Here is a 55069-nt window from a genome sequence, read left to right as displayed (position 1 = left end):
GTTCGTCGGCCAGCTGATCTTCTTCCGCGTCTACTCGGGCGTTGTCAATTCGGGCGATACGCTGCTCAATGCGACCAAGGACAAGAAGGAGCGTCTGGGTCGTATTCTGCAGATGCACGCGAACCAGCGCGAAGAAATCAAGGAAGTCCGCGCGGGCGACATCGCTGCTGCGGTCGGCCTGAAGGAAGCGACCACGGGCGACACGCTGTGCGATCCGGCACATCCGATCGTGCTCGAACGCATGATCTTCCCGGAGCCGGTGATTTCGCAGGCAGTCGAGCCGAAGACGAAGGCTGACCAGGAAAAGATGGGCCTGGCGCTCAACCGTCTCGCTCAGGAAGATCCGTCGTTCCGCGTGCAGACCGACGAAGAATCGGGTCAAACGATCATTTCGGGCATGGGCGAGCTCCACCTCGAAATTCTCGTTGACCGGATGAAGCGTGAATTCGGCGTGGAAGCGACCGTCGGCAAGCCGCAGGTGGCGTACCGCGAAACCATTCGCAAGTCGGCCGCCGACGTCGAAGGCAAGTTCGTCAAGCAGTCGGGCGGTCGTGGTCAGTATGGCCATGCGGTCATTACGCTCGAGCGCAGCGAACTGGGCAAGGGCTACGAGTTCATCGACGCGATCAAGGGCGGCGTGATTCCGCGCGAATACATTCCGTCGGTCGACAAGGGTATCCAGGAAACGCTGAAGAGCGGCGTGCTGGCTGGCTTCCCGGTTGTCGACGTGAAGGTCACGCTGACGTTCGGTTCGTACCACGACGTCGACTCGAACGAAAATGCGTTCCGCATGGCCGGTTCGATGGCGTTCAAGGAAGCGATGCGCCGCGCTGATCCGGTTCTGCTCGAACCGATGATGGCCGTGGAAGTGGAAACGCCGGAAGACTTCATGGGTAACGTGATGGGCGACCTGTCGGGTCGTCGCGGCATTATCCAGGGCATGGACGACATGGTGGGCGGCGGCAAGATCGTGCGCGCTGAAGTGCCGTTGTCGGAAATGTTCGGCTATTCCACGTCGCTGCGTTCGCTGACGCAGGGTCGCGCAACGTACACGATGGAGTTCAAGCACTACGCTGAAGCTCCGAAGAACGTTGCAGAAGCGATCATCAGCGCGAAGTCGAAGTAATTCGCTATCACAATCGATTATTTTTGAAAGAAGAGAATCATGGCAAAAGGTAAATTCGAGCGGACCAAGCCGCACGTGAACGTTGGTACGATTGGTCACGTTGACCACGGCAAGACGACGCTGACGGCAGCGATCACGACGGTTCTGACGAAGAAGTTCGGCGGCGAAGCGAAGGCATACGACCAGATCGACGCGGCACCGGAAGAAAAGGCGCGCGGCATCACGATCAACACGGCACACGTCGAGTACGAAACGGCTAACCGCCACTACGCACACGTCGACTGCCCGGGCCACGCTGACTATGTGAAGAACATGATCACGGGTGCGGCACAGATGGACGGCGCGATCCTGGTTTGCTCGGCAGCAGACGGCCCGATGCCGCAAACGCGTGAGCACATCCTGCTGGCGCGTCAGGTTGGCGTTCCGTACATCATCGTGTTCCTGAACAAGTGCGACATGGTGGACGACGCTGAACTGCTCGAGCTGGTCGAGATGGAAGTTCGCGAACTCCTGTCGAAGTACGACTTCCCGGGCGACGACACGCCGATCGTGAAGGGTTCGGCGAAGCTGGCGCTGGAAGGCGACACGGGCGAACTGGGCGAAGTGGCGATCATGAGCCTGGCGGACGCGCTGGACACGTACATCCCGACGCCGGAGCGTGCAGTTGACGGCGCGTTCCTGATGCCGGTGGAAGACGTGTTCTCGATCTCGGGCCGTGGTACGGTGGTGACGGGTCGTGTCGAGCGCGGCATCGTGAAGGTCGGCGAAGAAATCGAAATCGTGGGTATCAAGCCGACGGTGAAGACGACCTGCACGGGCGTTGAAATGTTCCGCAAGCTGCTGGACCAAGGTCAGGCAGGCGACAACGTTGGTATCCTGCTGCGCGGCACGAAGCGTGAAGACGTGGAGCGTGGCCAGGTTCTGGCGAAGCCGGGTTCGATCACGCCGCACACGCACTTCACGGCTGAAGTGTACGTGCTGAGCAAGGACGAAGGCGGCCGTCACACGCCGTTCTTCAACAACTACCGTCCGCAGTTCTACTTCCGTACGACGGACGTGACGGGCTCGATCGAGCTGCCGAAGGACAAGGAAATGGTGATGCCGGGCGACAACGTGTCGATCACGGTGAAGCTGATCGCTCCGATCGCGATGGAAGAAGGTCTGCGCTTCGCAATCCGCGAAGGCGGCCGTACCGTCGGCGCCGGCGTCGTCGCCAAGATCATCGAGTAATATCGACGATCCGCGGATCCCGACGGGGTCCGCGATTCCGCGGCATGCAGTTGTGCCGTCGAAACCGGGTGTCCAGCTTGCGCTGGCACCCGGTTTTGTTTTTCTGGTGCCCGGTTGCATGGGCCGAGAAACCCGCACCACCGCTCCACAATTTCGTGTAGAATCGCGGGCTTAGCAGTGGAAGTACTGTCCGGAACCTGATGTCTCGCTCCCCGCAGGCGTCATGTTTCACGTTCTTTTAGTGTCCGGCGATGCAACATCGCCTCGCTCTTTTCAAGGAATCGTCATGCAGCAACAGAAAATCCGCATTCGCCTGAAGGCTTTCGACTATCGTCTGATCGATCAATCGGCTGCCGAGATCGTCGATACCGCGAAGCGGACTGGCGCAATCGTCCGTGGCCCGGTGCCGCTGCCGACGCGCATTCAGCGTTTTGACATCCTGCGTTCGCCGCACGTCAACAAGACGTCGCGCGATCAGCTCGAAATCCGCACCCACCAGCGCCTGATGGACATCGTCGATCCGACCGACAAGACGGTTGACGCGCTGATGAAGCTCGATCTGCCGGCTGGCGTCGACGTGGAAATCAAGCTGCAGTAAGGCTTCCAGCGCCGATCGGCTTGCTGGGCGGCGCTAAGTCTTTGTATTGCTTGCGGAAATCGGGAGGTCGGGCTATACTGCTTGGCTTTTCGCGTATTCGCGTAAAAAAGTTGGGCCTTGCGTGCCCGGCATTTTGTAAATCAGCCCCGACCAATCGCAGTCGGGAATGGAGAAAATGATGAGCCTTGGACTCGTAGGTCGCAAGGTTGGCATGACCCGTATCTTCACGGCTGAAGGGGATTCGATTCCCGTCACCGTGCTGGACGTGTCGGACAACCGCGTGACGCAGATCAAGACTGTTGAAACCGACGGCTACACGGCCGTGCAGGTTGCATTCGGCTCCCGCCGCGCCTCGCGCGTGACGAAGCCGCTGGCAGGTCATCTCGCCAAAGCCGGTGTCGAAGCCGGTGAAATCCTCAAGGAATTCCGCATTGACGCGGCCAAGGCAGCCGAGCTGTCGAATGGCACCGTGGTCGGTGCAGATCTTTTCGAAGTGGGCCAGAAGGTCGACGTGCAAGGCGTGTCGATCGGTAAGGGCTACGCCGGTACGATCAAGCGTTACAACTTCTCCTCCGGCCGTGCCACGCACGGTAACTCGCGCTCGCACAACGTGCCGGGCTCGATCGGTATGGCGCAGGATCCGGGTCGCGTGTTCCCGGGTAAACGCATGACGGGTCACATGGGTGACGTGACCGTGACGGTGCAGAACCTCGAAATCGCTCGTATCGACGCAGAGCGCAAGCTGCTGCTCGTCAAGGGTGCGATTCCGGGCGCGAAGGGTGGCAAGGTTTTTGTCACGCCGGCCGTCAAGACCAAGGGGGCGAAATAATGGAACTCAAGCTCCTGAACGAAAATGGTCAGGAAGGTGCAGTAGTCAACGCATCGGACGTCGTGTTCGGTCGTGACTACAACGAAGCGCTGATCCACCAGGTCGTCGTCGCTTACCAGGCGAATGCTCGCCAGGGTAACCGCGCGCAGAAGGACCGCGAGCAGGTCAAGCACACCACCAAGAAGCCGTGGCGCCAGAAGGGTACGGGCCGTGCTCGTGCCGGTATGTCGTCGAGCCCGCTGTGGCGTGGCGGTGGTCGTATCTTCCCGAACTCGCCGGAAGAAAACTTCTCGCACAAGGTCAACAAGAAGATGCATCGCGCAGGTCTCTGCTCGATCTTCTCGCAGCTGGCCCGTGAAGGCCGTCTGTCGGTCGTCGAGGACATCATCCTCGAAGCGCCGAAGACCAAGCTGCTGGCCGAAAAATTCAAGACCATGGGTCTCGACTCCGTGCTGATCATTACCGACACGGTTGACGAAAACCTGTACCTGGCTTCGCGCAACCTGCCGCACGTGGCAATTGTCGAGCCGCGCTACGCTGACCCGCTGTCGCTGATCTACTTCAAGAAAGTGCTGGTCACGAAGGCTGCGGTCGCCCAGATCGAGGAGTTGCTGTCATGAGCGAGATTCGCAAGAACGATCATCGTTTGATGCAGGTCCTGCTCGCACCGGTGATCTCGGAAAAGGCGACGCTGGTTGCCGACAAGAACGAGCAAGTCGTGTTCGAAGTCGCGCCGGATGCCACGAAGCAGGAAGTGAAGGCGGCTGTCGAGCTGCTGTTCAAGGTTGAAGTTGACTCCGTCAACGTGCTGGTTCAGAAGGGCAAGCAGAAGCGCTTCGGCCGTTCGATGGGCCGCCGCAAGGACGTGAAGAAGGCGTACGTTTGCCTGAAGCCCGGCCAGGAAATCAACTTTGAAGCGGAGGCCAAGTAATCATGGCAATCGTTAAAGTTAAACCGACTTCGCCGGGTCGCCGCGCGATGGTCAAGGTGGTCAACAAGAACCTGCACCAGGGCAAGCCGTTCGCGGCACTGCTCGACTCGCAGAGCTCGACCGCCGGCCGTAACAACAACGGCCGCATCACCACGCGCCACAAGGGCGGTGGCCACAAGCAGCACTATCGTATCGTCGATTTCCGTCGCACGAAGGATGGCATCCCGGCAAAGGTCGAGCGTCTCGAGTACGACCCGAACCGCAGCGCGAACATCGCGCTGGTGCTCTACGCAGACGGCGAGCGTCGCTACATCATCGCCCCGAAGGGCCTGACGGTCGGCCAACAGCTGATGTCGGGTTCGGAAGCGCCGATCCGTGCAGGCAACACGCTGCCGATCCGCAACATTCCGGTCGGTACGACGATCCACTGCATCGAGATGCTGCCGGGCAAGGGCGCGCAAATGGCGCGTTCGGCTGGCACGTCGGCCATGCTGCTGGCGCGCGAAGGCGTCTACGCGCAGGTTCGCCTGCGTTCGGGCGAAATCCGCCGCGTGCACATCGAGTGCCGTGCAACGATTGGTGAAGTCGGCAACGAAGAGCATAGCCTGCGCCAGATCGGCAAGGCTGGCGCGAACCGCTGGCGCGGTATCCGCCCGACGGTGCGTGGCGTTGCGATGAACCCGGTCGATCACCCGCACGGTGGTGGTGAGGGCAAGACGGCTGCAGGTCGTGACCCGGTGAGCCCGTGGGGTACGCCGGCTAAGGGTTACCGCACCCGCAGCAACAAGCGCACGACGACGATGATCGTCCAGCGCCGTCACAAGCGTTAAGGAGTAGGCAATGGCACGTTCTGTTAAAAAAGGTCCGTTCTGCGACGCCCATTTGCTGAAGAAAGTTGAGGCGGCTGCAGCTTCGCGCGACAAAAAGCCGATCAAGACCTGGTCGCGTCGCTCGACGATTCTGCCGGATTTCATCGGCCTGACGATCGCTGTTCACAACGGCCGTCAACACGTTCCGGTGTACATCTCGGAAAACATGGTCGGCCACAAGCTTGGCGAGTTCGCACTGACCCGTACGTTCAAGGGTCACGCAGCCGACAAGAAGGCCAAGAAATAAGGGGCAATCAAGATGGAAGTGAAAGCAATTCATCGCGGTGCCCGCATCTCGGCGCAAAAAACGCGCCTTGTGGCTGACCAGATCCGCGGTTTGCCGGTCGACAAGGCGCTGAACGTTCTGACGTTCTCGCCGAAGAAGGCGGCTGGCATCGTGAAGAAGGTTGTGCTGTCGGCAATCGCGAATGCGGAGCACAACGAAGGCGCCGATATCGACGAGCTCAAGATCAAGAGCATCTACGTCGACAAGGCTGCATCGCTCAAGCGTTTCACCGCGCGCGCCAAGGGCCGCGGTAACCGCATCGAGAAGCAATCCTGTCACATCACTGTGACGGTCGGGAATTAAGGAGCCATACGATGGGACAGAAAATTCATCCGACTGGCTTCCGCCTGGCTGTCAGCCGCAATTGGGCTTCGCGTTGGTACGCGAACAACAACAATTTCGCGGCGATGCTGCAGGAAGACATCGGTGTTCGTGAGTACCTGAAGAAGAAGCTGAAGAACGCTTCGGTCGGTCGGGTCGTCATCGAGCGTCCGGCTAAGAACGCGCGCATCACGATTTACAGCTCGCGTCCGGGCGTGGTCATCGGCAAGAAGGGCGAGGATATCGAGCAGCTGAAGACGGAACTGCAACGCCGCATGGGCGTTCCGGTCCACGTCAACATCGAAGAGATCCGCAAGCCGGAAACCGATGCGCAACTGATCGCTGACTCGATCACGCAACAGCTCGAGCGCCGGATCATGTTCCGCCGCGCGATGAAGCGTGCGATGCAGAACGCGATGCGTCTGGGTGCCCAGGGCATCAAGATCATGAGCGCAGGCCGTCTGAACGGTATCGAAATCGCTCGTACGGAGTGGTATCGCGAAGGTCGCGTGCCCCTTCACACGCTGCGTGCCGATATCGACTACGCGACTTCGGAAGCGAAGACGACCTACGGGATCATCGGCGTCAAGGTGTGGGTGTACAAGGGTGACACGCTTGGCCGCAATGACGCACCGGTGGTGGAAGAAGTAGCCGAAGACAAGCGTCCGCGTCGCAATGCGCGTCCGGGCGACCGTCGTCCGCGCCGTGACGGCGAAGGCGGCGCTCCGGGTGCTCGTCGTGGCGCACCGCGCCGTGGCGCCGGCAAGCCCGAAGACGGCAAGACTGGAGAATAACGATGCTGCAACCGAAACGCAGAAAGTATCGTAAAGAGCAGAAGGGTCGTAACACCGGCAAGGCGACGCGCGGCAACGCAGTGTCGTTCGGTGAATTCGGCCTGAAGGCGATCGGTCGCGGTCGTCTGACCGCACGTCAAATTGAAGCGGCGCGTCGTGCAATGACGCGTCACATCAAGCGTGGCGGCCGCATCTGGATCCGGATCTTCCCGGACAAGCCGATTTCGCAGAAGCCGGCCGAAGTACGTATGGGTAACGGTAAGGGTAACCCGGAGTACTACGTCGCCGAGATTCAGCCGGGCAAGATGCTCTATGAAATGGACGGCGTAACCGAAGAACTGGCACGCGAAGCGTTCCGTCTGGCTGCAGCCAAGCTGCCGCTGAAGACGGCATTCATCGTGCGCCAGCTCGGCGCCTAAGGAGAAAACATGAAGGCTTCCGAACTTCTCCAGAAAGACCAGGCCGCGCTCAACAAGGAGCTGGCGGACCTGCTGAAGGCGCAATTCGGCCTGCGCATGCAACTCGCGACCCAGCAGCTCACGAACACGAGCCAGCTGAAGAAGGTTCGTCGCGACATCGCACGTGTGCGGACCGTCATGACTCAGAAGGCGAACCAGAAATGAACGATAGCGTGAAAACCTCGCTGAAGCGGACGCTGGTCGGTCGGGTCGTCAGCAACAAGATGGACAAGACCGTCACCGTGCTGATCGAGCACCGCGTCAAGCACCCGATCTACGGCAAGTATGTCGTGCGCTCGAAGAAGTACCACGCGCACGATGAAGCGAACACCTGCAACGAAGGCGATCTCGTCGAAATCCAGGAAACTCGTCCTGTTTCGAAGACGAAGGCCTGGACGGTGTCGCGCCTCGTCGAAGCAGCTCGCGTCATCTAAGCGGGCCGTGCGGTAGGCAGTAACAGGCACTTCTCCACGAAGTGCTTGAAATCGCAAAGTTTTTGCTTGCGTGACCAGGGTTATTTGTTATAATCCTGGTCTTCCCTCTTTATGGGAGCCCCGTCGCGGGCGAAGTTGGTGGGGGAAGCGGACTGGCGCCAGCCTGTCCGAAAGATTCACCGAATTGCGATGGCGGGTTTCGTTTGCCGTCGCTGCTGTTCCAACCCAAGCAGCCGATTGGCTGACGGGACCAAGACTGACCGAATGCATCATGGTGGTGCATCCGGATTAAGTTGGGAAAGACAAACCATGATCCAGACCGAATCTCGGCTCGAAGTAGCCGACAACACGGGTGCACGTGAAGTCCTGTGCATCAAGGTGCTCGGCGGCTCGAAGCGTCGTTATGCCGGCATTGGCGACATCATCAAGGTGAGCGTCAAAGAGGCAACGCCGCGCGGGCGCGTGAAGAAAGGCGAAATTTACAACGCCGTGGTGGTCCGCACCGCCAAGGGTGTGCGCCGTCAAGACGGCTCGCTGATCAAGTTCGACGGCAACGCCGCTGTGCTTTTGAATAACAAGCTCGAGCCGATCGGCACCCGTATCTTCGGGCCGGTGACGCGTGAGCTGCGTAGCGAACGATTCATGAAGATCGTTTCGCTGGCGCCGGAAGTGCTGTAAGGAGTCGCGATGAACAAGATTCGCAAGGGTGACGAAGTGATCGTCGTTACCGGCAAGGACAAGGGCAAGCGCGGCGTCGTGCTGGCTGTCGGTGCTGAGCATGTGACGGTTGAAGGTATCAACCTCGTCAAGAAGCATGTGAAGCCGAACCCGATGAAGGGTACGACGGGCGGCGTGGAAGCGAAGACGATGCCCCTGCATATTTCGAACGTCGCACTGGTCGACGCGAATGGCAAGGCGTCGCGTGTTGGCATCAAGGTCGAGGAAGGCAAGAAGGTTCGCTTCCTGAAGACGACCGGTGCCGTACTGAGCGCCTGACGCAGCGGAGTAAAAAATGGCTCGTTTTCAAGAGTTTTACAAAGAAAAGGTTGTGCCCGGCCTGATCGAGAAGTTCGGTTACAAGTCGGTCATGGAAGTGCCGCGCATCACCAAGATCACGCTGAACATGGGTCTTGGCGAAGCGATCGCTGACAAGAAGATCATCGAGAACGCCGTTGGCGACCTCACGAAGATCGCTGGTCAGAAGCCGGTCGTGACGAAGGCACGCAAGGCAATCGCAGGCTTCAAGATCCGCCAGGGTTACCCGATCGGCGCGATGGTGACGCTGCGCGGCCAGGCGATGTACGAATTCCTCGATCGTTTCGTGACCGTTGCGCTGCCCCGCGTGCGCGACTTCCGTGGCGTGTCGGGTCGTGCTTTCGATGGCCGTGGCAACTACAACATCGGTGTGAAAGAGCAGATCATTTTCCCCGAAATCGATTACGACAAGATCGACGCACTGCGTGGGCTGAACATCAGCATCACGACGACTGCGAAGACCGACGACGAAGCAAAGGCTCTGCTCGCCAGCTTCAAGTTCCCGTTCAGAAACTGAGGTTACCGTGGCTAAACTGGCACTGATCGAACGTGAAAAGAAGCGCGCCCGCCTGGTCGCGAAGTTCGCAGCAAAGCGCGAAGCGCTGAAGGCGATCGTCGAAGACCAAAGCAAGTCGGAAGAAGAGCGCTACGAAGCACGCCTGGAGCTGCAGCAACTGCCCCGCAACGCAAACCCGACCCGCCAGCGTAACCGCTGCGCGATCACGGGCCGTCCGCGTGGCACGTTCCGTAAATTCGGCCTCGCGCGTAACAAGATTCGTGAAATCGCATTCCGTGGCGAGATTCCTGGCCTGACCAAGGCGAGCTGGTAATAGGAGAAACGTAAATGAGCATGAGTGATCCTATCGCCGATATGCTGACTCGCATCCGCAACGCGCAGATGGTCGAGAAGGTATCGGTCGCGATGCCCTCGTCGAAGGTCAAGGTTGCAATCGCGCAAGTCCTGAAGGACGAAGGTTATATCGACGATTTCGCGGTGAAGGCTGAAGGCGCGAAGGCAGAACTGAACATCGCGCTGAAGTACTACGCTGGCCGTCCGGTCATCGAACGCCTCGAGCGCGTGTCGAAGCCTGGCCTGCGCGTCTACCGCGGTCGTAACGACATTCCGCAGGTCATGAATGGCCTCGGCGTGGCAATCGTGTCGACGCCCAAGGGCGTGATGACCGACCGCAAGGCGCGCGCTACCGGCGTCGGCGGCGAAGTCATCTGCTACGTCGCTTAAAGCCGAGGAGAGAGAAACATGTCTCGAGTAGGTAAGAGCCCGATCGCGCTGCAAGGCGCGGAAGTCAAGCTGGCCGACGGTGCAATCACCGTCAAGGGCCCGCTGGGCACCATCACGCAAGCGATCAATCCGCTCGTGAACGTGGCGAACAACGACGGCACGCTGAATCTGTCGCCGGTCGACGAAAGCCGCGAAGCAAACGCACTGTCGGGCACGATGCGCGCGATCATCGCGAATGCCGTGCACGGCGTGACCAAGGGTTTCGAGCGCAAGCTGACGCTGGTTGGCGTCGGTTACCGTGCGCAAGCGCAAGGCGACAAGCTGAACCTGTCGCTGGGTTTCTCGCACCCGGTGGTGCACCAGATGCCGGAAGGCGTCAAGGCTGAAACCCCGACGCAAACCGAAATCGTGATCAAGGGGATCAACAAGCAACAAGTCGGTCAAGTAGCTGCGGAAGTGCGCGGTTACCGTCCGCCGGAGCCCTACAAGGGCAAGGGCGTGCGCTATTCCGACGAGGTTGTGATCCTCAAAGAAACGAAGAAGAAGTAAGGGTGCGCAATCATGGATAAGACTCAATCTCGCCTGCGCCGCGCTCGCCAGACGCGTATCAAGATCGCTGAGCTGCAGGTCGCGCGTCTCGCCGTGCATCGCACGAACACGCACATCTACGCTCAAGTGTTCTCGCCCTGCGGCACCAAGGTGCTCGCCAGTGCGTCGACGCTCGAGGCAGAAGTGCGCGCCGAGCTCGCCGACAAGTCGGGCAAGGGCGGCAACGTTAACGCCGCGACGCTGATCGGCAAGCGTATTGCCGAGAAGGCAAAGGCTGCCGGCATCGAATCCGTCGCCTTCGACCGCTCGGGCTTCCGCTACCATGGCCGCGTGAAAGCGCTGGCTGAGGCAGCTCGCGAAGCTGGGCTCAAGTTCTAAGGAAGGAATTCGTCATGGCAAAGATGCAAGCGAAAGTTCAGGCTGACGAGCGCGACGACGGCCTTCGTGAAAAGATGATTTCGGTCAATCGCGTGACCAAGGTCGTGAAGGGTGGCCGTATTCTCGGCTTCGCCGCACTGACCGTGGTTGGCGATGGTGATGGCCGCATCGGCATGGGCAAGGGCAAGGCGAAGGAAGTGCCGGTCGCTGTCCAGAAGGCAATGGAACAAGCTCGCCGCAACATGTTCAAGGTGCCGCTCAAGAACGGCACGCTGCAGCACGAAGTGCACGGCAAGCACGGCGCATCGGCCGTCCTCCTCGCTCCGGCGAAGGCAGGTACGGGCGTGATCGCCGGCGGCCCGATGCGCGCAGTGTTCGACGTGATGGGCGTTCAGAACGTTGTGGCGAAGAGCCACGGTTCGACGAACCCGTACAACCTCGTTCGCGCCACGCTGGACGGCCTGCGCAAGCAGTCCACCCCGGCAGACATCGCGGCGAAGCGCGGCAAGTCCGTCGAAGAAATTTTGGGCTAAGCCCGGGTGGTCACCATGTCTGAAAAAACTGTCAAGGTTCAGCTCGTTAAGAGCCTGATCGGGACCCGCGAATCGCACCGCGCGACCGTGCGTGGCCTGGGCCTGCGCCGACTCAACTCGGTCAGCGAGCTGCAGGACACGCCGGCGGTCCGCGGCATGATCAACAAGGTCTCGTACCTCGTTAAGGTCATCGCGTAAGCGGCCCTACGGATCAAGGAGTTGATATGGAATTGAATAACCTGAAGCCGGCAGCTGGCGCCAAGCACGCCAAGCGTCGCGTCGGCCGTGGCATCGGTTCGGGCCTCGGCAAGACGGCTGGCCGTGGTCACAAGGGTCAGAAATCGCGTTCGGGCGGCTTCCACAAAGTCGGTTTCGAAGGCGGTCAGATGCCGCTGCAACGTCGTCTGCCGAAGCGCGGCTTCACGTCGCTGACGAAGGAATTCGTCGGTGAAGTGCGCCTGGGCGACCTCGAGAAGCTGCCGGTCGACGAGATCGATCTGCTCGCACTGAAGCAAGCCGGCCTGGTCGGCGAGCTGACGAAGAGCGCAAAGATCATCGCGACGGGCGAGCTGAAGCGCAAGATCGTCGTGAAGGGTCTCGGTGCCACCAAGGGTGCGCGCGCTGCGATCGAAGCGGCCGGCGGTTCGTTCGCCGAGTGACACGCGTAGCGCGTCGTCACTTGCATTCATCGGAGAAGGTACTTGGCTAACAGCCCGAGTCTTGCAAAACCCGGTCGAAGCACGGCGAAATTCGGCGATCTGCGTCGGCGAGCGATGTTCCTGCTCCTGGCGCTGATCGTCTATCGCATCGGCGCGCACATTCCCGTGCCGGGCATCGATCCGGATCAACTGGCTAAGCTGTTCCAGAGCCAGGCGGGTGGCATCCTGGGCATGTTCAACATGTTCTCGGGTGGCGCACTTTCCCGCTTCACGATCTTTGCGCTGGGGATCATGCCGTACATCTCGGCGTCGATCATCATGCAGCTGTTGGCGATCGTCTCGCCGCAGCTCGAGGCGCTGAAGAAGGAAGGGCAGGCAGGGCAACGGAAGATCACGCAGTACACGCGGTATTTCACCGTGGTGCTCGCGACCTTCCAGGCGTTCGGTATCGCGGCTGCGCTGGAAAACCAGCCCGGCCTCGTCACCGATCCCGGCATGCTGTTCCGTCTGACGACGGTCGTGACGCTGGTTACCGGCACGATGTTCCTGATGTGGCTCGGCGAGCAGATTACCGAGCGTGGTCTGGGCAACGGTATCTCGATCATCATCTTCGGCGGGATCGCAGCAGGGTTCCCGAATGCCGTCGGTGGGCTGTTCGAGCTGGTGCGTACGGGTTCGATGAGCATCATTTCGGCGATCATCATCGTCGTTCTGATTGCCGCGGTGACTTACCTGGTCGTGTTCATCGAACGCGGTCAGCGCAAGATCCTCGTGAACTACGCGAAGCGCCAGGTCGGCAACAAGATCTACGGCGGGCAGTCGTCGCACCTGCCGCTGAAGCTGAACATGTCGGGCGTGATTCCGCCGATCTTCGCATCGTCGATCATCCTGTTCCCGGCAACGATTCTCGGCTGGTTCAGTACCGGTCAGCCGACGGGAAGCTGGATTTCCAATACGTTGCATAACGTTGCGGAAGCGCTGAAGCCGGGCCAGCCGGTCTATGTGCTGCTGTACACGCTGGCAATCGTGTTTTTCTGCTTCTTCTACACCGCACTGGTGTTCAACAGCAGGGAAACCGCGGACAACCTGAAGAAGAGCGGCGCGTTTGTTCCGGGCATCCGTCCGGGCGATCAGACCGCACGATATATCGACCGCATCCTCACGCGTCTGACGCTGGCCGGTGCGATCTACATCGTCTTCGTGTGTCTGCTGCCGGAATTCCTGGTGCTGCGCTGGAACGTGCCGTTTTATTTTGGTGGAACGTCGCTGCTGATCATTGTCGTCGTCACGATGGACTTTATGGCGCAGGTGCAGTCGTACGTTATGTCGCAACAGTATGAGTCGCTGCTCAAGAAGGCCAACTTCAAGGGCGGCAACATCCCAACGCGTTAATAAGGACTATGGCCAAAGACGATGTAATCCAGATGCAGGGTGAGGTGATCGAAAACCTCCCGAATGCGACCTTCCGTGTGAAGCTGGAAAACGGCCATGTCGTGTTGGGGCATATCTCCGGAAAGATGCGGATGCACTACATCCGCATTCTTCCGGGCGACAAGGTGACGGTTGAGTTGACGCCTTACGATCTGTCTCGTGCGCGGATCGTGTTCCGGGCGAAATGATTTGAAAAAAGGGTATTATCATGAAAGTGATGGCATCGGTTAAGCGCATTTGCCGCAATTGCAAGATCATCAAGCGCAAAGGCGTCGTTCGCGTGATCTGCAGCTCGGATCCGCGCCACAAGCAGCGCCAAGGCTGACCGCGCGTTTGTTTGCGCTTTTTGTTTGAGGAAAAACAATGGCTCGTATCGCAGGGGTTAACATCCCGAATCACCAGCATACCGAGATTGGCCTGACGGCGATCTTCGGTGTCGGCCGCACGCGCTCGCGCAGCATCTGCGCGGCAGCTGGCGTGGAATTCTCGAAGAAGGTCAAGGACCTGACCGACGCAGATCTCGAAAAGCTGCGTGAAGAAGTGGGCAAGTTTGTCGTCGAAGGCGATCTGCGCCGTGAAGTGACGATGAACATCAAGCGCCTGATGGACCTCGGTTGCTACCGTGGCGTCCGTCATCGCAAGGGCCTGCCGATGCGCGGTCAGCGTACGCGTACGAACGCACGTACTCGCAAGGGTCCGCGTCGTGCAGCGCAAGCGCTGAAGAAGTAAGCGGAACTGACACAGTTACAGGAAAACGTAATGGCTAAGGCTTCGAACACCGCGGCGCAACGCGTTCGCAAAAAGGTTAAGAAGAACGTCGCTGAAGGTGTGGTTCACGTCCACGCGTCGTTCAACAACACGATCATCACGATCACCGATCGCCAAGGCAACGCACTGGCATGGGCGACGTCGGGCGGCCAGGGCTTCAAGGGCTCGCGCAAATCGACGCCGTTCGCTGCTCAGGTCGCAGCCGAGTCGGCCGGCCGCGTCGCGATGGAATACGGCGTGAAGAATCTGGAAGTGCGGATCAAGGGCCCGGGCCCGGGTCGTGAGTCGGCAGTGCGCGCACTGCACGGCCTCGGCATCAAGATCACCGCGATTTCGGACGTCACCCCGATTCCGCACAACGGCTGCCGCCCGCCGAAGCGTCGTCGTATCTAAGAATGTGCTGGCACGCATGTGCTAGCGCATTGCCTGTCGCCGCTCAGCGTCGACGGGCGTTGCTTTTTTGATTGACTAAGCCCACCGTTCGCCCCAAAGGGAGCGGACTAGCGCGGATTTCGATCCGCGTGACTGATTGATAAAGGAATGCAAAGTGGCACGTTATATCGGCCCCAAAGCCAAGCTGTCCCGCCGTGAAGGCACCGACCTGTTCCTGAAGAGCGCGCGCCGCTCGCTCGCCGACAAGTGCAAGCTCGACAGCAAGCCGGGTCAGCACGGCCGTACCTCGGGCGCACGTACGTCCGACTACGGTACGCAGCTGCGCGAAAAGCAGAAGGTCAAGCGTATCTACGGCGTGCTGGAGCGTCAGTTCCGCCGCTACTTCGCCGAAGCCGACCGCCGCAAGGGCAACACGGGTGAAAACCTGCTGCAACTGCTCGAGTCGCGCCTCGACAACGTCGTGTATCGCATGGGCTTCGGCTCGACCCGCGCTGAAGCGCGTCAGCTCGTGAGCCACAAGTCGATCACGGTGAACGGCGTCGTCGCGAACGTCCCGTCGCAGCAAGTGAAGGCGGGTGACATCGTCGCGATCCGCGAAAAGGCGAAGAAGCAGGCGCGTATCGTCGAAGCACTGTCGCTGGCCGAGCAAGGCGGCATGCCGAGCTGGGTTGCAGTCGATGCGAAGAAGTTCGAAGGCACGTTCAAGCAAATGCCGGAACGCGCTGACATCGCAGGCGACATCAACGAAAGCCTGATCGTCGAATTGTATTCGCGTTAATCCGATTGACGGCCGAGGTACCCTGATTGCGTTGCGCAAGGAAGGGCCTCGGCTGTTTATTTTCTGGTTGTTACCGGTCAGCCTTATCGGTGTAACGAGCCGAGGGTATTGAAAAGGAAAGCCCATGCAAACCAGTTTGCTGAAACCCAAGATCATCGCCGTGGAATCGCTGGGCGAGAACCACGCGAGGGTGGTCATGGAACCGTTCGAACGCGGTTACGGCCATACCTTGGGCAATGCGCTTCGCCGCGTGCTGCTGTCGTCGATGGTTGGCTACGCGCCGACCGAAGTCACGATCGCCGGCGTGGTGCACGAGTACTCGACGCTTGATGGTGTGCAAGAAGACGTCGTCAACCTGCTGCTGAACCTGAAGGGCGTGGTGTTCAAGCTGCATAACCGCGACGAAGTGACGGTTACGCTGCGCAAGGAAGGCGAAGGCGTCGTTACGGCCGGCGATATCGAGCTGGCTCACGATTGCGAAGTCATCAACCCGAATCACGTGATCGCGCATCTGTCGAAGGGCGGCAAGCTCGACGTTCAGATCAAGATCGAGAAGGGGCGCGGTTATGTGCCCGGCAACGTCCGTCGCTACGGCGAAGACACGGCCAAGATCATCGGCCGCATCGTCCTCGACGCATCGTTCTCGCCGGTTCGCCGCGTGAGCTACGCTGTCGAAAGCGCACGTGTCGAGCAGCGTACCGACCTCGACAAGCTCGTGATGAACATCGAGACGAGCGGCGTGATCACACCGGAAGAAGCGATCCGTCAATCGGCCCGCATCCTGGTCGACCAGCTGTCCGTGTTCGCGGCGCTGGAAGGCACGGAAACGGCTGCCGAGGCTCCGTCGCGTGCACCGCAGATCGATCCGATCCTGCTGCGTCCGGTGGACGATCTCGAGCTGACGGTTCGTTCGGCGAACTGCCTGAAGGCCGAGAACATCTACTACATCGGCGATCTGATCCAGCGCACGGAAAACGAGCTGCTGAAGACGCCGAACCTCGGTCGCAAGTCGCTCAACGAGATCAAGGAAGTACTCGCTTCGCGCGGTCTCACGCTGGGCATGAAGCTCGAGAACTGGCCGCCGGCTGGTCTCGACAAGTAAGCCCGGTTGTTGCTGCAGTTGGCAAAGATGCGGATTTTCCTTTAAAATCCGCATCTTGCTTTTTTCGCTACCGGCCCGTGCACCCTTCGAGGTGCGATAGAAGAGCTGGATCAAAACTTTGAATCAAGGAAACTGAAATGCGCCATCGTCATGGTCTGCGGAAACTGAACCGCACGAGCAGCCACCGTCTGGCTATGCTCCGTAACATGTCCAACTCGCTGATCGAGCACGAAGTCATCAAGACGACGCTGCCGAAGGCGAAGGAACTCCGTAAAGTCGTCGAGCCGCTGATCACGCTCGGCAAGAAGCCGTCGCTGGCAAACCGTCGCCTGGCGTTCAACCGCCTGCGCGATCGTGACTCGGTGGCGAAGCTGTTCGACGTGCTCGGTCCGCGTTTCGCGAACCGTCCGGGCGGCTACCTGCGCGTGCTGAAGTTCGGCTTCCGCGTCGGCGACAACGCACCGATGGCACTGGTCGAGCTGCTCGACCGTCCGGAAGTCGACGAAACGGAAAACGTGCAAGAAGCTGAATAAGCTTCCGGTACGCAGCAGTATCTGAAAGGGGCCGAGCGATTGCTTGGCCCTTTTTGTTTTTGAGGCGCCGGCTGCGATCGATTGTCGCAGTCCGGTGCCGGCAGCGTTGCGCGGGCTGCGCTACGATACGGGGCAGCCGGCGTGGTTCCTGGGGGGGCAATCCGCGCCGGCAGGAGCCGGTAGGCCAGCCAGGAGGGTGCGGATGATAGTGGTGCTGATGCTGACGACGGTGCCCGATGCGGCGACGGCCGCGGCGCTCGCCGACGGCGCGCTCGACGCGCGGCTTGCCGCGTGCGTGTCGGAGCTCGGAGCGATCAAGTCGTGCTATCACTGGCAGGGCAAGGTCGAAACGGCCGACGAGATCCAGTTGCTGTTCAAGACGAGCCCCGTGCGGGCGCTCGAACTGGAACGATTTATTCTCGCGCATCATCCATATGAGACGCCCGAAATCGTCTCGTGGCAGGCGACGGCATCGGCCGCGTACGGCCAGTGGGTGACCAGCGAAACTCAACGTCTATTTCATGTTTAACGGTATGGCGCTTCCCGTGCGCGTGCGCGCGCTGCGGTTTCTTGCGGTCCTGTTGTCACTCGTGCTCGTGCTGGGCGGCCTGTCCGTCGCGCGCGCGGCCGACGATTTCCTCGATCCGTCGGTTGCGTTCAAGTTCAGCGCGAGCGAATCGCCGGGACAAGTGGACGTCCGCTTCAAGGTCGCCAACGGCTATTACCTGTATCGCGAGCGGTTCGCGTTCGCGGTGAAGAGCGGGCAGGCGACGCTCGGCGAGCCCCAATTGCCGGCCGGCCACGTGAAGTTCGACCAGACGTTCCAGAAGGACGTCGAGACCTATCGTGACGAAGTCGTGGTGCACGTGCCGGTCAGGCAGGCGTCGGGGCCGTTCCAACTCGCGGTGACATCGCAGGGGTGCGCGGATGAAGGGATCTGCTATCCGCCGGCCGAGCATGTCGTGAAGGTCGACGGCGCCGCGCTGGGTGCAGCCGCATCGTCGTCCGGCGACACGGCTGCCGCGGGCGGCTGGTTCGACAAGGTCACGAGCGCCGATTTCGCGCAGTCGCTGCTCGAAGGGCACGGGTTCTTCACGATCGTCGCGCTGTACTTCGTCGCGGGCGTCGTGCTGAGCCTCCTGCCCTGTTCGTACCCGATGATTCCGATCGTGTCCGCGATCATCATTGGCCAGGGTACGCGCGCGACGCATGCACGCGGCTTCGCGCTGTCGCTGACCTACGTGGTCGGCATGGCGCTGGTCTACACGGTGCTCGGCATCGCCGCGGCGCTGGTCGGCCAGAGTCTCGGCGCGTGGCTGCAGAACCCGTGGGTGCTCGGCGCGTTCGGCGTGCTGCTCACCGCATTCGCCGTATCGCTGATTTCGGGCAAGGACATTGCGCTGCCCGAGCGCTGGCAAAACGGCGCGGCCGAGGCATCCAGCGCGCGCCAGGGCGGCCACTTCGTCGCAGTCGCGGCGATGGGCGCATTGTCGGCGCTGGTCGTCGGCGCATGCATGACGGCGCCGCTGTTTGCGGTGCTCGCCTTCATCGCGCACACCGGCAATGCGTTGCTCGGTGGTGCGGCGCTGTTCGCGATGGGGCTGGGGCTCGGCGTGCCGCTGCTCGTCGTCGGCGTCGGTGCCGGGACGGTGCTGCCGCGCGCGGGCGCATGGATGGATGGCGTGAAGGTGTTCTTCGGCATCGTGCTGCTCGCGGCCGCGTTGTGGATCGTGTGGCCGGTGCTCGCGGGCGGCCTGAAGATGGTGCTCGCCGCGTTGTGGCTGCTCGTCGCGGCCGCTGCGCTCGGGTTGTTCACGCCGAATGCCGGCGCCGCGTCGATCTGGCACCGCCTGGGCCGTGGCCTGGGCGCCGCGCTCGCGATCTGGGCGGCGACGCTGCTCGTCGGCCTGGCCGCGGGATCGACCGATCCCGTCAAACCGTTGGCTGTGCTCGCGGCGCGCACGGTTGCGTCAGGCGGCGCAGCGGCTGCTGCCGGGCAGGACGGGCCCGCGTTCGCATCGGTGCGCTCCAGTGGCGAGCTCGACGCGCTGCTGAAGGCGTCGGGTCGGCCCGTGATGCTCGACTTCTACGCCGACTGGTGCGTGAGCTGCAAGGAGATGGAGCATCTGACGTTTGCCGACGCACGCGTGCAGGCGCGGCTCGCGCAGCTTCACCTCGTGCGCGCGGATGTCACCGCGAACAACCCGGACGATCAGGCGCTGCTCAAGCGCTTCAACCTGTTCGGGCCGCCGGGCATCATCTTCTTCGATCGCAGCGGCAACGAAATCGGGCGTGTGGTCGGCTATCAGGCAGCCGAGACGTTCCTGCGCAGCCTCGACCGGGCCGCTGTCCCGACGGTGTGACGGTGCCCGCCGGTGGCGAACCGGGGCGCTCGCGCGGCATGAGCTGGCGACTCGACGCCGGCAGGCGGTCTCGATCAAAGGCAAACAAAAAACGGCGGAACACCGAAGTGTCCCGCCGTTTTTCTTTCCGCCTGCCGGCGTGCGATCAGCGCTGGGCTTTCAGCAGGCGCGCGGCGTCGAGCGCGAAGTACGTGAGCACGCCGTCGGCGCCCGCACGCTTGAACGCGAGCAGCGATTCGAGCACGACCTTGTCATGGTCGAGCCAGCCGTTCATCGCGGCGGCCTTCAGCATCGCGTATTCGCCGCTCACCTGGTACACGTAGGTCGGGAAGCGGAACTCGTCCTTCACGCGACGCACGATGTCGAGGTACGGCATGCCAGGCTTGACCATCACCATGTCGGCGCCTTCGTCGATGTCGAGGCGCACTTCGCGCAGCGCTTCATCGCTGTTCGCCGGATCCATCTGGTAGGTCATCTTGTTGCCCTTGCCCAGGTTGGACGCCGAGCCGACCGCGTCGCGGAACGGGCCGTAGAACGCCGACGCGAACTTGGCCGAGTAGGCCATGATGCGCGTATGGATATGGCCGTCGCTTTCCAGCATCTCGCGGACGGCGCCGATGCGGCCGTCCATCATGTCCGACGGCGCGACGATGTCGACGCCGGCTTCGGCCTGAGCGCGCGCCTGATCGACCAGGATCTCGATCGTGTCGTCGTTGATCACGTAGCCGTTCTCGTCGAGCACGCCGTCCTGGCCGTGGCTCGTGTACGGATCGAGTGCGACGTCGGTCAGCACGCCGAGCTCGGGGAAGCGCTTCTTCAGCTCGCGCACCGCACGCGGGATCAGGCCTTCCGGATTGGCCGCCTCGCGGCCGTCAGGCGTTTTCAACGACGGCTCGATGGCCGGGAACAGCGACAGCACGGGCACGCCGAGTTCGGCGCATTGCTCGGCGACATGCATCAGCAGATCGACGGACACGCGCTCGACGCCGGGCATCGACGGCACCGCCTGCCGTTCGTTGGTGCCATCGACGACGAACACCGGATAGATCAGGTCGTCCGTGGTCAGGCGGTTTTCGCGCATCAGGCGCCGGGAGAAGTCGTCGCGGCGCATCCGGCGCGGACGATGAAGCGGATGGAAGCTCATGGCGATTGGGCAGAAATCAGGGCAGTAAGGGCCTTACGGAACCCTTAGGTCATTTTCGGGAGCGTTGGTATATGATAGCGATCGAGCGGCACGCGTCGCGTGCAACTCCCCGCTTCTCCTCCCTGAGCGGGTGCCTGTCGTTATTCGATTAGGCTGTTTGACCCGCCGTTTAACGGCGGGTTTTTTTATGAGCCGGCCGAATCCGCAGGCGCCGTCAGGTGCGCGCCGCCGTTCCCGGCCGCGCGTTGCCCGATCATTGTGCTACAGGCTCGCTTTTTTCGTCGGCGACGGACGGCCGCACCCAGCTCTCGATCAGCTCATGCGCCTCGTCGAGCCCCGTGCGCTTCAGTGCGGAGAACAGCTGGACCGTCAGCTTGCCCTGGACGCCCTGGTCGCGATACGCATCCAGACCTTTTTGCGTGGTCCGCAGCGCGTTGATGCTTTCCTGCCGCGTCAATTTGTCGCACTTCGTCAGCAGCGTGTGGATCGGCTTGCCGGTCGGCGTGAACCACTCGATCATGCGGCGATCGAGGTCGGTCAGCGGACGGCGCGAATCCATCATCAGGATCAGGCCGCAGAGCTGCGAGCGGGTCGCGAGGTAGGACGACAGCAGCATTTCCCAGTGCGCCTTCGCGGCGCCTGGCACTTCCGCGTAGCCGTAGCCGGGCAGGTCGACGATGTTCGCGACGGGCTCGGCGGCCGGGCCGACGGAGAAGTAGTTGATATGCTGCGTGCGGCCGGGCGTCTTCGATGCGAAGGCCAGCCGCTTCTGGTTGCACAGCACGTTGATCGCCGTCGACTTGCCGGCATTCGAGCGGCCCGCGAACGCGATTTCCGGCTGTACCGTCGGCGGCAGGTCGCGCAGATGGTTGACGGTCGTGTAGAAGCGGGCTTGATGGAGCAGAAAGGCCATGGGAACCGGAAGGACGGGCGGCGCGAGCCGCTTGGTGGAGGCGGGGTAGCCCCGATAGGCGCGGGAGCTTTCAACACGATATTGTACAATACGGCGGTTTTACCGAAGGCCTCAGGGCGCCTGCCTCGCGCTTTTATGTGGCTTCTGCGGTAGACTGGTCGCCGTCGTTTTTTGCAGAACCTCAAATTCCCACAAGACGAAACAGGGTGTGCGAATGAATCGACTGTGCAAGTCTCTGATGGTGCTTCAGGTTGCAGCAGGGTTCGTAGGTTTCGTAGCGGAGGCAAACGCGGCGGATGCGGCAAAGCCGGATCTGGACCGCGGCAAGGCGATTGCCGGGCAGGTCTGTGCGTCGTGTCACGGCGCCGATGGCAATAGCGCGTCGGGCAGTTTCCCGAAGCTTGCCGGCCAGCATCCCGAGTATCTGGTCAAGCAGTTGAACGACTTCAAGACGCAGCCGGGCACGAAGGGGCCGGTGCGTACCAACGCGGTGATGGTCGGATTCGCGAGTGCACTGAGCGCAGACGACATGCGCAACGTCGCCGCGTACTACGGGTCGCAGACGACGAAGCTCGGTACCGCACGCGATGCGGCGACCGTGCCGATCGGCCAGAAGATCTATCGCGGCGGCATCGCGGAGAAGGGCGTGCCCGCCTGCGCGAGCTGCCACGGGCCGACCGGGCAGGGGATTCCGGTCCAGTACCCTCGTCTGTCGGGGCAGTGGGCCGATTACACGGTCGCACAGTTGACCGCGTTCCAGCAGGGTGCCGGCGCGCGCAACAACAACGACGCGATGCATCAGATAGCGACGCGCCTGTCGGACAACGAGATCAAGGCCGTCGCGGATTACATCGCGGGCCTGCGTTGAGCGGTCGGTCGCGAATGGAATGACCGGGCGCCCGAAGGGCGTCCGGAGTCAGAACAAGAAAAGGGTGGGGCGCCGCACCGTTGCGGTTGCCTCGCCCTTTTTTGTCAGCACTCGCCGGGCCAAGCCGGGATGAAGAGGCTTGCAGGCGATGGGGGGCTGCGCCCCCCAGGCGAACACAGTGAGCGTGGGGGCTGTTTCCCCTTAGTCGGAGTTTGAATGAGCGTTACCACGTCGGGGTTGCAGTCGAAGTCGAGTCAGGGTGCGTCGAAGCGCGCGGTCGAGCTGCTGAGCTCGATGCGTTTCGCGATCGCGCTGCTGGTGGTGCTGTCGATCGCGAGCATCGTCGGCACGGTCCTGACCCAGGACGATCCGTATCCGAATTACGTGAACCAGTTCGGGCCGTTCTGGGCGGACATCTTCCGCTCGCTCGGCCTGTACAACGTGTACAGCGCGTGGTGGTTCATGCTGATCCTGATCTTCCTCGTCGTGTCGATCTCGCTGTGCGTGATCCGCAACGCGCCGAAGATGCTCGCCGATGCGAAGAGCTGGAAGGACAAGGTCCGCGAAGGCAGCCTGCGCGCGTTCCACCACAAGGCCGAGTACACGGCTTCCGGCGCGCGCGCGACCGTTGCGGCGACACTCGCCACGTTCGTCACCAAGGCCGGCTACAAGCACGTCGTGCGTGAAACCGACGGCGCGACGCTGATCTCCGCGAAGCGCGGTGCGATGACCAAGTGGGGCTACATCTCCGCGCACCTCGCGATCGTCGTGATCTGTATCGGCGGCCTGCTCGACAGCAACCTGCCGATCAAATTCCAGATGTGGATGTTCGGCAAGAGCCCGGTCAACACGAGCGCGACGATCAGCGAGATCTCGCCCGACCATCGCCTGTCCGCGTCGAACCCGACGTTCCGCGGCTATGCGTGGGTGCCCGAGGGCCAGTTCGTGTCGACCGCGATCCTGAACCAGCCGAGCGGCTCGCTGATCCAGGACCTGCCGTTCTCGATCCAGCTCAACAAATTCATCGTCGACTACTACACGACGGGCATGCCGAAGCTGTTCGCGAGCGACATCGTCGTGATCGATCGCGAGACCGGCCGGAAGATCCCGGCGCGCGTCGAGGTCAACAAGCCGTTCACGTACAAGGGCGTGTCGATCTACCAGTCGAGCTTCCAGGACGGCGGCTCGCAGATGCAGATGACGGCCTACCCGATGGCGGGCGGCAATGCGAAGACCTTCCCCGTGCAGGGCACGATCGGCAGTTCGGCGCCGCTGCAGATGCCGGGCGCCGACGGCGACACGATCGAGTTCTCCGATTTCCGCGCGATCAACGTCGAGAACATGGCCGACGCGAACGGCAAGCCGGACGTGCGCGGCGTCGCGAAGACGGCGTCGCTGAAGGAGGCGTTCGACGAACGGCTCGGCTCCGGCGCGAAGACGTCGAAGCCGATGCAGCTCCACAACATCGGCCCGTCCGTGCAGTACAAGATCCGCGGCAAGGACGGCCAGGCGCGCGAATTCAACAACTACATGCTGCCCGTCGACATGAACGGCGTGCGCGTGTTCCTCGCCGGCGTGCGCGCGAGCCCGAACGACCCGTTCCGCTACATGCGGATTCCGGCCGACGGCCAGGATTCGATCGGCGAATGGATGCACCTGCGCGCCGCGCTCGAGGACCCGGCCGTGCGTGCCGAAGCCGCCGCGCGCTTCGCGCAGCGTTCGCTGCCGGGCACCGACGCATCGCTGCGCGGCCGCCTGCAGGACAGCGCATCGAAGGTGCTGACCCTGTTTGCCGCCAGCGACGACAGCGTCGGCCGCGGCGCCGACGGCCAGCCGATCGGCGGCTTCCAGGCCGTGGCGACGTTCATCGACCGCTCGGTGCCGAAGGCCGAGCAGGAGAAGGCCGCGAGCCTGCTGCTGCGGATGCTCGAGGGCTCGATGTGGGAGGTCTGGCAGATCGCGCGCGAGCGGGCCGGTGAGCCGGCCGCCCAGCAGGGCACCGACACGGTCCGCTTCGTGCAGAACGCGATCAATGCGCTATCCGACAGCTTTCTATATGGATCGCCCGTCTATCTGCAGCTAGACTCATTCAAGCAGGTGCAAGCTTCGGTATTTCAGTTGACGCGCGCACCCGGCAAGAATCTGGTGTATCTTGGCAGCCTGCTGCTGGTCGCCGGCATCTTCTCGATGTTCTACGTGCGCGAACGGCGCCTCTGGTTCTGGCTCAAGGATGCCGGCCCGGGTGTCGAGGTGGTGATGGCGATGTCCACGGCCCGCAAGACCTTCGATTTCGAGAAAGAATTCGTGCAGACGCGCGACGCGGCCGGCGTCGCCTTGCGCGCCGCACCTCGCGACGCCGCGCCCGCCGGTGCGGCATCGACGGCCCGCCCGCCTGCCGGCGGCGGTTCCGATTCCGAGAATTCCACCCGGTAACATCATGGATCTCACGCAAGTCTCCTCTCCCCGTCGGGCGTCGGCCCAGGCCCCGGTTTCGGTGCCGCTGTTCGACGATCGTCCGTTCCTCGCGCGCCTGTCGCTGATCGACTGGCTGTTCGCACTGGCGCTCGTGGCGGGCGCGGGTTATGCGTTCGTGCACTACAACGCGCACATGGATTACTACGACAAGGCGGTGATGATCGGCACCGCGCCGGCGCTCGTCGCGCTCGGCTGGCGCTGGAAGCCGGCCCGGCTGATGATGGCGTCGATCGCCGTGCTGTCGCTGCTGTCGATCCAGATCTACCAGGGCGATCTCGCGCGCGCCGATTCTGCGTTCTTCCTCAAGTACTTCCTGTCGAGCCAGTCGGCGATCCTGTGGATGAGCGCGTTGTTCGTGCTCGCGACGATCTTCTACTGGATCGGCTTGCTCGCGCGCTCGGAAACGGGCGCCGCGATCGGCCAGAAGCTCACGTGGGTCGCCGTGCTGATGGGCTTCACGGGGCTGATGGTGCGCTGGTACGAGTCCTACCTGATCGGCGCCGACGTCGGGCATATCCCCGTATCGAACCTCTACGAAGTGTTCGTCCTGTTCAGCCTGATCACCGCGCTGCTCTACCTGTATTACGAAGGCCACTACGGCACGCGCTCGCTCGGCGCGTTCGTGCTGCTGGTCATCAGCGCGGCGGTCGGCTTCCTGATGTGGTACTCGGTCGCGCGCGATGCGCAGCAGATCCAGCCGCTCGTGCCTGCGCTGCAGAGCTGGTGGATGAAGATCCACGTGCCGGCGAACTTCATCGGCTACGGCAGCTTCGCGCTGTCGGCGATGGTGTCGGTCGCGTACCTGATGAAGGAGCGCGGCGTGCTCGCCGACCGCCTGCCGACGCTCGAGGTGCTCGACGACGTGATGTACAAGTCGATCGCGGTCGGTTTCGCGTTCTTCACGATCGCGACGATTCTCGGCGCGCTGTGGGCGGCCGAGGCATGGGGCGGCTACTGGAGCTGGGATCCGAAGGAAACCTGGGCGCTGATCGTGTGGCTCAACTACGCGGCGTGGCTGCACATGCGGCTGATGAAGGGCCTGCGCGGCGCGGTTGCCGCCTGGTGGGCACTCACGGGCCTGCTCGTGACGACGTTCGCGTTCCTCGGCGTCAACATGTTCCTGTCCGGGCTGCACAGCTACGGCAAGCTGTAAGATTTCGGCCGTTCGTCCGACTATAAGACCGCCGGCGCACTGCGTGCCCGGCGGTTTTCTTTTGTAACGGGCGGGCGATTCGGGCGTCGAACGGCGCGTGGTGGGTCGGGTCGAACGCTCATGAAGCGTGCGCGCGGCGCATGCAGGAGGAGCAGCACGATGTGGATCAAGCGCCCTTTGCGGAACGTACTGACCGGCGCCGATATCGCGCACAGCGAGATCACGCCGCGCGCGGTGTTCGAGAACCGGCGGCGCGTCCTGCAGGCGGCCGGCCTCGCGGCGGCGGGCGGGCTGTTCGGCGGCAGCGGCGCGGCATTTGCCGCGTATGCGTCGCCCGACGTGCGGGCGGCGAAGCTCGCGGCGAAAACGAACCCGAAGTTCGTCGCGGCCGACAAGGCGACACCGTTCAAGGACATCACGTCCTACAACAACTTCTACGAATTCGGCACCGACAAGAGCGACCCGGCGCAGAACGCCGGCACGCTGCGGCCGCGCCCGTGGCGCGTGAGCGTCGAGGGCGAGGTGCTGCACCCGAAGGTGTTCGATCTCGACGAACTGCTGAAGCTCGCACCGCTCGAGGAGCGCGTGTACCGGTTGCGCTGCGTCGAAGGCTGGTCGATGGTGATCCCGTGGATCGGCGTGCCGCTGTCCGAGCTGATCAAGCGTGTGCAGCCGACCGGCAATGCGAAATACGTGCAGTTCATCACGCTGGCCGATCCGTCGCAGATGCCGGGCCTCTCGACACCCGTGCTCGACTGGCCGTATTCGGAAGGGCTGCGGATGGACGAAGCGATGAATCCGCTGACGCTGCTGACGATGGGCGTCTACGGGCAGGTGCTGCCGAACCAGAACGGTGCGCCGGTGCGAATCGTCGTGCCGTGGAAGTACGGCTTCAAGAGCGCGAAGTCGCTCGTGAAGATCCGCTTCGTCGACAAGCAGCCGAAGACGAGCTGGAACACGTACGCAGCGAATGAATACGGCTTTTATTCGAATGTGAACCCGAACGTCGATCATCCGCGCTGGAGCCAGGCGACCGAGCGGCGCATCGGCGAGGACGGCTTCTTCACGCCGAAGCGCAAGACGCTGATGTTCAACGGCTACGGCGATCTGGTCGCGTCGATGTATCAGGGCATGGACCTGAAAAAGAACTTCTGAGCGCGATGGTGAGAAACGACATGCCTCCTTCGACGCTGACACCCGCGCGCGCAGCCGGCGCCGGATCGACCGCACGCGCGGCCCGGGCCGGTGCTCATCGTACCGGCGCGCAGCGCTGGCTCGTGCCGGCCAAGATGCTGGTTTTCGCGGCCGGCCTCTATCCGCTTGCGCGTCTCGTGCTGTTCGGGCTGACCGACCGGCTCGGCGCGAACCCGATCGAATTCATCACGCGTTCGACCGGCCTGTGGACGCTCGTGATGCTGTGCATCACGCTTGCCGTCACGCCGCTCCGGCGCATGACGGGCTTCGCGACGCTGCTGCGCTTTCGCCGGATGATCGGGCTGTTCGCGTTCTTTTACGCGACGCTGCACTTCACGACCTACCTGTGGTTCGACAAGTGGTTCGACGTCGTCGCGATCCTGAAGGACGTCGGCAAGCGCCCGTTCATCACGGTCGGCTTTGCCGCGTTCGTGCTGCTGATCCCGCTCGCTGCGACCTCACCGCGCGCGATGGTGCGCCGGCTCGGCCGCCACTGGGCGACGCTGCACGGCGCGATCTACGCGATCGCGCTGTTCGGCGTGCTGCACTTCTGGTGGATGAGGGCCGGCAAGCACAATCTCGCGCAGCCGAAGCTCTACGCGGCGATCGTCGCCGCGCTGCTCGGCTGGCGGCTGGTCGCATGGGGATGGCGGCGCGTGCGCGCGTGACGGCCCGGCCTGCAAAAACAAAAGGCGATGACCGGGAAGTCATCGCCTTGTTTCGCGAGCCGCGCGGGCGGCGTCGCGTCGTTACTGCGCGACAGCCGGGCCTGATGCCGGTGCGGGCATTTTCGATGCGTCGCTCGACAGCTCGGGTGACAGCGTGAGCGGCGTGCCGGACGAATCGGGCACACTGTCGGATGACGCGTTTTCATCGGTCGGCTTCACGTCCGACGGCGGCGTGTCCTGCTGCTGGATCGGCTTGGGCAGCGGAGGCACGGTAGGCAGATAGAGCGCGCCGCTTTGACCGCAGCCGGCAAGAATCGCCAAAGCCGCTACAATCGCGCTCATCCGGAAAACGACTCGCATGATCGTCCCTGAACAATTGAACCGATAGAGTTTAGCATGTCCGATACCGAATACCTGACCCGTGCCGAGGCTGTGCTGGCGGCCGTCGAGCGTACCGTCGACGCCGCGAACGACGGCGACCACGACATCGATCTGGAACGCAACGGCAGCGTCCTGACGCTGACGTTCGAGAACGGCTCGAAGATCATCGTCAACCTGCAGCCGCCGATGAAGGAAGTGTGGATCGCCGCGAAGGCGGGCGGATTCCACTACCGTTTCATCGACGGCGAATGGCGCGATACGCGCACCGGCACCGAGTTCTACGCGGCGCTCACCGAATACGCGACGCAGCAGGCCGGCCTGCCGATCACGTTCAGCGCGTGACGGCGGGGGTGCCGGGCCCCGAACGTCGGACCAAAAGAAAAAGCGCCCCGCGGGGCGCTTTTTTCATGTCCGGGGCCGCGGGTCAGTGGCCGCGGAACAGGTTCATGATGTCCTGCTTTTCCTGCTCGTCGACGTGCGGCGCCGGCGCCGCTTCGTCGACATTCTGCGCGGCCGGCGCCTGCGGCACACCGACCGTCGACACGAAACCGTGCCCCGGCGTGAAGTCGGTGAAGTACAGCTCGCTGCCGAGCGACTCGACGCCGTCCGGCACCGTCGGCTTGAACTCGGGCACGCCCTTCAGCGCGGCGCCCATGTAGTCGATCCAGACCGGCAGCGACAGGCCGCCGCCGGTTTCGCGATCGCCGAGGCTGCGCGGATTGTCGTAGCCGATCCACGCGATCGCGGCGAGCGTGTGCTGGTAGCCGGCGAACCACGCGTCGTGCGAATCGTTCGTCGTGCCGGTCTTGCCCGCGAGGTCGGTGCGCTTCAGGATGTTGGTCCGCGCGCCCGTGCCGCGCTGCGCGACGCTCTGCAGCAGGCTGTTCATCACGTATGCGTTGCGCGCGTCGATCGCACGCGGCGCGTTCTGCTCGGCGACGAGCGGCTGTGCGCGCGCGACGATCGCGCCGTTCGGATCGGTGACTTCGGCGATCAGGTACGGATTGACGCGGTAGCCGCCGTTCGCGAAGACCGAGTACGCGCCGGCCATCTGCAGCGGCGTGACCTGGCCCGCGCCGAGCGCCATCGGCAGGTAGGCCGGATGGCGCTCGGCGTCGAAGCCGAAGCGCGTGATGTACTGCTGCGCGTACTTCGTGCCGATGTGGTTCAGGATCCGGATCGACACGAGGTTGCGCGAGCGCTGCAGCGCGGTGCGCATCGACATCGGACCTTCGAAGCCGCCGCCGTAGTTCTTCGGCTCCCACGGCTGGCCGCCCGTTTCGGCTGCGCTGAAATACAGCGGGCCGTCGTTGATCACGGTTGCCGGCCCGAGGCCCTTGTCGAGCGACGCCGAGTAGATGAACGGCTTGAACGACGAACCCGGCTGCCGCCACGCCTGCGTGACGTGGTTGAACTTGTTCTTGTTGTAGTCGAAGCCGCCGACGAGCGAGCGGATCGCGCCGTCCTGCGGGATGATCGACAGGAACGCGCCTTCGACCTGCGGCAACTGCGTGATCGACCATTTGCCGGTGTCGCTCTTCACGACGCGGACGATCGCACCCGGGCGGATGCGGCGGTTCGGCTGCGCGTTGGTCGACAGCGCGCCCGACGCGAAGCGCAGGTTGTCGCCTTCGATCGTCGCAGTGCTGCCGTCGATGAACGCGACCGTGATCTGGCGCGGGCTCGCGGCCGTGACGACCGCGGCAATCAGTTCGCCGTTGTCGGCGTGCTCGAGCAGCGCGTCGTCGATCGCCTGTTCGCGGTCGTCCGCACCGGCCGGCAGCTCGATGAAGCCTTCCGGCCCGCGATAGCCGTGCCGGCGCTCGTAATCCATGATGCCCTTGCGCAGCGCGGTGTACGCGACCTGCTGGTCCGCGGAATCGATCGTCGTGACGACGTTGAAGCCGCGCGTGTAGGTTTCCTCGCGGTACTGCGCGTACATCATCTGTCTGACCATTTCCGCGACGTACTCGGCGTGCACGCTGAAATCGCGGCCCGGGCCCTTGACGACGAGCGGCTGCGCGACGGCCTCGTCGTACTGCTCGCGCGTGATGAAGTTCAGCTCGAGCATCCGCTGCAGGATGTATTCCTGGCGCACCTTCGCGCGCTTCGGGTTCACGACCGGGTTATACGCGGACGGCGCCTTCGGCAGCCCCGCGAGCATCGCCGCCTCCGCGAGCGTGATGTCCTTCAGGTCCTTGCCGAAATAGACCCGCGCGGCGCTCGCGAAGCCGTACGCACGCTGGCCGAGATAGATCTGATTCATGTAGACCTCGAGAATCTGATCCTTCGTCAGCGCGCGCTCGATCCGGTACGCGAGCAGCATCTCGTAGATCTTGCGCGTGTAGGTCTTCTCGCTCGACAGGAAGAAGTTGCGCGCGACCTGCATCGTGATCGTGCTCGCGCCCTGCGATGCATGGCCGTTCGTCAGCGCGACGAAGCCGGCGCGGATGATGCCGGTGAGGTCGACGCCGCCGTGATCGTAGAAGCGTGCGTCCTCGATTGCGAGGATCGCCTTCTTCAGCGAGTCGGGTACGTCCTTGAAATGGACGACGTCGCGGCGTTCCTCGCCGAATTCGCCGATCAGCACGTGATCGGACGTATAGATGCGCAGCGGCACCTTCGGGCGATAGTCGGTCAGCGCGTCGAGCGACGGCATGTTCGGCCACGCGACGACGAGCGCATAGCCGAGCACGAGGCCGCCGGCCACGACGAGGGCCACGCACATCGCGGCGAAGCCGAGCAGGACTTTTTGCCACCAGGGCCGCTTTTTCGGCTCCGGGGCGGGAGGCGGGGACGTAGGAGTCGTGGATTGCATAGGCATACCGGAAAACAGTCTCGCGATTATAGCTGCCCGGTAAGACCGGTCCTGACGCGGGGGCCCCCCGCCGCAAAGCCGCGGGTTGCCGTGTCTTCAGCATAGCCCGCGCACGGCTGTTCCGAGCCGATGCTGGCCGTCCGGCCGACTGTCGGCCGAACGCGCCGCTTTGCAGAATCAAGTCTCGGAAACGCGGCGTGGGTCGCGACGATCGCGGGAGGCAGGGATGGCGGGACGATGGATGGCGCGGTTTGCGCAGGGCAGGCACGGGGCGACGGGAATCGACGTCGGGGCGGACGAGGTGAGGGTGGTCGCGCTGAGCCGGCGCGCCCGTGCTGTCGATGTGCGCGTCGAAGGGCTCGAGCGGGAGCCGGTCGGGCTGGCGGGCGGGCCGGAAGACGCGCGCTGGGCGGCGGTCGCTCGCTCGCTGGCGGCGGCCGTGTCGCGGCTGTCGGCGGCGGGTGTGCGGTGCGAGGCGTGCGGCGTGATGGCGCTGTGCGATGAAGAGATCCGTACTGCGACGCTCGACCTGGCCGGGCGTGACGACGTCGAGGATGCCGCGCGGCAGGCGGCCGAGCGCATTTCGGGGCTGGCGCCGGACAGCCTCGCGTTCGACTGGCGGCAGGATGGCGGCGCGCAGTCTGGCGAGATCGAGGTCGCGGTGGCCCCGCTGGCGCTGCTCGAACGGCGGATCGACGTGGCCGCCCAGGCCGGTGTCGACTTGACGGCCGTCGACGGCGAGTCGGCGGCCGCGCTGCGCGCGTTGCGTTATGCGGCGCAGTTCGAACTCGACGCGCACGGTCCCTATGCCGCGCTCTGGTTCAGCGACTCGGGCGTGCGAGCGTGGCGGGTCGACGGTGCGCTGGCCGCGCAGGTGCTCGCGCTGTCAGGCGCCGTGCCGGAGGCGTTCTCCGACGCATTGCGCCAGCGCGTGCTCGGGGCCGTGCGTTGCGTACTCGTGGCCGGGGACGAGCGGTGCATCACCCGCTTCGGGACGTCCGTCGCCGATATCGGCGACGTGCTCGGCGCGGTTGCGGTGCCGTTCGACTGCACGGGCTGGGATGGGCAGCCGTGCCCGCCCGCCGGCATGCCGGGCGGCCCTGCATTCGCCGTCGCGTTCGGGCTGGCGTTGCGCGGGGTGTGGGAATGATGGCCGGTCGCATGCCGGCAAGCGGGGCAGGGCCGGCTGCGGTCGATCGTGCGGGGCTCGGCGGCTTCAACCTGCTGCCGTACCGCGAGCGGCTGGCGCAGGCGTTGCGACGTCGCCGGGCCGCGCAGTGCGGGACGGCAATCCTGCTCGGCGTGCTCGGCGCCGGTCTGTGGACGGGTGCTGCCGCATGGTTGCGGTGGCGCGCGGACGCCGAGCGCGCAAGCGTGGAGACGCGGCTGCGGCAGTTGCAGCCGCAGGTGCAAGCCGCGACGCGCGCCGCCAGTGCAGCTGCCGCCGCCGCTCAGCGCGGCGCGCAGGCTGCCGCGCTTGCGGCGCCTTACCGGCGCGTCGCAGCGCTGCTGGCGACACTGGCGCAAGTGCGAGACGACGCGATTCGGCTCGACACGCTGCGCACGACGCCGACGGGTGCCGAGCTCGATGCGCGCGCCACGAGTTACCGGGCGGCCGAGCGATGGCTCGCCGGGATGGCACGCGAGCAGCGCGACTGGCGGATCGATATCGACGCGTTGAAGCCTGCTTCGGATGCACCGGTCGCCTCGACGGGGATGCCGTTCCGGTTCTCGGTTCAACTGCGCTGGCACGACGCGATGCCGTCGCGGAAAGCGTCGGGAGGTGGCGCATGACGGTGATCGTGCATCGGCCTGCGCCGCCCGGCGAAACATGGCTGCACGGCATGCGGCGCGTGTCGCCCGCGGCTGCACATGCTGGCGGCTGCGTGCTGGCGTTCGCGGCGGTGCTGGCGGGCGGCATTCATCTGGCGAATGCCGCCGACTGGAGCGGGCTCGCGCACAGTCGCACGTTGCTGGCAGCGGCGCAGGGGCGTGAGGTCGGCGCACAGCGCATGCTTGCGGCCGCAGGGCAGCGACGCGACGAACGTCCGGCACCAGCGCGCGGCGACCGCTTGCCGCCTGCGCCGGAATGGGCCGCGCTGATGCTGGAACTGGCCGATCTCGCCGCGTCGAGCGGGCTGCGTCGCGTATCGATCGAACCGCGGCAAGCCGGCGGTGAGGCGCCGGACGGCCGGCGCACGGTGCGTGTTGTCGCGGATGGCGGTTTTCGCGCGTTGTTGCATATGGTCGGCGGGCTGGCGGGCTTCCCGGTGCTGGCAGTGCCGTCGGCGCTGCATGTCGAGCGAGGATTACAGGCGGCGCGCGTGGAAATGTCCGTCGACGTTTTTCCGGCGCTGCCGGCGGCAACTGGCGCTGGCGGCACGGTGTCGGTTCCTGCAGCGGCGCTCGACGACGACCCGTTCGACACAGCCGGCTTGCCCGCAGCGGATGGTCAGGCGGCCCGCCTGGCCGGCACGATTCGCGATGCGCGTGCCGGTCTTGCGCTGTTCGACGGCGGCGACGGCACGTTCACCGCCGTGGCGCCCGGCGAAGCGTTCGGGGTTGCGCGCGTGGTGCGTGTCGAGCCCGCGGCCGTGACGCTTGCGACGGCGGACGGGGCGCACCGGCTCGTCCTCGACGACGGAGGCCGGCCATGATGAAGTACAGATGTGGGGCGCTCGCCGTCGTCTGGGCCGGATTGACGGCGGCCGGGGCAAGCGCGTCATTGCCACCGCTGCCGGCTGCCTGGCCAGCAGCGGTGATGGATGCGCAGGTGCCGGGCCTGCCGCTGCCCGGAGGCTTGGTCGATGGCGTGGATGAAGCGGTGTCGGCAGAGGTCGGCCCGCAACGGATCGATCAGGCGGCTCACGCGGCGCTTCAGGCGGAAACCGCCGCTCCGGCTCCCCGGCTGGAGGGGCCGCCGATCCCGTTGGTGCCGCCGGCCCGGATCAGCGACGACGCGTCACGGCAACCGGGCGATGCGGACGACGCGCGGCGGATCTCGCTGAATCTGCAGGGCGTCGGTCTCGCGGCCGCGTTCGACGCGTTCGCGCGGTTCACGGGGCTCAATATCGTCGTCGGCGAGCAGGTGCGCGGCACCGTCACGTTACGTCTGAACAATGTCCGCTGGCGTGATGCATTCGACACGCTGCTCGACACGCACGGGCTCGCGATGTCGCGGCGCGGCAACGTAATATGGGTCACGCCGGCGGCCGAGTTGGCCGCGCGCGAACGCGAGCGCTTCGAAATGCACGCGCGTGCCGCCGATCTGGAGCCGCTCGCGAGCCGTACGTTCGCGCTGCACTACCCGCGCGCGCAGGACGTGCAGCGGCTGCTGGCAGGCGCGACCGGCCAGCGCCTGCTGTCGAAGCGCGGCGCCGCGGCGGCCGATTCGCGCACGAACCAGCTGTTCGTCACCGATCTCGAACCGCGTATCGCGCAGATCGCGGGCCTGATCGACGCGATCGACCGGCCGTCGCGGCAGGTCCGGATCGAGGCGCGCATCGTCGAGGGCGAACAGGGCTTCTCGCGCAATCTCGGCGCACGCGTCGCGCTGCGTGCGCAGGGGCGCCCGCCGGCGGGCGACGGCACCACGTTCACGACGGACGCGCGCAACGCGCTCGACCTTGCCGCGCGGCCGCTCGGCGGCTTCGAGGCGGCAACTGCCGGCTTCACGCTGTTCGCCGCGCCGCTCAGCCGGGTACTCGACGTCGAACTGAGCGCGCTCGAGGCGCAAGGGCGGGGCCAGATCGTTTCGCGTCCGCGCGTGGTGACCGCCGATCGCGTCAAGGCCATCGTCGAGCAGGGTTCGGAGCTGCCGTATCAGGCGAAGGTCGGCAACGGCGTGAGCGGCGTGCAGTTTCGCCGCGCGACGCTCAAGCTCGAGGTCGAGCCGCAGATCACCCCGGATGGGCGCGTCGTGCTCGACCTGGACGTGACGAAGGACAGCGTCGGCGAGCCGACGGCGGCCGGCCCGGCGATCCATACGAAGCACGTGCAGACGCGCGTCGAGGTGGAGGACGGCGGGACGGTCGCGATCGGCGGGATCTACGAGCAACTGCGCCGGAACGATGTGACGCGCGTGCCGCTCTTGGGCAAAATACCGATTCTGGGCGCGCTTTTTCGGCATCGCGCGCAGCGCGACCAGCGCAGCGAACTGGTCGTCTTCATCACGCCGACCGTCGTCGATGCGCGCTGCGACGCGCGCGGCGCGGCCGGCGCGAATCCCGAGAAAACGGGGCCGGAAGCCGCCGGCGCAGGCTCGACAAGGCAGCCGCTTTGCCAGTAAGCTGCGCCACACACCAGCAAGATTGAAGCAGAGGAAGCCGTTGCAAGCGCGGGACCCACATGCAAACGTATTTTTCGTCGGCCTTATGGGAGCGGGTAAGACCACCGTGGGCCGTGCGGTCGCGCGTCGTCTCGACAGGACGTTCTTCGACTCCGACCACGAAATCGAGGCCCGCACGGGCGCGCGCATTCCGGTGATCTTCGAGCTGGAGGGCGAGGCCGGGTTTCGCGATCGCGAAACGCAGGTGATCGCCGATCTCACGCAGCGCGAGAACATCGTGCTCGCGACGGGCGGCGGCGCGGTGCTGCGCCCTGAAAATCGCGACTGCCTGAAGAGCAATGGCATCGTCGTCTATCTGCGTGCCAATCCGCACGATCTGTGGCTGCGCACGCGCAAGGACAAGAACCGCCCGCTGCTGCAGACCGAAGATCCGAAGGGGCGCCTCGAAGCGCTCTACGAAGTGCGCGACCCGCTGTACCGCGAATGCGCGGATTTCGTCATCGAGACCGGCCGTCCGTCGGTCAACGGCCTCGTCAACATGGTGCTGATGCAACTCGAACTGGCGGGCGTCATCGCCAAGCCGCTACAAGCATGATTACTGTCAACGTCGATCTGGGCGACCGCGCCTATCCGATTCATATTGGCGCCGGCCTGATCGGCCGCGCCGAGCTATTCGCGCCCCACATCAAGGGTTCGTCCGTCACGATCGTCACGAACACGACGGTCGATCCGCTTTACGGCGACGCGCTGCGCGCGGCGCTCGCGCCGCTCGGCAAGCAGGTGTCGACGGTCGTGTTGCCGGACGGCGAGGCGTACAAGAACTGGGAAACGCTGAACCTGATCTTCGACGGCCTGCTGACCGGGCGCGCGGATCGCAAGACGACGCTCGTCGCGCTCGGCGGCGGCGTGGTCGGCGACATGACGGGCTTCGCCGCCGCGTGCTACATGCGCGGCGTGCCGTTCATCCAGGTGCCGACGACGCTGCTGTCGCAGGTCGATTCGTCGGTCGGCGGCAAGACGGGCATCAACCACCCGCTCGGCAAGAACATGATCGGCGCGTTCTACCAGCCGCAGGCCGTGATCGCGGACATCGGCGCTCTGGCGACGCTGCCCGAGCGCGAACTGGCGGCCGGCGTCGCCGAGATCATCAAGACCGGCGCGATCGCCGATGCGGAATTCTTCGACTGGATCGAGGCGAACGTCGACGCGCTGAACCGTCGCGAGCCGGCAGCGCTCGCGCACGCCGTGAAGCGCTCGTGCGAAATCAAGGCGAGCGTGGTCGCGGCCGACGAGCGCGAAGGCGGCCTGCGCGCGATCCTGAACTTCGGCCACACGTTCGGCCATGCGATCGAGGCCGGGCTCGGCTACGGCGAGTGGCTGCACGGCGAGGCGGTCGGCTGCGGGATGGTGATGGCGGGCGACCTGTCGGTGCGGCTCGGCCTGCTCGACGAAGCGTCGCGGCAGCGGCTCGACGCGGTGATCGCGGCCGCGCACCTGCCGACCCGTGCACCCGCGCTCGGCGACGCGCGCTACATGGATTTGATGCGCGTGGACAAGAAGGCTGAAGCCGGCGCGATCAAGTTCATCCTGCTGAAGCGATTCGGCGATACGCTGATCACGCAGGCGCCGGACGAGGCCGTATTCGCTACACTGGCGCAGACGACCCGCTAATGGCGGCCCGGATGCCCCGGCGCCCCTGACATGGAGGAGACGTGAGCGAGACATCCAGCAGCACACTGCCCGAAGCCGGCCGCGCATCCGCTGCGCCGGTGGCCGAGCCGCCGACGCTGGCGGCGCTGGAAGCCCATCTCGCTCCGTATGCCGCACACGCGTCGCAGTCGCGCGGCCGCCGCCATCCGGAAACGCCGCCGGCGGCGCGCACCGAATTCCAGCGCGACCGCGATCGCATCGTCCATTCGACCGCGTTTCGCCGGCTCGAATACAAGACGCAGGTCTTCGTCAATCACGAAGGCGACCTGTTCCGGACGCGCCTCACGCACAGCCTCGAGGTCGCGCAGATCGCGCGCTCGGTCGCGCGCAACCTGCGCCTGAACGAGGATCTCGTCGAGGCGATCTCGCTCGCGCACGATCTGGGCCATACGCCGTTCGGCCATGCCGGGCAGGACGCGCTGAATGCATGCATGCGCGAGCACGGCGGCTTCGAGCACAACCTGCAGAGCCTTGCCGTCGTCGACGAGCTCGAGGAACACTACGGCGCGTTCAACGGGCTGAACCTGTGCTTCGAGACGCGCGAGGGCATTCTGAAGCACTGCTCACGCGAGAATGCGCGCAAGCTCGGCGCGCTCGGCGAGCGCTTCCTGCAGGGCCGCCAGCCGTCGCTCGAAGCGCAGCTCGCGAACATCGCGGACGAAATTGCCTACAACAACCACGATGTCGACGACGGCCTGCGTTCCGGCCTGATCACGATCGAGCAGCTCGCGGAAGTCGAGCTGTGGCAGTGCCATTACGAAGCGGCGCTCGCCGAATTCCCGCACCTCGAAGGCCGCCGTCTCGTGCACGAGACGGTGCGCCGCATCATCAACACGCTGATCGTCGACCTGATCGACGAGACGACGCGCAATCTCGCGCGCGTCGCGCCCGCGTCGCTCGACGACGTGCGCGCCGCGCCGCCGCTCGTGTCGCACAGCGCGACGGTCGCCGCGCAGGCGGCCGCCCTCAAGCGTTTCCTCTTCAAGAACCTGTATCGCCACTACAAGGTGATGCGCATGGCGAGCAAGGCGCAGCGCGTCGTCACGGGGCTGTTCGACGCGTTCATCGACGATCCGCGCCTGCTGCCGCCGCCGTACCAGTCGGACGACACGGCGCAGCAGCCGCGTCTCGTCGCGCACTACATCGCCGGAATGACCGACCGCTTCGCGCTGAAGGAATATCAGCGCCTGTTCGTCATCAACGACAACTGACTGTCACAAACGATCACTAGACTTCGCCGGTTCAATGGCGACGGAAATGTTGCATACGCTGTTGGTAACGTTTTCATAGGAGAGAGGTCGATGAAGAAGAAGCCTGCGGGGACCATGGTTCGTTCAATCGCGCTCGGCGGCGCGCTGATGTTCGGTGTGCAGCACGTGGCGCTCGCCGCGACGGAGATCCAGTTCTGGCATGCGATGGAGGCCGCGCTCGGCGAGCGGGTCAACGCGATTGCCGAGCAGTTCAACGCGTCGCAGAGCGACTACAAGATCGTGCCGGTCTTCAAGGGCACCTACGACCAGGCGCTTGCTGCCGGCATCGCCGCCTATCGCAGCGGCAACGCGCCGGCGATCCTCCAGGTCTATGAAGTCGGCACGGCCACGATGATGCAGGCGAAGAAGGCCGTCGTGCCCGTCTACGACGTGTTCAAGCAGGCCGGCGTGCCGCTCGACGAAAAGGCGTTCGTGCCGACCATCTCGAGCTACTACAGCGACGCGAAGACGGGCCATCTCGTGTCGATGCCGTTCAACAGCTCGACGCCGGTGCTGTACTACAACAAGGACGCGTTCAAGAAGGCCGGGCTCGACCCGAACCAGCCGCCGAAGACGTGGGCCGACGTGCAGGCCGATGCCGAGAAGCTGCGCAAGTCGGGGATGGCGTGCGGCTTCACGACCGGCTGGCAGGGCTGGATCCAGCTCGAGAACTACAGCGCATGGCACGGGCTGCCGTTCGCGAGCCGCAACAACGGCTTCGACGGCACCGACGCCGCGCTCGAATTCAACAAGCCGCAGCAGATCGCGCACGTCGCGTTCCTGCAGCAGATGGCGAAGGACGGCACGTTCACGTACGCGGGCCGCAAGGATGAAGCGTCGGCGAAGTTCTACAGCGGCGACTGCGGGATCATGACGACGTCGTCGGGCGCACTCGCGAACGTGCAGAAATTCGCGAAGTTCAGCTACGGCACGGGCATGATGCCGTACGACGCGAACGTGAAGGGCGCGCCGCAGAACGCGATCATCGGCGGCGCGAGCCTGTGGGTGCTGGCCGGCAAGGATCCGGCGACCTACAAGGGCGTCGCGAAATTCCTCGCATACCTGGCATCGCCGGCCGTCGCCGCGAAGTGGCACCAGGACACGGGCTACCTGCCGGTCACGACCGCCGCGTACGACCTCACGCGCCAGCAGGGCTTCTACGCGAAGAACCCGAGCGCCGAAACCGCGATCAAGCAGATGCTGAACAAGCCGCCGCTGCCTTACACGAAGGGGCTGCGTCTGGGCAACATGCCGCAGATCCGCACGATCGTCGACGAGGAGTTCGAGCAGGTCTGGGCGCAGAAGAAGTCGCCGAAGGACGCGCTCGATTCGGCGGCCTCGCGTGGCGACGAGCTGCTGCGCCGCTTCGAGAAGTCGGGCGGCTGAGCTCGCATCGCTTCGTGCCGCCGGCCGCGCCGCGCATGCGTGCGTGCGGTCCGGCGGCGCGGTTTCCTTTCCGTTTCGCCTGACCGGATATCCGCGATGCAATCCCGTTCCCGCTTCGGTACGAGCCTGGTGCCGTACCTGCTGATCGCGCCGCAGCTCGCGATCACCGCCGTGTTCTTCCTGTGGCCGGCCGGCGTCGCGCTGTGGCAGTCGACGCAGATGCAGGACGCGTTCGGCACGTCGAGCGAATTCGTCGGCTTCGCGAACTTCACGCGCCTGTTCGCCGATCCGCTGTACCTCGATTCGTTCCGCACGACGCTCGTGTTCAGTTCGCTCGTCACGGTGAGCGGGCTCGTCGTGTCGCTGCTGCTCGCCGCATGCGCCGACCGCGTGATCCGCGGCGCGCGCGTGTACCGCACGCTGCTGATCTGGCCGTACGCTGTCGCACCGACGATCGCGGCCGTGCTGTGGGCATTCCTGTTCAACCCAAGCATCGGCCTGATCACGTATGCGCTCGCGAAGGGCGGCATCGTGTGGAACCATGCGCTGAACGGCGGGCAGGCGATGTTCCTCGTCGTGCTCGCGTCGGTGTGGAAACAGGTGAGCTACAACTTCCTGTTCTTCTACGCGGGCCTGCAGGCGATCCCGCGCTCGCTGATCGAGGCGGCGGCGATCGACGGCGCGGGGCCGGTGCGACGCTTCTTCAACATCGTGCTGCCGCTGCTGTCGCCGACGAGTTTCTTCCTGCTGGTCGTGAACCTCGTCTACGCGTTCTTCGACACCTTCCCGGTGATCGACGCGGCCACCGGCGGCGGCCCGGCGCAGAGCACGAAGACGCTGATCTACAAGATCTTCGCGGAAGGCTTCCAGGGGCTCGACATCGGCAGCTCGGGCGCACAGTCGGTCGTGCTGATGATCATCGTCGTCGGGCTCACCGTGATCCAGTTCCGCTTCGTCGAACGCAGGGTGCAATACGCATGATCGAAAATCGCAAGGGCTTCGACCTGTTCTGTCACGCGGTGCTGGTCGCGGGCATCGTGCTGATCGTGTTCCCCGTCTACGTCGCGTTCTGCGCGGCGACGATGAATGCGCAGGAAGTGTTCACGGTGCCGCTGTCGCTGGTGCCGAGCACGCACCTGTTCGAGAACATCGCATACATCTGGGGGCACGGCAGCGGCGGCACGACGGCGCCGTTCGGCCGCCTGCTCGTGAACAGCTTCGCGATGGCGCTCGGCATCGCGGTCGGCAAGATCGCGGTGTCGATCCTGTCCGCGTACGCGATCGTCTATTTCCGCTTTCCATTCCGCAACACGGCGTTCTGGCTGATCTTCGTCACGCTGATGCTGCCGGTGGAAGTGCGGATCTTCCCGACCGTGCAGGTCGTGTCGACGCTGCACCTGACGAACACGTACGCGGGGCTCACGCTGCCGCTGATCGCGTCGGCGACCGCGACGTTCCTGTTCCGCCAGTTCTTCATGACGCTGCCCGACGAGCTGATGGACGCCGCGCGCATCGACGGCGCGGGGGCGCTGCGCTTCTTCTGGGACGTCGTGCTGCCGCTGTCGAAGACGAGCATCGCGGCGCTGTTCGTGATCACGTTCATCTACGGCTGGAACCAGTATCTGTGGCCGATCCTGATCACGACGGAGGCGTCGCTGTCGACGGCGGTGGTGGGCATCAAGACGATGATCGCGAGCGGTGACGCCGCGACCGAATGGCAATACGTGATGGCGGCGACGCTGCTGGCGATGATTCCGCCGCTCGTCGTCGTGCTGGCGATGCAGCGCTGGTTCGTGCGCGGCCTCGTCGATTCCGAGAAATAAATGACGGACGGCAACCGGGAGAAAGACCAAGTATGGCTGCGCTGAGCTTGAAGGGCGTCAGGAAATCCTACGACGGCAAGCAGCATGTGCTGCATGGCATCGACGTCGAGATCGCCGACGGCGAATTCATCGTGCTGGTCGGCCCGTCGGGCTGCGGCAAATCGACGTTGCTGCGGATGATCGCGGGGCTCGAGAGCGTGACGGACGGCGAGATCGCGATCGGCGAGCGGGTCGTCAACGCGCTGGAGCCGAAGGATCGCGACATCGCGATGGTGTTCCAGAACTATGCGCTGTACCCGCACATGACGGTCGCGCAGAACATGGGCTACGGGCTGAAGATCCGCGGGATCGAGCGTGCGACGATCGACTCGCGGGTGGCCGCGGCCGCGAAGATCCTCGAGCTCGAGCCGCTGCTCGCGCGGCGGCCGCGCGAGCTGTCGGGCGGCCAGCGGCAGCGCGTCGCGATGGGGCGCGCGATTGTGCGCGAGCCGTCGGTGTTCCTGTTCGACGAACCGTTGTCGAACCTCGACGCGAAGCTGCGCGTGCAGATGCGGCTCGAGATCCAGCGGCTGCATGCGCGGCTCGCGACGACGAGCGTCTACGTGACGCACGACCAGATCGAGGCGATGACGCTCGCGCAGCGCGTGATCGTGATGAATCGCGGCTACGCGGAGCAGATCGGTGCACCGGTCGACGTGTACGAGAAGCCGGCGACGGTGTTCGTCGCCGGCTTCATCGGCTCGCCCGCGATGAACCTGCTGCACGGCCGGCTGTCGGACGACGGCGCGACCTTCACGGTCGCGGGCGGCGGCCCCGCGCTGCCGGTCGCCGGCGCGCCCGGTATCGGCGCGGAGATCGCCACCGGGCGCGACTGGGTGCTCGGCGTGCGCCCCGAACACATGACGCCGCAGCCGGGCGTCGCGCAGGCGACGCTGCCCGTCGACTCGTGCGAGCTGCTCGGCGCGGACAATCTCGCGCACGGCCGCTGGGGCAATCACGACGTCGCGGTGCGCCTGCCGCACGCGGACCGTCCGGCGCGCGGCACTGCGCTGGCGGCCGCGCTGCCCGCGCACCGGCTGCATTTCTTCGATCCCGAGACCGGCAAGCGTGCCGGCTGAACCGGCTGACCTTGCAGAGAGACCGACGATGATTTCCCGTACCGACTGGCCCTATCCGCGCGTCGTCGCCCATCGCGGCGGCGGCACGCTCGCACCGGAGAACACGCTCGCCGCGCTCGACGAGGGCGCGCGACGCGGACACCGGATGGTCGAGTTCGACGCGAAGCTGTCGGCCGACGACGTGACGTTCCTGCTGCACGACGACACGGTCGACCGGACCTCGAACGGCCAGGGGGCGGCGGCGGGCATGCGTTATGCGGCGTTGGCCGCGCTCGACGCGGGCGCGTGGCTCGACGTGCGCTTCGCGGGCGAGCGGATGCCGACGCTCGAGGCGGCGGCGGCGCGCTGCATCGCCCACGGCCTCGCCGCGAATGTCGAGATCAAGCCGTGCCCGGGACGCGAGCGCGAGACGGGGCAGCGCGTGGCGGCCGATGCGGCCGCGTACTGGCGTGATGCCGCGATCCCGCCGCTGCTGTCGTCGTTCTCGTTCGATGCGCTGCAGCAGGCGCGTGCGACCGTGCCGGCGCTGCCGCGCGGGATGCTCTACGAGGCCGTGCCGGACGACTGGCATGCGCAGGTCGTCGGCGCGCTCGGCTGCGTATCGTTGCATGCGGACCACAAACGGCTCGACGAACCGCTGGTGCGTGCGATCAAGGCGGCCGGGCTGCGCATCCTGGCGTACACGGTGAACGACCTCGAACGGGCGCGCGAACTCGCGCGCTGGGGCGTCGACGCGGTCTGCACGGACCGGATCGACCTGATCGGCCCCGATGCGCTGGACGACATCGCATAGCAGTGGGCACCGCGCGATGGCGGATGCGGGAAGACCCTGAGACAAAAAAACGACGCCCCGGCGGGATTTCGCCGGGGCGTTTTGCATCGTGGAGACGTTACGTCACGAAAATTCCGCTACAAATTGCAGCAGGATTAACCATTCCCCAAATATTCGACTACGCTTAGAAGCGGTAACCGACGTTCAGGTACGTGACGATCGGGTTGAGCGAGATCTTCGCTTTCGACGTTTCGGTCAGCGTACCGACCGGCGTCCGGCGGGCCGTCGTGAAGGTCGCGGTCACGCTGACCGGGATGTACGAGATCGACAGGCCCCCGAACCAGTGTTTCGTGAAGTTGTACGAGAAGCCGGCGTTGAAGACGGGCGCCCACTGGTTGCTGGTCGTTGCGCTGGTCGGGCCGCCGAGCACGCCGTTCTCGAACGTGCCGTTCGTGATCTTTGCGCCGGTGAACCAGACATACGTCGCGCCGACGCCGACATACGGACGGAACTTCGCGTTGGCGTCGTTGAAGTGGTAGCGAAGCAACACGGCGGGGCTCCACTGGTACGCACGGCCGAGTACGCCGAACTTTTCGAACTGACCCTTGCCGGTAATGTCGAACTTCGGCGGTATCCCCATCACGAGCTCGGTGGAGATGTGGTCGGTGACGAAGTAGCCAGCGGCGAGCCCAAGCGTATCGGCGTCGTTGATGCCGGCGCCCGTGTTGGGAATCGATTGGTTGATGGGCGTGCCGCCAACGCCGTACACGAACAGCGGATCGCTGCTGTCCTGCGGCGAAAGGTGCAGCCAGCCGGTGCTGACGTAGAAATCACCTGCGGATTGTGCATGTGCCGTACCGCCCGCGAACGTGAATGCGAGCGCTGCGGCCCCCGTAATGGCCAGTTTTCGTTTCATTGTGTCTCCTCCGATCAAAGGCGTGCTCATTATGACGACTGCGTTTAAAACCAAACAAGCTCGTAAGTTAGAGTTTTCACCCTAGGATTAGTACGACCGTACGTATCCGCGCACCGACAGGACGGGCATTCTACGCAGGTGCGCACTTTCGGACCTCCGGGTATTTCCTAACGCGTTCAAACGGACATTCAGCATGGCACGGTTAGCACGACTCTACGTTCCCGACCAGCCGCAGCACGTGATACTGCGCGGCCTGGATCAGCAACCCGCGTTCGTCGACGACCAGGACTACGAACTCTTCATCGATTGCCTGAAGGCCGCCGCGCGCGATCATCACCTGTCGGTGCACGCCTATGTGCTGCTGCCGCGTCAGGTGCAACTCCTGGTGACCCCGAGCGACGAGGCGAGCCTGCCGAAAGCGATGCAGGCCGTCGGCCGCCGCTACGTCGCGCATTTCAACCGGCGCTATTCGCGGCGCGGCACCCTTTGGGAAGGCCGCTATCGCGCGACCGTGATCGAAGGCGAGCGCTATTTCCTGCTCGCGAGCCGCGTGGTCGAGATGAGCCCGGTGCGCTCGCAGCTCGTCGCGACGCCGGAAGCCTATCGCTGGTCGAGCTACCGGCATCACGTCGGGCTCACCGTCGACAGCCTGATCACCGACCATTCGCTCTACTGGGCGCTCGGCAACACGCCGTTCGACCGCCAGCGCGCGTACAAGGAGCTGTGCGAGCAGCCGCTCGACGAGCGGCAGGCCGACCAGTTGCAGCAGGCGACGCTGAAGGGCTGGGTGCTCGGCGGCGAGAACTACCGCGAGTGGGCGGCGCGCACCGCGAACCGGCGCGTGTCGCCGCTGCCGCGCGGACGCCCCAGAAAGGTGCGCGAGAACACGCCGCCGATCCAGCAATAACGCGGGACCGGCGGCCGGGAAGCGGCGCTGGGGGCGCCGCTTCTTTTTGCACCAAAACGATACGGCCCCAATAAAACAGCACCAGATCGAGGCATTCATTTAATTGGGGTTCAATCAAGCGGTTTTTGTTGCTATTCCTTTGATTCGTCGCGTATATTCCGAATTCCGGTGGCCCGGGCGAAGCATGCCCATCCACTGTCGGCCGCGCCGCCTCCCGTCGGGAGCGGGATCGATGGCAACAACAAAACGGTTCAACGGCCCTCCAGGCCCCCTTTACGACGGTGTCCCCATGAACGACCACCAGCAGCCGCTCGCCGCGGTGCCCGCCGCACAAGGTCTGTACGACCCGCAAAACGAACACGACGCCTGTGGCGTCGGCTTCGTCGCTCACATCAAGGGCAAGAAGAGCCACGAGATCATCCAGCAGGGTCTGAAGATCCTCGAGAACCTCGATCACCGCGGCGCGGTCGGCGCCGATCCGCTGATGGGCGACGGCGCGGGCATCCTGATCCAGATTCCGGACGCGTTCTATCGCGAGGAAATGTCGAAGCAGGGCGTGATGCTGCCGCCCGCCGGCGAATACGGGGTCGGGATGATCTTCCTGCCGAAGGAAAACGCATCGCGTCTCGCGTGCGAGCAGGAGCTCGAGCGCACGGTGAAGGCCGAAGGCCAGGTCGTGCTCGGCTGGCGCGACGTGCCGGTCGACCATGCGATGCCGATTTCGCCGACCGTGAAGGCGAGCGAGCCGCTGATCCGCCAGATCTTCATCGGCCGCGGCAAGGACATCATGGTGACGGACGCGCTCGAGCGGAAGCTGTACGTGATCCGCAAGACGGCGAGCCACCGCATCCAGGCGCTGAAGCTCAAGCACGGCAAGGAATACTTCGTGCCGTCGATGTCGGCGCGCACGGTCGTCTACAAGGGGCTGCTGCTGGCCGGCCAGGTCGGCGTGTACTACCGCGACCTGCAGGACGCGCGCGTCGTGTCGGCGCTCGCGCTCGTGCACCAGCGCTTCTCGACCAACACGTTCCCGGCGTGGGAACTGGCTCACCCGTACCGGATGATCGCGCACAACGGCGAGATCAACACCGTGAAGGGCAACGTGAACTGGCTGAACGCGCGTACCGGTGCGATCGCGTCGCACGTGCTCGCCGACGACCTGCCGAAGCTGTGGCCGCTGATCTACCCGGGCCAGTCGGACACCGCCTCGTTCGACAACTGTCTCGAACTGCTGGTGATGGCCGGCTACCCGCTCGTGCATGCGGTGATGATGATGATCCCGGAAGCGTGGGAACAGCACACGCTGATGGACGACAACCGCCGCGCGTTCTACGAATACCACGCCGCGATGATGGAGCCGTGGGACGGCCCGGCCGCGATCGCGTTCACCGACGGTCGCCAGATCGGCGCGACGCTCGACCGTAACGGCCTGCGCCCGGCGCGCTACATCGTCACGGACGACGACCTCGTCATCATGGCGTCGGAAGCCGGCACGCTGCCGATCCCCGAATCGAAGATCGTCAAGAAGTGGCGCCTGCAGCCGGGCAAGATGTTCCTGATCGACATGGAACACGGCCGCATCATCGACGACAAGGAACTGAAGGACAACCTCGCGAACGCGAAGCCGTACAAGAGCTGGATCGACGCCGTGCGCATCAAGCTCGACGAGATCGAGCCGAAGGCCGAGGAAGTCGCGGCCGGCCGCACGCAGGGCGCCGCGCTGCTCGACCGCCAGCAGGCGTTCGGCTATACGCAGGAAGACCTGAAGTTCCTGATGGCGCCGATGGCGCAGCAGGGCGAAGAGGCCGTCGGCTCGATGGGCAACGACTCGCCGCTCGCGGTGATGTCGAACAAGAACAAGACGCTCTATCACTACTTCAAGCAGCTGTTCGCGCAGGTCACGAACCCGCCGATCGACCCGATCCGCGAGAACATGGTGATGTCGCTCGTGTCGTTCATCGGCCCGAAGCCGAACCTGCTCGACACGAACAATATCAACCCGCCGATGCGTCTCGAAGTGTCGCAGCCGGTGCTCGACTTCAAGGACATCGCGAAGATCCGCGCGATCGACCAGTACACGGGCGGCAAGTTCAGCGCGTACGAACTGAACATCTGCTACCCGGTCGCGTGGGGCAAGGAAGGCATCGAGGCGCGCCTCGCGTCGCTGTGCGCGGAAGCCGTCGACGCGGTGAAGTCGGGCTACAACATGCTGATCGTGTCGGACCGCAAGACGGACGCCGAGCACGTCGCGATTCCGGCGCTGCTCGCCACGTCGGCGATCCACACGCACCTCGTGCAGCAAGGGCTGCGCACGAGCACGGGCCTCGTCGTCGAAACGGGCTCCGCGCGTGAAACGCACCACTTCGCGCTGCTCGCGGGCTACGGCGCGGAAGCCGTGCACCCGTACCTCGCGATGGAAACGCTCGCGAAGATGGCCGAAGGCCTGCCGGGCGACCTGTCGCCGGAGAAGGCCGTCTACAACTTCACGAAGGCGGTCGGCAAGGGCCTGCAGAAGGTGATGTCGAAGATGGGCATCTCGACGTACATGTCGTACACGGGCGCGCAGATCTTCGAAGCGCTCGGCCTGTCGAGCGACCTCGTCGAGAAGTACTTCAAGGGCACGGCGTCGAAGGTCGGCGGCATCGGCCTGTTCGAAGTCGCGGAAGAGGCGATCCGCCTGCACCGCGACGCGTTCGGCGACAGCCCGGTCCTGCGCGACATGCTCGACGCGGGCGGCGAGTACGCGTACCGCGTGCGCGGCGAAGACCACATGTGGACGCCGGATTCGATCGCGAAGCTGCAGCACGCGACGCGCAGCAACTCGTACCAGACGTACAAGGAATACGCGCACCTGATCAACGACCAGACCAAGCGTCACATGACGTTCCGCGGCCTGTTCGAGTTCAAGGTGTCGCCGGCGAAGGCGATTTCGATCGACGAAGTCGAACCGGCGAAGGACATCGTCAAGCGTTTTGCGACGGGCGCGATGTCGCTCGGTTCGATCAGCACCGAAGCGCACGCGACGCTCGCGATCGCGATGAACCGGATCGGCGGCAAGTCGAACACCGGCGAAGGCGGCGAGGACGAAAAGCGCTATCGCAACGAACTGCGCGGCATTCCGATCAAGTCGGGCGAGACGCTGAAGTCGGTGATCGGCGACGAGATCGTCAGCGACATCCCGCTGAAGGACGGCGATTCGCTGCGCTCGAAGATCAAGCAGGTCGCGTCGGGCCGCTTCGGCGTCACCGCCGAGTACCTCGCGTCGGCCGACCAGATCCAGATCAAGATGGCGCAGGGCGCGAAGCCGGGCGAAGGCGGCCAGCTGCCGGGCCACAAGGTGTCCGAATACATCGGCAAGCTGCGTTACTCGGTGCCGGGCGTCGGCCTGATCTCGCCGCCGCCGCACCACGACATCTACTCGATCGAGGATCTGGCGCAACTGATCCACGACCTGAAGAACGTCAACCCGAGCTCGAGCATCTCGGTGAAGCTGGTGTCGGAAGTGGGCGTCGGCACGGTCGCGGCCGGGGTCGCGAAGGCGAAGGCCGATCACGTCGTGATCGCCGGCCATGACGGCGGCACGGGCGCATCGCCGCTGTCGTCGGTCAAGCACGCAGGCACGCCGTGGGAACTCGGCCTCGCCGAAACGCAGCAGACGCTGGTGCTGAACCGCCTGCGCGGCCGTATCCGCGTGCAGGCCGACGGCCAGATGAAGACGGGCCGCGACGTCGTGATCGGCGCGCTGCTCGGCGCGGACGAATTCGGCTTCGCGACGGCGCCGCTCGTCGTCGAAGGCTGCATCATGATGCGCAAGTGCCACCTGAACACGTGCCCGGTCGGCGTCGCGACGCAGGATCCGGTGCTGCGTGCGAAGTTCAAGGGCCAGCCCGAGCACGTCGTGAACTACTTCTTCTTCGTCGCCGAGGAAGTGCGCGAGATCATGGCGCAGCTCGGCATCGCGAAGTTCGACGACCTGATCGGCCGCGCCGACCTGCTCGATACGCGCAAGGGCATCGAGCACTGGAAGGCGAAGGGCCTCGACTTCTCGCGCGTGTTCTACCAGCCGGAAGAGTGCGAGGACGTCGCGCCGCGTCACGTCGACGTGCAGGATCACGGCCTCGAGCGCGCGCTCGACCACGTGCTGATCGAGAAGGCGAAGGCCGCGATCGAGAACGGCGAGCATGTGTCGTTCATCCAGCCGGTGCGCAACGTGAACCGCACGGTCGGCGCGATGCTGTCGGGCGTGATCGCGAAGAAGCACGGCCATGACGGCCTGGCCGACGACGCGGTGCACATCCAGCTGAAGGGCACGGCCGGCCAGAGCTTCGGCGCGTTCCTCGCGAAGGGCGTGACGCTCGACCTCGTCGGCGACGGCAACGACTACGTCGGCAAGGGCCTGTCGGGCGGCCGGATCATCATCCGACCGACCAACGACTTCCGCGGCAAGTCCGAGGAAAACATCATCTGCGGCAACACGGTGATGTACGGCGCGATCGAAGGCGAAGCGTTCTTCCGCGGCGTCGCGGGCGAGCGCTTCTGCGTGCGCAACTCGGGCGCGACGGCGGTCGTCGAGGGCACGGGCGACCACGGCTGCGAATACATGACGGGCGGCACGGTCGTCGTGCTCGGCGAGACGGGGCGCAACTTCGCGGCCGGCATGTCGGGCGGCCTCGCGTACATCTACGATCCGGAAGGCATGTTCGCGGCGAAGTGCAACAAGTCGATGGTCGCGCTCGAGCCGGTGCTGCAGCAGGCCGAGCAGGAGCGCACGGTCGATCGCGCACTCTGGCACGCAGGCACGACGGACGAAGCGCTGCTCAAGGGGCTCGTCGAGCGTCACTTCCAGTTCACGGGTTCGCCGCGCGCGAAGTCGCTGCTGGAAAACTGGGACGCGGCGCGCCGCCAGTTCGTGAAGGTGTTCCCGCACGAATACAAGCGCGCGCTGGGCGAGATCGGTGCGAAGAAGGCGGCGAAGGAAGTGCTGGCCGCCTGAGCGACGAACGACATAGCGAATGCCGCGCGCGCATGATTGCCGCGCGCGGCTCCCCCACCCGATACACCGAACAGAAGAGCACCTTATGGGCAAGGCAACCGGTTTTCTGGAGTTCGAACGCCGCCACGAGGCGTACGAAGCACCGCTCACGCGCGTGAAGCACTACAAGGAATTCGTCGCGGCACTGACCGACGCGGACGCGAAGGTCCAGGGCGCGCGCTGCATGGATTGCGGCATCCCGTTCTGCAACAACGGCTGCCCGGTCAACAACATCATCCCGGACTTCAACGATCTCGTTTACCGCCAGGATTGGCAGCAGGCGATCGAAGTCCTGCACTCGACCAACAACTTCCCGGAATTCACGGGCCGCATCTGCCCGGCGCCGTGCGAGGCCGCGTGTACGCTCGGGATCAACGAAGACCCGGTCGGCATCAAGTCGATCGAGCACGCGATCATCGACAAGGCCTGGGCGGAAGGCTGGGTGAAGCCTGAGCCGGCCGCGCACAAGACGGGCAAGAAGGTTGCCGTCGTCGGCTCGGGCCCCGCGGGCCTCGCCGCCGCGCAGCAGCTCGCGCGCGCGGGCCACGACGTGACGGTGTTCGAGAAGAACGACCGCGTCGGCGGCCTGCTGCGTTACGGGATTCCCGACTTCAAGCTCGAGAAGTGGCTGATCGACCGCCGCATGCGCCAGATGGAAGCGGAAGGCGTGACGTTCCGCACCAGCGTGTTCATCGGCAAGGATCCGCTGCCCGAGTCGATCGGCAGCCTCGCGAAGGAAACCATTTCGCCGGACACGCTGAAGGAAGAATTCGACGCGGTCGTGATCGCCGGCGGTTCGGAAACGCCGCGCGACCTGCCGGTGCCGGGCCGCGAGCTCGCGGGCGTTCATTTCGCGATGGACTTCCTGCCGCAGCAGAACCGCGTGAACGCGGGCGACAAGCTCGTCGACCAACTGCTCGCGAAGGGCAAGCACGTGATCGTGATCGGCGGTGGCGATACGGGTTCGGACTGCGTGGGCACGTCGAACCGTCACGGCGCGAAGCAGGTCACGCAGTTCGAACTGCTGCCGCAGCCGCCGGAAGAGGAAAACAAGCCGCTGGTGTGGCCGTACTGGCCGATCAAGCTGCGCACGTCGTCGTCGCACGAGGAAGGCTGCGAGCGCGACTGGGCGGTTGCGACGAAGCGTCTCGAAGGCAAGAACGGAAAGGTCGAGAAGCTGATCGCGGTGCGCGTCGAGTGGAAGGACGGTAAGATGCAGGAAGTGCCGGGCTCCGAGTTCGAGATGAAGGCCGATCTCGTGCTGCTCGCGATGGGCTTCACGCAGCCGGCAGCGCCCGTGCTCGACGCGTTCGGCGTCGCGAAGGACGCGCGCGGCAATGCGCGTGCGGCGACCGAAGGCGATCGTTCGTACTACACGTCGGTCGACAAGGTGTTCGCGGCAGGCGACATGCGTCGCGGCCAGTCGCTGGTGGTGTGGGCGATCCGCGAAGGCCGCCAGTGCGCGCGCTCGGTCGACGCGTACCTGATGGGGCATTCGGAGCTGCCGCGCTGAGCTGAATGCAGCGAGCGGGTTTCGATGAGAGCCGGGCGTCCGAAAGGGCGCCCGGTTTTTTTGTGGCCGGAGCACGCCGATGCCGGTCGGCCAGCCGATCGCGCGTGTTCCGCGACGCCGTCCGATTCGACCGCTGCGCTGGCACTCGCCATTTTCGCGAAGCGTCGCCTAATCTGATCACATCCGTCGCTGATTTTCCGTCATCTCGATTCCTTTCGTTTTGTAATAATCCTTGAAAACTGTCATATCATGTCGCCCCTCGGGCCGCGTTCGCGGTGGCTGCATGTGATTGACCCTATTTACAAGGACTCTGGATGGAAGCATTCGTGCATGGGCTGATCGACGCCGTCAACGGCGTGTTGTGGAACTACGTGCTGATTGCGCTGCTGCTCGGCGCCGGTGCGTGGTTCACGGTGCGGTTCCGGATGATCCAGTTGAAGGCGCTGTTCCTCAGCATGAAACTGGTCGGCAGCAAGGGCGAGCCGGGCAGCATCTCGTCGTTCCAGGCGTTCGCGACCGGGCTCGCGAGCCGCGTCGGCACCGGCAACATCGCCGGCGTAGCGGTCGCGCTGACGGTCGGCGGGCCGGGGGCGATCTTCTGGATGTGGATGACGGCGCTGGTCGGGATGTCGTCCGCGTTCGTCGAGGCGACGCTCGCACAGATCTTCAAGGTGTCGCACGCGGACGGCAGCTATCGCGGCGGCCCCGCGTACTACATCCAGACCGGCCTGCGTTCGCGCGGCTTCGGCGTGCTGTTCTCGCTGTCGCTGATCCTCGCGTTCGGCTTCGTGTTCAACGCGGTGCAGGCCAATGCGATCGCCGACGCGTTCCATACGTCGTTCGGCTGGAGCCGCGAGACGGTCGGCCTCGGTCTCGTCCTGCTGAGCGCGCCGATCATCTTCGGCGGCATCCGCCGCATCGCGACGGTCGCGCAGGTGATCGTGCCGCTGATGGCGATCGGCTATCTCGCGCTCGCGGTCTACGCGGTCGCGACGCACATCGCGTTGGTGCCGGGCGTGATCGCGCTGATCGTGAAGAGCGCGTTCGGCCTCGAGCAGGCGGCGGGCGGCCTGACGGGCTATGCGGTCAGCCAGGCGATCGCGATCGGTGTGAAGCGCGGGCTGTTCTCGAACGAGGCGGGGATGGGCAGCGCACCGAACGCGGCCGCGACCGCGAGCACGCGGCACCCCGTCACGCAGGGGCTGATCCAGATGCTCGGCGTGTTCGTCGACACGATCGTGATCTGCAGCGCGACCGCGTTCGTGATCCTGCTGTCGGGCCAGTACGAGCTCGGCACCGGCATGGAAGGCGCGGCGCTCACGCAGCGCGCGATCTCGAGCCACGTCGGCGATTGGGGTGGCATCTACATGGCCGTGGCGATCTTCTTCCTCGCGTTCTCGTCGGTGATCGGCAACTACGCGTATGCGGAAGGCAACGTCGAATTCATCACGAAGCGGCGCGGCGTGCTGCCGCTGTTCCGCGTCGCGGTGCTCGGGATGGTGATGTTCGGCAGCGTCGGACAACTGCCGCTCGTATGGGCGATGGCCGATACGAGCATGGGGCTGATGGCGATCATCAACCTGATCGCGATCCTCGCGCTCGGCAAGTATGCGCACGCCGCGTGGGCCGACTATCGCCGCCAGCGCGCGGCAGGCATCGCCGATCCGGTGTTCACGCGCCACACGATCCCGGAGCTCGCGCGCGTGCTGCCGGCCGACGTATGGGGCGAGCATGGCCCGCTGCCGCAGCGTCCGGCTTCGGCCGCTACGGCGAGCGCGCCGCGTGCCGCGGTGAGCGAGTCATGAACGGCGACCGGCTCCGTGCATTCGTCGCGCTGGTGCCCGATGCGGCGTCGCGCGACGCGCTGCACGCGTTGCCGGTCACCCGCGGAGCGCGGCGCACGCTGCCCGCGCAACTGCACGTGACGCTCGCGTTCATCGGCGCGATCGAACGGGAACGTTGCGACGCGCTGGCCGCGCACCTGCCCGCGCTCGCAGCCGCGCATGCGCTGCCGCTGCTACCGGTCGAGCGGATCGCGTGGTGGCCGAGCCTGCCGCGCGCAAGGCTGATCGTCGCGGAACTCGAGGCCGATCCGGCCTGCGTCGCGCTGAATGCGGGGCTGGCCGCGCTGCTGGATCAGCTCGGCGTGCCGGTCGACCGGCGGCCGTTCCGGCCGCATGTGACGCTCGCGCGGCTGCCGCGCGACGCGGTCGGACAGCCCGCGCACGGTGGCGCGCCCGGGCGGCCGGTCGTGCTGCGCATCGAAGCGCTGACGCTGTTCGAAAGCAGGCTGTCGCACGAGGGTGTGTCGCATCGGCCGATCGTATCGGCGCCGATCGCATGGGCGGAAGGCCGGGCGGCGCGGTGAGCGGCTCTTGCGATGCAATGCGATGGTTGCGCGCTGCGCATGGCACGCCGGCGCAGCGCGCCGACGGTGTCGCCCGGCGCCGAGCCTACCGGCCGTAGCGCGCGAGCGTCAGGCCCGACAGGTCGATCTCCGGCTCGCGCCCGGTAACGAGATCCGCGACCACCTTTCCCGAACCCATCGACATCGCCCAGCCCGTCGAGCCGTGGCCGACATTGAGCCAGAGCCCGTCGATCCCGCTCGCGCCGACCAATGGCGGCCCGTCGGGCGTCATCGGCCGGCGGCCGACCCAGAAGCGTGCCGACGTGCGATCGGCCGCGTGCGGGAACCAGTCGTCGAGCACCTTCATCAGCGTATCGAGCGCCTGCTGCCGCAGCGCCGCGTGCCGGTTGCCGAGCTCCGCGGTGCCCGCGACGCGCAGCGTCGGGCCGAAGCGCGTGATCGCCGTCTTCAGCGATTCGTCCATCAGCGCGGCGCGCGGCGCCTTTTCATCGTCGACGACCGCGAGCGTCGCCGAGTAGCCTTTCACCGGATACAGCGGTACGTCGATGCCGTGCGGCCGCAGCAGGCCGGCGCTGTCGACGCCGAGCGCGACGACGATCGCGTCGGCGGCGAGCGGAGCGTCGCTTCGCGCGGTAGCGCCTTCGTCCAGTGAATCGACCAGCACGCCGCGCACCTTGCCGCCCGCGACGTCGAGCGCGCGGATCGCGGTACGAAAGCGGAACGTCACGCCGTTC

Annotated in this window: 62 protein-coding genes (2 of these 62 running past the window's edge); 56 read left to right on the top strand and 6 right to left on the bottom strand. The window is 64.8% G+C overall.

The window, feature by feature from the left end; genetic code table 11:
- The 33 genes from fusA to dsbD form a co-directional block, all read left to right on the top strand.
- Window positions 1-1126, top strand: the 3' portion of a protein-coding gene (gene fusA, locus GD429_RS20235; RefSeq protein ID WP_096472257.1) for an elongation factor G. The gene continues 977 nt to the left of window position 1, outside the view; 1126 of the gene's 2103 nt are visible here — the last part of the coding sequence; its start codon lies beyond the left edge, outside the window; it ends in the stop codon at window positions 1124-1126.
- Window positions 1127-1165: 39 nt separating this feature from the next.
- Window positions 1166-2356, top strand: a complete 1191-nt coding sequence (gene tuf, locus GD429_RS20230; protein ID WP_011350666.1) for an elongation factor Tu — start codon at window positions 1166-1168, stop codon at window positions 2354-2356.
- Window positions 2357-2642: 286 nt separating this feature from the next.
- A complete protein-coding gene (gene rpsJ / locus GD429_RS20225) occupies window positions 2643-2954 on the top strand; it encodes a 30S ribosomal protein S10 (RefSeq protein ID WP_004199280.1) in 312 nt (103 codons plus the stop codon).
- 178 nt (window positions 2955-3132) lie between these two features.
- Window positions 3133-3783, top strand: coding sequence for a 50S ribosomal protein L3 (rplC, locus tag GD429_RS20220; RefSeq protein ID WP_152859289.1), 651 nt, complete (start codon window positions 3133-3135; stop codon window positions 3781-3783).
- Window positions 3783-4403 (top strand): 50S ribosomal protein L4, encoded by a 621-nt coding sequence (gene rplD, locus GD429_RS20215; RefSeq protein WP_011350675.1) that lies wholly within the window; start codon window positions 3783-3785, stop codon window positions 4401-4403. Before rplC ends, rplD begins: the two co-directional genes overlap by 1 nt.
- Entirely contained in the window at window positions 4400-4714 is a 315-nt protein-coding gene (gene rplW, locus GD429_RS20210) for a 50S ribosomal protein L23 (protein ID WP_004199275.1), read from the top strand. Before rplD ends, rplW begins: the two co-directional genes overlap by 4 nt.
- Before the next feature lie 2 nt (window positions 4715-4716).
- Complete coding sequence (rplB, locus tag GD429_RS20205) at window positions 4717-5544, top strand: 50S ribosomal protein L2 (protein WP_006482900.1); 828 nt, start codon at window positions 4717-4719, stop codon at window positions 5542-5544.
- A gap of 10 nt (window positions 5545-5554) precedes the next feature.
- A complete protein-coding gene (gene rpsS, locus GD429_RS20200) occupies window positions 5555-5830 on the top strand; it encodes a 30S ribosomal protein S19 (protein WP_004199273.1) in 276 nt (91 codons plus the stop codon).
- A gap of 12 nt (window positions 5831-5842) precedes the next feature.
- Window positions 5843-6172, top strand: a complete 330-nt coding sequence (gene rplV / locus GD429_RS20195; protein ID WP_004199272.1) for a 50S ribosomal protein L22 — start codon at window positions 5843-5845, stop codon at window positions 6170-6172.
- Between the two features lie 11 nt (window positions 6173-6183).
- A complete protein-coding gene (gene rpsC, locus GD429_RS20190; RefSeq protein WP_006482899.1) occupies window positions 6184-6984 on the top strand; it encodes a 30S ribosomal protein S3 in 801 nt (266 codons plus the stop codon).
- A gap of 2 nt (window positions 6985-6986) precedes the next feature.
- Window positions 6987-7403: a 50S ribosomal protein L16 gene (gene rplP, locus GD429_RS20185; protein WP_006482873.1), complete on the top strand. Its 417-nt coding sequence runs from the start codon at window positions 6987-6989 to the stop codon at window positions 7401-7403.
- Window positions 7404-7412: 9 nt separating this feature from the next.
- Entirely contained in the window at window positions 7413-7607 is a 195-nt protein-coding gene (rpmC, locus tag GD429_RS20180) for a 50S ribosomal protein L29 (protein ID WP_006400652.1), read from the top strand.
- The gene (rpsQ, locus tag GD429_RS20175) at window positions 7604-7876 is read left to right on the top strand and encodes a 30S ribosomal protein S17 (RefSeq protein WP_006752928.1); all 273 of its coding nucleotides are present in this window, start codon (window positions 7604-7606) and stop codon (window positions 7874-7876) included. The genes rpmC and rpsQ overlap by 4 nt, the downstream gene beginning before the upstream one ends.
- A 309-nt stretch (window positions 7877-8185) precedes the next feature.
- Window positions 8186-8554, top strand: coding sequence for a 50S ribosomal protein L14 (gene rplN, locus GD429_RS20170; RefSeq protein ID WP_006482918.1), 369 nt, complete (start codon window positions 8186-8188; stop codon window positions 8552-8554).
- Between the two features lie 9 nt (window positions 8555-8563).
- On the top strand, window positions 8564-8872 hold the full coding sequence (rplX, locus tag GD429_RS20165; RefSeq protein ID WP_006477187.1) for a 50S ribosomal protein L24: 309 nt from the start codon (window positions 8564-8566) through the stop codon (window positions 8870-8872).
- 16 nt (window positions 8873-8888) lie between these two features.
- Window positions 8889-9428 carry a 50S ribosomal protein L5 gene (rplE, locus tag GD429_RS20160; RefSeq protein ID WP_006477186.1) on the top strand — a complete coding sequence of 180 codons (540 nt, stop codon included), beginning with the start codon at window positions 8889-8891 and terminating at the stop codon, window positions 9426-9428.
- A gap of 7 nt (window positions 9429-9435) precedes the next feature.
- On the top strand, window positions 9436-9741 hold the full coding sequence (gene rpsN, locus GD429_RS20155; protein WP_006482884.1) for a 30S ribosomal protein S14: 306 nt from the start codon (window positions 9436-9438) through the stop codon (window positions 9739-9741).
- 14 nt (window positions 9742-9755) lie between these two features.
- Window positions 9756-10151 (top strand): 30S ribosomal protein S8, encoded by a 396-nt coding sequence (gene rpsH / locus GD429_RS20150; RefSeq protein ID WP_034183605.1) that lies wholly within the window; start codon window positions 9756-9758, stop codon window positions 10149-10151.
- 18 nt (window positions 10152-10169) lie between these two features.
- On the top strand, window positions 10170-10700 hold the full coding sequence (gene rplF, locus GD429_RS20145) for a 50S ribosomal protein L6 (RefSeq protein ID WP_006758786.1): 531 nt from the start codon (window positions 10170-10172) through the stop codon (window positions 10698-10700).
- A 12-nt stretch (window positions 10701-10712) separates the two neighbouring features.
- Window positions 10713-11078, top strand: a complete 366-nt coding sequence (gene rplR, locus GD429_RS20140; protein ID WP_006477183.1) for a 50S ribosomal protein L18 — start codon at window positions 10713-10715, stop codon at window positions 11076-11078.
- A gap of 14 nt (window positions 11079-11092) precedes the next feature.
- Entirely contained in the window at window positions 11093-11611 is a 519-nt protein-coding gene (rpsE, locus tag GD429_RS20135; protein WP_006482895.1) for a 30S ribosomal protein S5, read from the top strand.
- A gap of 15 nt (window positions 11612-11626) precedes the next feature.
- Window positions 11627-11809, top strand: coding sequence for a 50S ribosomal protein L30 (gene rpmD, locus GD429_RS20130; protein ID WP_006400644.1), 183 nt, complete (start codon window positions 11627-11629; stop codon window positions 11807-11809).
- Between the two features lie 26 nt (window positions 11810-11835).
- Window positions 11836-12270: a 50S ribosomal protein L15 gene (rplO, locus tag GD429_RS20125; protein WP_006482880.1), complete on the top strand. Its 435-nt coding sequence runs from the start codon at window positions 11836-11838 to the stop codon at window positions 12268-12270.
- Window positions 12271-12312: 42 nt separating this feature from the next.
- Entirely contained in the window at window positions 12313-13662 is a 1350-nt protein-coding gene (gene secY / locus GD429_RS20120; RefSeq protein ID WP_072443819.1) for a preprotein translocase subunit SecY, read from the top strand.
- Between the two features lie 8 nt (window positions 13663-13670).
- A complete protein-coding gene (gene infA, locus GD429_RS20115) occupies window positions 13671-13889 on the top strand; it encodes a translation initiation factor IF-1 (RefSeq protein ID WP_004521905.1) in 219 nt (72 codons plus the stop codon).
- Window positions 13890-13909: 20 nt separating this feature from the next.
- A complete protein-coding gene (rpmJ, locus tag GD429_RS20110; RefSeq protein WP_004199844.1) occupies window positions 13910-14026 on the top strand; it encodes a 50S ribosomal protein L36 in 117 nt (38 codons plus the stop codon).
- Between the two features lie 38 nt (window positions 14027-14064).
- Entirely contained in the window at window positions 14065-14430 is a 366-nt protein-coding gene (gene rpsM / locus GD429_RS20105) for a 30S ribosomal protein S13 (RefSeq protein ID WP_047899584.1), read from the top strand.
- Between the two features lie 30 nt (window positions 14431-14460).
- Complete coding sequence (gene rpsK / locus GD429_RS20100; RefSeq protein ID WP_004197937.1) at window positions 14461-14862, top strand: 30S ribosomal protein S11; 402 nt, start codon at window positions 14461-14463, stop codon at window positions 14860-14862.
- Between the two features lie 154 nt (window positions 14863-15016).
- Window positions 15017-15640 (top strand): 30S ribosomal protein S4, encoded by a 624-nt coding sequence (rpsD, locus tag GD429_RS20095; protein WP_006752934.1) that lies wholly within the window; start codon window positions 15017-15019, stop codon window positions 15638-15640.
- A 124-nt stretch (window positions 15641-15764) separates the two neighbouring features.
- Window positions 15765-16742, top strand: a complete 978-nt coding sequence (locus GD429_RS20090; RefSeq protein WP_006477176.1) for a DNA-directed RNA polymerase subunit alpha — start codon at window positions 15765-15767, stop codon at window positions 16740-16742.
- A 137-nt stretch (window positions 16743-16879) separates the two neighbouring features.
- Window positions 16880-17275 carry a 50S ribosomal protein L17 gene (rplQ, locus tag GD429_RS20085; RefSeq protein WP_006477175.1) on the top strand — a complete coding sequence of 132 codons (396 nt, stop codon included), beginning with the start codon at window positions 16880-16882 and terminating at the stop codon, window positions 17273-17275.
- A 202-nt stretch (window positions 17276-17477) separates the two neighbouring features.
- Window positions 17478-17804 carry a divalent-cation tolerance protein CutA gene (cutA, locus tag GD429_RS20080; protein WP_152859254.1) on the top strand — a complete coding sequence of 109 codons (327 nt, stop codon included), beginning with the start codon at window positions 17478-17480 and terminating at the stop codon, window positions 17802-17804.
- Complete coding sequence (gene dsbD, locus GD429_RS20075) at window positions 17797-19638, top strand: protein-disulfide reductase DsbD (RefSeq protein ID WP_152859252.1); 1842 nt, start codon at window positions 17797-17799, stop codon at window positions 19636-19638. The genes cutA and dsbD overlap by 8 nt, the downstream gene beginning before the upstream one ends.
- Before the next feature lie 145 nt (window positions 19639-19783).
- Here dsbD and hemB read toward each other — a convergent pair whose 3' ends face one another.
- A complete protein-coding gene (hemB, locus tag GD429_RS20070; RefSeq protein ID WP_152859250.1) occupies window positions 19784-20782 on the bottom strand; it encodes a porphobilinogen synthase in 999 nt (332 codons plus the stop codon).
- A gap of 253 nt (window positions 20783-21035) precedes the next feature.
- Entirely contained in the window at window positions 21036-21695 is a 660-nt protein-coding gene (yihA, locus tag GD429_RS20065; protein WP_152859248.1) for a ribosome biogenesis GTP-binding protein YihA/YsxC, read from the bottom strand.
- 214 nt (window positions 21696-21909) lie between these two features.
- Between yihA and GD429_RS20060 the strand changes: the two genes are divergently transcribed.
- From GD429_RS20060 to msrQ, 5 genes are all read left to right on the top strand, one after another.
- Window positions 21910-22563 (top strand): c-type cytochrome, encoded by a 654-nt coding sequence (locus tag GD429_RS20060; protein ID WP_152859287.1) that lies wholly within the window; start codon window positions 21910-21912, stop codon window positions 22561-22563.
- A gap of 216 nt (window positions 22564-22779) precedes the next feature.
- A complete protein-coding gene (locus tag GD429_RS20055; RefSeq protein WP_152859246.1) occupies window positions 22780-24996 on the top strand; it encodes a cytochrome c biogenesis protein ResB in 2217 nt (738 codons plus the stop codon).
- 4 nt (window positions 24997-25000) lie between these two features.
- Window positions 25001-26191: a c-type cytochrome biogenesis protein CcsB gene (gene ccsB, locus GD429_RS20050; protein WP_152859244.1), complete on the top strand. Its 1191-nt coding sequence runs from the start codon at window positions 25001-25003 to the stop codon at window positions 26189-26191.
- A gap of 159 nt (window positions 26192-26350) precedes the next feature.
- On the top strand, window positions 26351-27346 hold the full coding sequence (gene msrP, locus GD429_RS20045; protein ID WP_152859242.1) for a protein-methionine-sulfoxide reductase catalytic subunit MsrP: 996 nt from the start codon (window positions 26351-26353) through the stop codon (window positions 27344-27346).
- Between the two features lie 20 nt (window positions 27347-27366).
- Window positions 27367-28053 carry a protein-methionine-sulfoxide reductase heme-binding subunit MsrQ gene (gene msrQ, locus GD429_RS20040; RefSeq protein ID WP_152859240.1) on the top strand — a complete coding sequence of 229 codons (687 nt, stop codon included), beginning with the start codon at window positions 27367-27369 and terminating at the stop codon, window positions 28051-28053.
- Window positions 28054-28134: 81 nt separating this feature from the next.
- Here the strand turns inward: msrQ and lptM are convergent, their stop codons facing one another.
- Window positions 28135-28413, bottom strand: a complete 279-nt coding sequence (lptM, locus tag GD429_RS20035; protein ID WP_047899593.1) for an LPS translocon maturation chaperone LptM — start codon at window positions 28411-28413, stop codon at window positions 28135-28137.
- 36 nt (window positions 28414-28449) lie between these two features.
- Between lptM and cyaY the strand changes: the two genes are divergently transcribed.
- Entirely contained in the window at window positions 28450-28776 is a 327-nt protein-coding gene (cyaY, locus tag GD429_RS20030; protein WP_152859238.1) for an iron donor protein CyaY, read from the top strand.
- An 82-nt stretch (window positions 28777-28858) separates the two neighbouring features.
- On the opposite strand, the gene GD429_RS20025 is transcribed toward cyaY, so the two are convergent.
- Window positions 28859-31252, bottom strand: a complete 2394-nt coding sequence (locus GD429_RS20025) for a penicillin-binding protein 1A (protein WP_152859236.1) — start codon at window positions 31250-31252, stop codon at window positions 28859-28861.
- A 226-nt stretch (window positions 31253-31478) separates the two neighbouring features.
- Between GD429_RS20025 and GD429_RS20020 the strand changes: the two genes are divergently transcribed.
- From GD429_RS20020 to ugpQ, 12 genes are all read left to right on the top strand, one after another.
- Entirely contained in the window at window positions 31479-32402 is a 924-nt protein-coding gene (locus GD429_RS20020; protein WP_152859234.1) for a competence protein ComA, read from the top strand.
- Window positions 32402-33046, top strand: coding sequence for a fimbrial protein (locus GD429_RS20015; RefSeq protein ID WP_152859285.1), 645 nt, complete (start codon window positions 32402-32404; stop codon window positions 33044-33046). The genes GD429_RS20020 and GD429_RS20015 overlap by 1 nt, the downstream gene beginning before the upstream one ends.
- Entirely contained in the window at window positions 33043-33909 is an 867-nt protein-coding gene (locus GD429_RS20010; protein ID WP_152859232.1) for a pilus assembly protein, read from the top strand. The genes GD429_RS20015 and GD429_RS20010 overlap by 4 nt, the downstream gene beginning before the upstream one ends.
- Window positions 33906-35540, top strand: a complete 1635-nt coding sequence (locus GD429_RS20005; protein ID WP_152859230.1) for a type IV pilus secretin PilQ — start codon at window positions 33906-33908, stop codon at window positions 35538-35540. The genes GD429_RS20010 and GD429_RS20005 overlap by 4 nt, the downstream gene beginning before the upstream one ends.
- A gap of 40 nt (window positions 35541-35580) precedes the next feature.
- Window positions 35581-36135 (top strand): shikimate kinase AroK, encoded by a 555-nt coding sequence (aroK, locus tag GD429_RS20000; protein WP_027788566.1) that lies wholly within the window; start codon window positions 35581-35583, stop codon window positions 36133-36135.
- Entirely contained in the window at window positions 36132-37211 is a 1080-nt protein-coding gene (gene aroB / locus GD429_RS19995; RefSeq protein ID WP_152859228.1) for a 3-dehydroquinate synthase, read from the top strand. The genes aroK and aroB overlap by 4 nt, the downstream gene beginning before the upstream one ends.
- Window positions 37212-37252: 41 nt before the next feature.
- Window positions 37253-38461: a deoxyguanosinetriphosphate triphosphohydrolase gene (locus GD429_RS19990; protein ID WP_415748946.1), complete on the top strand. Its 1209-nt coding sequence runs from the start codon at window positions 37253-37255 to the stop codon at window positions 38459-38461.
- A 90-nt stretch (window positions 38462-38551) separates the two neighbouring features.
- Complete coding sequence (gene ugpB, locus GD429_RS19985) at window positions 38552-39886, top strand: sn-glycerol-3-phosphate ABC transporter substrate-binding protein UgpB (protein ID WP_152859227.1); 1335 nt, start codon at window positions 38552-38554, stop codon at window positions 39884-39886.
- A gap of 96 nt (window positions 39887-39982) precedes the next feature.
- Complete coding sequence (gene ugpA / locus GD429_RS19980; protein WP_152859225.1) at window positions 39983-40867, top strand: sn-glycerol-3-phosphate ABC transporter permease UgpA; 885 nt, start codon at window positions 39983-39985, stop codon at window positions 40865-40867.
- Entirely contained in the window at window positions 40864-41709 is an 846-nt protein-coding gene (gene ugpE / locus GD429_RS19975) for a sn-glycerol-3-phosphate ABC transporter permease UgpE (protein ID WP_152859223.1), read from the top strand. The genes ugpA and ugpE overlap by 4 nt, the downstream gene beginning before the upstream one ends.
- Before the next feature lie 32 nt (window positions 41710-41741).
- Window positions 41742-42827, top strand: coding sequence for a sn-glycerol-3-phosphate import ATP-binding protein UgpC (locus GD429_RS19970; RefSeq protein WP_152859221.1), 1086 nt, complete (start codon window positions 41742-41744; stop codon window positions 42825-42827).
- Window positions 42828-42855: 28 nt separating this feature from the next.
- Window positions 42856-43620: a glycerophosphodiester phosphodiesterase gene (ugpQ, locus tag GD429_RS19965; protein WP_152859219.1), complete on the top strand. Its 765-nt coding sequence runs from the start codon at window positions 42856-42858 to the stop codon at window positions 43618-43620.
- Window positions 43621-43783: 163 nt separating this feature from the next.
- Here ugpQ and GD429_RS19960 read toward each other — a convergent pair whose 3' ends face one another.
- Window positions 43784-44515: an OmpW/AlkL family protein gene (locus GD429_RS19960; protein WP_152859217.1), complete on the bottom strand. Its 732-nt coding sequence runs from the start codon at window positions 44513-44515 to the stop codon at window positions 43784-43786.
- 193 nt (window positions 44516-44708) lie between these two features.
- Here GD429_RS19960 and GD429_RS19955 point away from each other — a divergent pair, with 193 nt between their 5' ends.
- The 5 genes from GD429_RS19955 to thpR all read left to right on the top strand — a co-directional run bounded on the left by GD429_RS19955 (window position 44709) and on the right by thpR (window position 54335).
- Entirely contained in the window at window positions 44709-45422 is a 714-nt protein-coding gene (locus GD429_RS19955) for a transposase (protein ID WP_152859215.1), read from the top strand.
- A gap of 289 nt (window positions 45423-45711) precedes the next feature.
- A complete protein-coding gene (locus tag GD429_RS19945; protein ID WP_152859213.1) occupies window positions 45712-50415 on the top strand; it encodes a glutamate synthase-related protein in 4704 nt (1567 codons plus the stop codon).
- Window positions 50416-50500: 85 nt separating this feature from the next.
- Window positions 50501-51967 carry a glutamate synthase subunit beta gene (locus GD429_RS19940; protein ID WP_034183631.1) on the top strand — a complete coding sequence of 489 codons (1467 nt, stop codon included), beginning with the start codon at window positions 50501-50503 and terminating at the stop codon, window positions 51965-51967.
- Between the two features lie 314 nt (window positions 51968-52281).
- On the top strand, window positions 52282-53772 hold the full coding sequence (locus GD429_RS19935; RefSeq protein ID WP_152859211.1) for an alanine/glycine:cation symporter family protein: 1491 nt from the start codon (window positions 52282-52284) through the stop codon (window positions 53770-53772).
- The gene (gene thpR, locus GD429_RS19930; RefSeq protein ID WP_152859209.1) at window positions 53769-54335 is read left to right on the top strand and encodes an RNA 2',3'-cyclic phosphodiesterase; all 567 of its coding nucleotides are present in this window, start codon (window positions 53769-53771) and stop codon (window positions 54333-54335) included. Before GD429_RS19935 ends, thpR begins: the two co-directional genes overlap by 4 nt.
- Window positions 54336-54420: 85 nt before the next feature.
- On the opposite strand, the gene GD429_RS19925 is transcribed toward thpR, so the two are convergent.
- On the bottom strand, window positions 54421-55069 hold the 3' portion of the coding sequence (locus GD429_RS19925; RefSeq protein WP_152859207.1) for a D-amino acid dehydrogenase. It continues 635 nt past the right edge of the window; the window shows 649 of its 1284 coding nt (coding positions 636-1284); its start codon lies off the right edge, out of view; the stop codon is at window positions 54421-54423.

The sequence above is a fragment of the Burkholderia sp. BE17 genome, from assembly GCF_009362305.1.
Classification (GTDB): domain Bacteria; phylum Pseudomonadota; class Gammaproteobacteria; order Burkholderiales; family Burkholderiaceae; genus Burkholderia; species Burkholderia pyrrocinia_C.
Note: the sequence above shows the minus strand (reverse complement) of the source record. Positions and strands in the feature narration are given on the sequence as shown.

Excerpts from the sequence above, each read along its gene's own strand:
- rplQ (WP_006477175.1), top strand. The coding sequence starts at position 16,880 with ATGCGCCATCGTCATGGTCTGCGGAAACTGAACCGCACGAGCAGCCAC.
- GD429_RS19970 (WP_152859221.1), top strand. The coding sequence starts at position 41,742 with ATGGCTGCGCTGAGCTTGAAGGGCGTCAGGAAATCCTACGACGGCAAG.
- ugpB (WP_152859227.1), top strand. The coding sequence starts at position 38,552 with ATGAAGAAGAAGCCTGCGGGGACCATGGTTCGTTCAATCGCGCTCGGC.
- ugpQ (WP_152859219.1), top strand. The coding sequence starts at position 42,856 with ATGATTTCCCGTACCGACTGGCCCTATCCGCGCGTCGTCGCCCATCGC.
- rpsH (WP_034183605.1), top strand. The coding sequence starts at position 9,756 with ATGAGCATGAGTGATCCTATCGCCGATATGCTGACTCGCATCCGCAAC.
- rplP (WP_006482873.1), top strand. The coding sequence starts at position 6,987 with ATGCTGCAACCGAAACGCAGAAAGTATCGTAAAGAGCAGAAGGGTCGT.
- rplF (WP_006758786.1), top strand. The coding sequence starts at position 10,170 with ATGTCTCGAGTAGGTAAGAGCCCGATCGCGCTGCAAGGCGCGGAAGTC.
- rpmJ (WP_004199844.1), top strand. The coding sequence starts at position 13,910 with ATGAAAGTGATGGCATCGGTTAAGCGCATTTGCCGCAATTGCAAGATC.
- rplR (WP_006477183.1), top strand. The coding sequence starts at position 10,713 with ATGGATAAGACTCAATCTCGCCTGCGCCGCGCTCGCCAGACGCGTATC.
- rpsS (WP_004199273.1), top strand. The coding sequence starts at position 5,555 with ATGGCACGTTCTGTTAAAAAAGGTCCGTTCTGCGACGCCCATTTGCTG.
- tuf (WP_011350666.1), top strand. The coding sequence starts at position 1,166 with ATGGCAAAAGGTAAATTCGAGCGGACCAAGCCGCACGTGAACGTTGGT.
- rplW (WP_004199275.1), top strand. The coding sequence starts at position 4,400 with ATGAGCGAGATTCGCAAGAACGATCATCGTTTGATGCAGGTCCTGCTC.
- GD429_RS20005 (WP_152859230.1), top strand. The coding sequence starts at position 33,906 with ATGATGAAGTACAGATGTGGGGCGCTCGCCGTCGTCTGGGCCGGATTG.
- hemB (WP_152859250.1), bottom strand. The coding sequence starts at position 20,782 with ATGAGCTTCCATCCGCTTCATCGTCCGCGCCGGATGCGCCGCGACGAC.
- lptM (WP_047899593.1), bottom strand. The coding sequence starts at position 28,413 with ATGCGAGTCGTTTTCCGGATGAGCGCGATTGTAGCGGCTTTGGCGATT.
- rplC (WP_152859289.1), top strand. The coding sequence starts at position 3,133 with ATGAGCCTTGGACTCGTAGGTCGCAAGGTTGGCATGACCCGTATCTTC.
- rplX (WP_006477187.1), top strand. The coding sequence starts at position 8,564 with ATGAACAAGATTCGCAAGGGTGACGAAGTGATCGTCGTTACCGGCAAG.
- rpmD (WP_006400644.1), top strand. The coding sequence starts at position 11,627 with ATGTCTGAAAAAACTGTCAAGGTTCAGCTCGTTAAGAGCCTGATCGGG.
- rpsM (WP_047899584.1), top strand. The coding sequence starts at position 14,065 with ATGGCTCGTATCGCAGGGGTTAACATCCCGAATCACCAGCATACCGAG.
- rpsK (WP_004197937.1), top strand. The coding sequence starts at position 14,461 with ATGGCTAAGGCTTCGAACACCGCGGCGCAACGCGTTCGCAAAAAGGTT.
- msrP (WP_152859242.1), top strand. The coding sequence starts at position 26,351 with ATGTGGATCAAGCGCCCTTTGCGGAACGTACTGACCGGCGCCGATATC.
- GD429_RS19935 (WP_152859211.1), top strand. The coding sequence starts at position 52,282 with ATGGAAGCATTCGTGCATGGGCTGATCGACGCCGTCAACGGCGTGTTG.
- ccsB (WP_152859244.1), top strand. The coding sequence starts at position 25,001 with ATGGATCTCACGCAAGTCTCCTCTCCCCGTCGGGCGTCGGCCCAGGCC.
- rpsQ (WP_006752928.1), top strand. The coding sequence starts at position 7,604 with ATGAACGATAGCGTGAAAACCTCGCTGAAGCGGACGCTGGTCGGTCGG.
- rplV (WP_004199272.1), top strand. The coding sequence starts at position 5,843 with ATGGAAGTGAAAGCAATTCATCGCGGTGCCCGCATCTCGGCGCAAAAA.
- ugpE (WP_152859223.1), top strand. The coding sequence starts at position 40,864 with ATGATCGAAAATCGCAAGGGCTTCGACCTGTTCTGTCACGCGGTGCTG.
- dsbD (WP_152859252.1), top strand. The coding sequence starts at position 17,797 with ATGTTTAACGGTATGGCGCTTCCCGTGCGCGTGCGCGCGCTGCGGTTT.
- thpR (WP_152859209.1), top strand. The coding sequence starts at position 53,769 with ATGAACGGCGACCGGCTCCGTGCATTCGTCGCGCTGGTGCCCGATGCG.
- rpsC (WP_006482899.1), top strand. The coding sequence starts at position 6,184 with ATGGGACAGAAAATTCATCCGACTGGCTTCCGCCTGGCTGTCAGCCGC.
- GD429_RS19960 (WP_152859217.1), bottom strand. The coding sequence starts at position 44,515 with ATGAAACGAAAACTGGCCATTACGGGGGCCGCAGCGCTCGCATTCACG.
- GD429_RS19940 (WP_034183631.1), top strand. The coding sequence starts at position 50,501 with ATGGGCAAGGCAACCGGTTTTCTGGAGTTCGAACGCCGCCACGAGGCG.
- ugpA (WP_152859225.1), top strand. The coding sequence starts at position 39,983 with ATGCAATCCCGTTCCCGCTTCGGTACGAGCCTGGTGCCGTACCTGCTG.
- cutA (WP_152859254.1), top strand. The coding sequence starts at position 17,478 with ATGATAGTGGTGCTGATGCTGACGACGGTGCCCGATGCGGCGACGGCC.
- yihA (WP_152859248.1), bottom strand. The coding sequence starts at position 21,695 with ATGGCCTTTCTGCTCCATCAAGCCCGCTTCTACACGACCGTCAACCAT.
- GD429_RS20090 (WP_006477176.1), top strand. The coding sequence starts at position 15,765 with ATGCAAACCAGTTTGCTGAAACCCAAGATCATCGCCGTGGAATCGCTG.
- GD429_RS20015 (WP_152859285.1), top strand. The coding sequence starts at position 32,402 with ATGGCCGGTCGCATGCCGGCAAGCGGGGCAGGGCCGGCTGCGGTCGAT.
- aroB (WP_152859228.1), top strand. The coding sequence starts at position 36,132 with ATGATTACTGTCAACGTCGATCTGGGCGACCGCGCCTATCCGATTCAT.
- cyaY (WP_152859238.1), top strand. The coding sequence starts at position 28,450 with ATGTCCGATACCGAATACCTGACCCGTGCCGAGGCTGTGCTGGCGGCC.
- GD429_RS20060 (WP_152859287.1), top strand. The coding sequence starts at position 21,910 with ATGAATCGACTGTGCAAGTCTCTGATGGTGCTTCAGGTTGCAGCAGGG.
- msrQ (WP_152859240.1), top strand. The coding sequence starts at position 27,367 with ATGCCTCCTTCGACGCTGACACCCGCGCGCGCAGCCGGCGCCGGATCG.
- GD429_RS19955 (WP_152859215.1), top strand. The coding sequence starts at position 44,709 with ATGGCACGGTTAGCACGACTCTACGTTCCCGACCAGCCGCAGCACGTG.
- GD429_RS20020 (WP_152859234.1), top strand. The coding sequence starts at position 31,479 with ATGGCGGGACGATGGATGGCGCGGTTTGCGCAGGGCAGGCACGGGGCG.
- rpmC (WP_006400652.1), top strand. The coding sequence starts at position 7,413 with ATGAAGGCTTCCGAACTTCTCCAGAAAGACCAGGCCGCGCTCAACAAG.
- GD429_RS20025 (WP_152859236.1), bottom strand. The coding sequence starts at position 31,252 with ATGCAATCCACGACTCCTACGTCCCCGCCTCCCGCCCCGGAGCCGAAA.
- GD429_RS19945 (WP_152859213.1), top strand. The coding sequence starts at position 45,712 with ATGAACGACCACCAGCAGCCGCTCGCCGCGGTGCCCGCCGCACAAGGT.
- rpsJ (WP_004199280.1), top strand. The coding sequence starts at position 2,643 with ATGCAGCAACAGAAAATCCGCATTCGCCTGAAGGCTTTCGACTATCGT.
- GD429_RS20010 (WP_152859232.1), top strand. The coding sequence starts at position 33,043 with ATGACGGTGATCGTGCATCGGCCTGCGCCGCCCGGCGAAACATGGCTG.
- rplO (WP_006482880.1), top strand. The coding sequence starts at position 11,836 with ATGGAATTGAATAACCTGAAGCCGGCAGCTGGCGCCAAGCACGCCAAG.
- rpsE (WP_006482895.1), top strand. The coding sequence starts at position 11,093 with ATGGCAAAGATGCAAGCGAAAGTTCAGGCTGACGAGCGCGACGACGGC.
- rplD (WP_011350675.1), top strand. The coding sequence starts at position 3,783 with ATGGAACTCAAGCTCCTGAACGAAAATGGTCAGGAAGGTGCAGTAGTC.
- rplB (WP_006482900.1), top strand. The coding sequence starts at position 4,717 with ATGGCAATCGTTAAAGTTAAACCGACTTCGCCGGGTCGCCGCGCGATG.
- infA (WP_004521905.1), top strand. The coding sequence starts at position 13,671 with ATGGCCAAAGACGATGTAATCCAGATGCAGGGTGAGGTGATCGAAAAC.
- rplE (WP_006477186.1), top strand. The coding sequence starts at position 8,889 with ATGGCTCGTTTTCAAGAGTTTTACAAAGAAAAGGTTGTGCCCGGCCTG.
- rplN (WP_006482918.1), top strand. The coding sequence starts at position 8,186 with ATGATCCAGACCGAATCTCGGCTCGAAGTAGCCGACAACACGGGTGCA.
- GD429_RS20055 (WP_152859246.1), top strand. The coding sequence starts at position 22,780 with ATGAGCGTTACCACGTCGGGGTTGCAGTCGAAGTCGAGTCAGGGTGCG.